This is a genomic window from Pseudomonas sp. DF5 (genome assembly GCF_058148225.1).
The window spans coordinates 1-57671 of the sequence record NZ_JBYVYM010000028.1; the positions used below are offsets into that span (position 1 = coordinate 1).

The window sequence follows — 57671 nt, forward strand, 5'->3', positions numbered from 1 at the left end:
GCCACACCACAGATCTATTCACTGCCTCATGAAATCGTCTTGGCGCAAGAACAAAGTTGTCACTATGCTTGCACCCGAATTTCCAAGGAGGAACCTACCCATGCCGATTTCTTCACGCGCTGCCTTACTGGTCATCGACGTACAAAACGACTTCATTCCCGGCGGTCAATTGCCGGTGCCGGAGGGCGACCTGATTGTGCCCCTGATTAATCGTCTGGGCCGCCAGTTCAAGCAGGTCATCATTGCCCAGGACTGGCACCCGCCCGGCCACGCTTCGTTCGCTTCCAGCCACCCCGGGCGCAAGCCGTACGACGTGATTCAGTTGCCTTACGGTGAACAGACGCTGTGGCCGGAGCATTGTGTTCGCGCCACGCCCGGCGCCGAGTTCCACCCGGAACTGGACCTGCCCCACGCCCAATTGATCATCCGCAAGGGCTGCAACCCGGACATCGACAGTTATTCGGCATTTCTGGAGGCGGATCGAACCACAACCACCGGTTTGGCCGGTTACCTGAAAGAACGTGGTATCGACACGGTTTACATGGTCGGGCTGGCACTGGATTTCTGCGTGATGTTTTCTGCGCTGGATGCGCGGGCGGCGGGGTTCAATGCGTTTGTGGTGATGGATGCTTGCCGCGCGATTGATCTGGAAGGGTCGCTGGCGGCGGCGATTGAGCGGATGCAGGTGGCGGGGGTCGGGTTGATTGAGTCAGCCGAACTGCTCGACTGAACTGTTGAACGTTTCCCCGCCTGGTTCGTAGCAGCAGCCTCGCAGGCTCGGCAGCTGCTACAAAGAATGCGTCAGGCCGAGGTGGGCAGCCACAAACGGAACCGCGCACCACCCAGCGGCGACGCTTGCGCGGTCAGCGTGCCGCCCTGCGCTTCCAGCGCTCGGCGGCTGATTGCCAGCCCCAGGCCAAACCCGCCCGTGGCGCGATCCCGACTGCGATCCAGCCGATAAAACGGCTCAAAGATCCGCTCCCGCTCTTCATCGGGAATGCCAATGCCATCGTCGTCCACCCAGATCTCACAGCCTTTGGCGCACACCTGCACACCAATCTGAATCCGCTTCTCGCAATAACGCATGGCGTTGCGCAGCAGGTTCTGGATCGCCCGGGCGGTCAATCGCGGGTCCAGCGAGAAGCGTTCGAGCTGACCGTGCAGCAGCACATCAATGACGATTTCCGGTGACTCAAGCTCTTCATCGACGCTGCCCAAAATACTGTCGATGAATTCATCCAGCGACACCTCGACCTGTTCCGGTAGCCGAGCCGGGTTTTGCAATCGGCTGTAGGACAGCAGCTCCAGCACCAGCTCATCCAGTTCGCGAATGTGCGCGACCAGGCCTTGCAGACGCTCGCGACTGGTGGCCGGCAAGTCGTCGGACAGCGCCAGAGCCAGGCCGAAATCCAGCCGAGTCAACGGCGTGCGCAATTCGTGAGACACGGCGTTGAGCAAGTCGCGCTGCTGGTTGAGCAGGTTTTCGATGTCGCCGGCCATGGTGTCGAACACGTTGGCCAGGCTGCCGATGTTGGAGCTGGGGGAAATCTGCGTGCGCTCGCTCAGGTGGCCCTTGCCGAAGCGTTCGGCGGTACTTTTGAGACGTTCCAGGTCGCGCCAGTGCGGGCGCAGCCACAACAACAGGCAGGCCAGCATCGTCGCACCAATCAGCACGTTGATGCTCCAGTACAACCAACTGACATCCGTGGGGTCCGGTGGCACGACCATTTCCACCACCATCTGCTCGTTCAACGGTGTCACCGCCAGGGTGCGCCAGCCCCAGTCGCCGATGCGTACCACGTTCTCCCCGCGCTGCAAGCGTTCGCGCTCATCCAGGGTAAATTCGGCATCGTCGTTGCGGGCCAAAATGATGTGCAGCGGCTGGAACTCCTTGTCCATCTCCATCGCCAACGCCGGCCACTGCTCGACAGGCACCGTACGAAACTGTTTGACGATCAGCGTTTGCAAGCCTCGGGAATAATCGAGGTTGTAGGTCACAAAGCGCTCATGAAAAGCCTTGATCACCAGATCCGGCACCAGGTAGATCGCCGCGCTGAATGAAACGATGGTCACCAGATACAGACGAAACAGGATTCTGAACATGGTTCAGCATTCCCACTCGGAGCGGCTGAACAGGTAGCCCTTGCCCCACACGGTCTTGATCTTGCGCGCCTCGCCGGCGTGATCGTCGAACTTGCGTCGCAGTTTGGAGATGGCCACATCCACCGAGCGGTCGGTGCCGTTGAATTCGATACCGCGCAGGCGTTGCAGAATCTGGTCGCGGCTCAGCACCTCGCCGGCATGCCGGGCCAGCACCACCAGCAGGTTGTATTCGCCGCTGGACAACTCGACCAGTTGCTCGCGCCAGGTCACGGTGCGCTCGGACAGATCGATGCACAGGTTGCCCATGAGAATGCGGTCATTAGCGGTCTGCGGTTCGCTGAGGCTGCTGCGGCGCAACAGCGTGCGTACGCGGGCCAACAACACACGGGGCTCGCAGGGTTTGGTGACGTAGTCGTCGGCGCCCATTTCCAGGCCCAGCACCTGATCGTGGCTGTCGTCACGAGCAGTGAGCATCAGGATCGGCAACGTCGCCGAATCGGCCCGCAGCAAGCGGCAGACCTGCAAGCCATCGAGCCCCGGCAACATCAGATCGAGAATCACCAGGTCCGGCGGACTGACCCGCGCGCGTTCGCGTACATGATCGCCGCGGCTGATCACGCTGACGGAATAACCGTTGCGTTCCAGGTAGCTGGAAATCAGTTCCGATAGTGCGGTGTCGTCTTCGACCAGGAGGATGTTGGGCATGGGTGTTTCCAGAAAGTGCTGTGGCGAACTTCAGGGCCTCTTCGCGGGCAAGCCTCGCTCCTACTGTAGGAGCGAGGCTTGCCCGCGAAGGCGGCCTGACAGGCGCAATAAAATTCAAGGCCTGAAGGATATACGCCCTCACGCACACGCGAGCAAAACCCTTACACAATTTCACACAGCACCAACAAAGCTTCACCGCTACCCTTGCCGACTCCCCGTAGGATGCGGGTAGTCATTATTGGGGTATTTCCATGTCAAAGAACCTGCTTGCCACGCTCAGCCTGATTGCCCTGGCGCTGACACTGAGCGCTTGTGACCAGTCTTCGACCGCCGAAGAATCGGCACCGCTGGCCACGGTGCGCATCGAAACCATCGAAGCTCGCCCTCTGTCGATCAGCAGCGAACTGAGCGGACGGATTGCCGCGCCGCGCATCGCCGAAGTCCGCGCCCGGGTCGCCGGCGTGGTGTTGCAACGCGCGTTTCGCGAAGGCAGCGACGTAAAAAAAGACGACGTTCTGTTCCGTATTGACCCGGCTCCCTTCAAGGCTGACCTCGATAGCGCCGAAGCCGCGCTACGCAAGGCCGAAGCCAACGCGTTCCAGGCCCGATTGCAGGAGCAGCGTTACGCCCAGTTGATCGAAGGCAACGCCATCAGCGCTCAGGATTACGACAATGCCCGCGCCAACGCCCGGCAGACCGCCGCCGATGTCGCCGCCAACAAAGCCGCGGTGGAACGGGCAAAACTGAACCTGGGTTACGCCACCGTAACCGCGCCGATTTCCGGGCGCATCGGCCGCGCGCTGGTGACTGAAGGCGCGCTGGTGGGCCAGAACGAAACCACGCCGCTGGCACTGATTCAGCAGTTGAACCCGATCCACGCCGACCTGACCCAATCGACCCGCGAACTCAACGACCTGCGCCGGGCCTTCCGCTCTGGCCAGTTAAAGGAAGTGGGCCAAGGTCAGGCCAAAGCCACGCTGATCCAGGACGACGGCAGCCTTTATCCGTTACCTGGCAAGTTATTGTTCACCGACATCACCGTCGACCCGGGCACCGGTCAGATCATTCTGCGCAGCGAATTCCCTAACCCAGACCTCGACTTGTTGCCGGGCAGTTTCGTTCGCGTGCGTCTGGAACAGGCATTCAATCAGCAAGGCATCAGCGTGCCGCAACGGGCCATCCAGCGTGACAGCGCCGGTGTCGCCCAAGTGCTATTGCTCGACGCCGAGCAGCGAGTCGGCCAGCAACCGGTAGAGCTGGGCGCGGTGCAGAACGATCGCTGGATCGTCACCCGCGGCCTCAAGCCCGGCGACCGCATCGTCACTGAAGGCCTGCAACACGCGCGCCCCGGTGAAAAAGTCGAGATCGACAACACCCCTCTTCCACTTGCCCAGGTTTCTGGTCAGTAAGCAGGACGCTTTTTATGCCGCAGTTCTTTATCGATCGCCCGGTGTTCGCCTGGGTGGTCGCCTTGTTCATCCTGCTGGCCGGTGCGTTGGCCATTGGGCAGTTACCCGTGGCGCAATACCCGAACGTTGCGCCGCCGAAAGTCGAAATCTACGCCACCTACCCCGGCGCTTCGGCGCAGACCGTGGACGAAAGCGTGGTCAGCCTGATCGAAGGAGAACTCAACGGCGCCGACCATCTGCTGTACTTCGAATCCCAGAGCAGCCTCGGCAGCGCCACCATCACCGCGACGTTCCAGCCGGGCACCAATCCGGAAATGGCCCAGGTCGATGTGCAAAACCGCCTCAAAGCGGTTGAGTCGCGCCTGCCTCAAGCGGTCACCCAGCAGGGTTTGCAGGTGGAGAAAGTTTCCGCCGGTTTCCTGCTTCTGATCACCCTCACCTCCAGCGACGGCAAGCTCGACGACGTGGCGCTCAGCGATTACCTGGCGCGCAACGTGATGAACGAGATCAAGCGTCTGGATGGCGTCGGCAAGGCCCAGTTGTACGGCGCCGAACGGGCGATGCGGATCTGGATCGACCCACAGAAGCTGATCGGTTTCAACCTGACCCCGGCTGACGTCAATGCCGCCATCGTTGCGCAGAACGCTCAGGTTTCCGCGGGCAGTATCGGCGACTTACCGACCCGCACCACCCAGGAAATCACCGCAACCATTCTGGTCAAAGGCCAGTTGTCGACGCCTGAAGAATTCGCCGACATCGTGCTCAAGGCCAATCCTGACGGTTCTACCGTGCGCATCCGTGATGTGGCGCGAGTCGAGATCGGCAGCCAGGAATATCAGTTCTCCACACGCCTGAACGGCAAACCGTCCACCGCCGTCAGTGTGCAATTGTCCCCGGGCGCCAATGCCCTGAGCACCGCAACGCTGGTGCGAGCAAAGATGGACGAGCTGGCGCGCTATTTCCCGGCCGGTGTCGAATACAAGATCCCGTACGACACCTCACCCTTCGTCAAAGTCTCGATCACCAAAGTGGTTTACACCCTCGGCGAGGCGATGGTGCTGGTGTTTGCGGTGATGTTCCTGTTCCTGCAGAACATCCGCTACACGCTGATCCCGACGCTGGTGGTGCCGGTGGCGTTGATGGGCACGTTTGCGACCATGCTCGCGCTGGGTTTCTCGATCAACGTGCTGACCATGTTTGGCATGGTGCTGGCCATCGGCATCCTGGTGGACGACGCGATTGTGGTGGTGGAGAACGTCGAACGAATCATGGCCACCGAGGGCCTGTCGCCCAAGGAAGCGACGCGCAAGGCGATGAAGCAGATCACCGGTGCGATCATCGGCATCACCCTGGTGCTGGTGGCGGTGTTCATTCCGATGGCGTTCATGCAGGGTTCTGTCGGGGTGATTTACCAACAGTTCTCGCTGTCCATGGCCACGTCGATCCTGTTCTCGGCATTCCTCGCCCTGACGTTGACCCCGGCACTGTGTGCAACGCTGCTCAAGCCGATTGCCAAGGGCGAACATCACGAGAAAGCCGGATTCTTTGGCTGGTTCAACCGTGGATTCGAGCGCTTGACCGAACGTTATCAAGACTGGGTCGCCTATGCGCTGAAACGAACAGGCCGTTATCTGCTGATCTACGGCGTATTGCTGATCGGTCTGGGGCTGTGTTTCAGTCGCCTGCCCTCCTCGTTCCTGCCGGTGGAAGACCAGGGTTACACCATCACCGACATTCAACTGCCACCGGGTGCGAGCAAGAATCGCACAATAAATGTGGTGGAGCAGATCGAAGCACACAACGCCACCGAACCGGGCGTCGGCGACAGCACGGTGATTCTCGGCTTCAGTTTTTCCGGTAGCGGGCAGAACGCCGCGCTGGCGTTCACCACGCTCAAGGACTGGTCGGATCGGGGCAGCGACGACTCGGCGAGTTCCATCGCCGATCGCGCCAACATCGCGCTGAGCCAGATCAAGGATGCCATGGCTTTCTCGGTGCTGCCGCCGCCGGTTGACGGTCTCGGCACCTCCAGCGGTTTCGAATTCCGCTTGCAGGACCGTGGCGGCCTCGGCCATGCCACGCTGATGAAAGCGCGCAGCGAATTGCTCGCCGCCGCCGAGAAAAGCCCGATCCTGATGAATGTGCGCGAAAGCGCCTTGGCCGAAGCGCCGCAGGTGCAACTGATCGTGGACCGCAAGCAAGCCAATGCCTTGGGCATCTCCTTTGCCGACATCGGCAACGTACTGTCCACCGCCGTGGGTTCGGCCTACATCAACGACTTCCCCAACCAGGGACGGATGCAACGGGTGGTGGTCCAGGCCGAAGGCGATCAACGCAGCCAGGTCGCCGATCTGCTGAAGATTCACGTACGCAACAACGCTGAAAAAATGGTGCCGCTGTCGGCCTTCGTCCGGGCCAACTGGACCCAGGGCCCGGCGCAACTGACCCGTTACAACGGCTACCCGGCCATCAGTATTTCAGGCGAACCGGCGCCCGGTTACAGCACCGGCGAAGCCATGGCGGAAATCGAACGGCTGGTGGCGCAAGGCCCGGCGGGGTTGGGTCAGGAATGGACCGGGTTGTCGTTGCAGGAACGCTTGTCCGGCAGTCAGGCGCCGATGCTGCTCGGTCTGTCGCTGCTGATCGTGTTCCTGTGCCTGGCGGCGCTGTACGAGAGCTGGTCGATTCCAACCTCGGTGCTGCTGGTGGTGCCGCTGGGTGTGCTCGGCGCGGTCCTGGCTGTGACCCTGCGCGGGATGCCCAATGACGTGTTCTTCAAGGTCGGGCTGATCACCATCATTGGCCTGTCGGCGAAGAACGCAATCTTGATCATCGAGTTCGCCAAAAGCCTGTATGACGAAGGTCATGACCTGATCGATGCCACCCTGCAAGCGGCGCGCCTGCGGTTGCGGCCGATTGTCATGACGTCGCTGGCGTTCATCCTCGGCGTGGTGCCGTTGGCGATTGCCACCGGGGCCAGCTCGGCGAGCCAGCAAGCGATCGGCACCGGGGTGATCGGCGGGATGATCACCGCGACGCTGGCGGTGGTGTTTGTGCCGGTGTTTTTTGTGGTGGTGATGAGGTTGGTGCGCAAGCGCCATAAGAACATCTAAATAACGACACACCCCTGTAGGAGCGAGGCTTGCCCACGAAGGCGGTGTATCAGTCAACATCAACGTTGAATGTTACGGCCATTTCGCGGGCAAGCCTCGCTCCTACGGGGGGTGTGTCGTTGTGGTCACAATGGACTGCGCTGGGCTATGGTGTTTGCAAAGCCCTGACGCATCGAGCCTCCATGCCCCTACTCGCCCGCACCCACCCTCGCCTGTCCGCCGCGACTGCATTCGGCCTCGCGGTGGGCATTCTGGCGCCAGCCGATTCGATCCTCGGCAAAATCCTCGTCGGCTGGAATGCCGGGGTCTGGACCTATCTGGCCCTGATCCTCTGGCTGACCATGCGTTCCAAAGCCGACGACGTGAAACGCATTGCCGAGGTCGAGGACGAAAACGCCGGGCTGGTGCTGTTCACGGTGTCCATGGCCGCATTGGCCAGCCTCGCCGCTATTACTCTGGAACTGGCGGGCAGCAAGGATCTGGACACCTATCACCGGCTGTTGCACTACGGCTTCACCGGGTTGACCGTGATCGGCTCGTGGCTGTTGATCGGGGTGATCTTCAGCGTGCATTACGCCCGGTTGTATTACACCTGGGAAGGCAAGGAACCTGCGTTGCGATTTGCCGAAGGGCTGACAACCCCCAATTACTGGGACTTCCTGTACTTCTCGTTCACCATCGGTGTGGCGGTGCAGACGGCGGATGTCGGCGTGGCCACGCGGGAATTGCGCAAGATCGTGCTGGCGCAATCGTTGATCGGGTTTGTGTTCAACACGGCGATATTGGGGTTTTCCATCAACATTGCCGCCGGCTTGTTTGGCTGATGCGAGTTAGTTTCCAAATCGTTGCGGTATTTATGAGTCCGCCACGAGAATAATTTTGGATATAGCGGAAACGTATAAAAGGAGAGTGTCAGATTTTTTGTGTGCGGGCCGGTAGCGGCCTGCCGTCAGGCAGGCCCTGGTTTTACCAGGTCGGCCTGATGAATCGATCTCCGTACAGGATCGCAAATTGATTCATCGCACTTTTCCAGTCATGGGCCGGCTTGCCCCAGTTCGCGGTTATGTTGCGTAAGCCCAGCCAGATCAACTTCGTCGCAGCATCGTCAGTTGGGAAGTGACCTCGAGTCTTGATGATCTTGCGCAACTGAGCGTTGATACTCTCGATGGCGTTCGTTGTGTAGATCACTTTTCGTATGGCCGGGGGAAACACGAAGAATGGGATGACTCGATCCCAGGCGCGTTTCCAGGCCGCGACAACTGTTGGATATTGCTTACCCCAAGGACCCGCTTCAAAGGCTAACAGCGCTTGTTCAGCAGCATCGGCATTCAGCGCTTGATAGACCGCTTCAGCGCTTTGGCCAGCTCGCGGCGCTTGTCCCACGCCGCGTAATCAAGGCTGCTGCGGATCAGGTGAACAATACAGGTCTGCAAAGTCGCTTCGGGGAACACGGCGCTAAGGGCTTCCGGCATGCCTTTGAGGCCGTCAGTTACCGCGATCAACACATCTTCGACACCTCGGGTTTTCAGGTCGTTGAAGACCTTCATCCAAAACTTGGCGCCTTCAGTTGTTTCAATCCAAATGCCCAGGATATCTCGGGTGCCGTCCGGCAAGACGCCTAGCGCCAGGTAGATCGCTTTGTTGCGCACCAAGCCTTCGTCGCGGATTTTGACTCGCAGCGCATCGAAGAAAATCACCGGGTACATTGGCTCAAGCGGTCGTTGTTGCCAGGCAGTGACCTCTTCCAAAACGGCATCGGTGACTGAGCTGATGAAGTCATGAGATACGTCTGTTCCGTACTGCTCCGAGAGAAACGCGCGGATCTCGCGAACCGTCATGCCACGGGCATACATCGCAATGATCTTGTCGTCGAAGCCTGTAAAACGGCGCTCGTGCTTGGGGATCTGGATCGGGGCAAAGCTGCCGTCACGATCTCTGGGAATGTCCAGACGCAGCGGGCCATCATCGGTCAGCACCGTCTTGCCACTCTTGCCGTTGCGCTGGTTACTCGACACCTCAGGGCGCTCCGCGCCCTGAGGGTAGCCAAGGTGGTGGCCCGGGCTCGCTCGATGAGCGCCTTTTTGAACGCCATGGACGCATCCTGAATGGCTTCGACACTCATCGGGCCGCTGACGAACTGGTCGATCAGCTCTTTTGGAATAGATGGAAGGTTCCGCGGGGCCTCCGAGGCCGGTTTCTTTTTGGTTGGCATACATGCACCTCTTCAACATGTTATGCCCGAACACAAAATTTCTGACAGTCCCACTGTTTACTTCTTCGAATCAATCCTCTCCATATTTTTTGCCATCTGTATACCTATCAACTCTGACAGTATACAAAGCCACACCCTCGCGCTTATATAGTACATCCATGCTTTAGGCTGGGTCCGGCCTATGGATTAGCTCCCCCTTAACTTTGGAGAAACATTCATGAATGCGCTAGTCAAACGACAAATCACACAGAACTCATTCACTGCAAAAGTACTTCGCAATGGAGGCGCGGAAGATTTCAACGCGAAATTCTTCACTCTTGATCTTAAAAATCTACCGAACCTGGACGGAAATCATTGGGTGTTCGCTGCTGAATACATCGTAAAAGTAGATGAGAATCGAGTTGACAAAAAAACGATCACCCTGATCTTTCCAGAAGCAACAAAATCGGGCGAGTTTCTTATTCCGAGCGACCCGAAGGGTCTATCCATCGACTATATCGACACCTCCGACCCGGAGCCGTATATTCATACAGCGACGAAAGGCACGGTGATATTGGAGCTCAGCCATAAAGGCGATGAATTAAGCAGCATCTCAGGCAAAATGGACATCAAAGTAAGTGATACCAATGGACTATCATTCACGATCTCCGGGGAGTTAGATTACAGCACGTCAGTAATTTGATGAGCTTTATTGAAAAACAAAAAGGAAGCACAAGCTTCCTTTTTTTTCTAGAAATTGTAACTCAACCCTACACTTGCGCCCCACTCCTGACTGACCGTCTTCCCTTTGCTGGTATTTACTTCGGAGTATACTTGCCAGCCTTTCCGCGCCGGCACCCAGTTAATGCCAGCGCCCAACTCCACGCTTGTAGAGGAAAGATCGTTAGTGAAGTCGGCGCCATTAACGCTGACCTCGTTATTTTTTATAAATTCATGCGTCAGCGCTACTTTTAGTCGAGGCTGCAGATCTCCACCACGATCCAGTCGAACTTTACTCCCGACGGAAGTCCCCACCTTGCCTACGAGTGAGCGTGCGTGGTCATTGTTCACTCGCATGCCATTATCAAGCGTGTAGTCCTTGCCCTGTGCAACCGCTGCGGCAATTTGGGTAAAAGGCTCAACAAAAATTCCGTTATCAAACGCTATATATTTACCCACTTCAACAGAACCGCTCAAAGCGAGGTTTTTATAGTTTCCTTTGGTGCGGGTTCCATCGCTCATGGTGATTTTGGCACTATTGTCAAACTGGTTGATCTTGCTCACCGTATCGACGTAATAACCACTACGGGCGTCGTACCAGGTCAGATAACCACCCGCGTAGTAACTGTCGATTGCAGCAGTGCTCCCCCACTTCAGATCCATATCAGTCTTGCTGTAGCCGCCGAATCCACCTATAAGCCATTGCCCATCACCAAACGGAAGCGGCGTGTCGGCCCCTGCTGATACCCCACTTTGATTTTGTGAGTAACCGTCACCATAGGCGTTAGCCACGTTGTACTGGTTCGCATATGTACGGATCCATACGCCGGATGGGGATTCGCCAGTGGCCCGTGCCAGTGTGCTGGGTTCGTTACCACTCAACCGTCGGTCACCAAGACGACTATTCAACGTGGTCATTTCCGAGTACAGAATAGTCGGCGCGGTGCCGGCAATCGCCAGAGCTGCATTGGTACCCGTGCTGACGACTTCCTTGTCCGGAGCCAGGTACAACCCCCCGTCTTCGTTCAATAGTTTGTAGGTGAAAGCGCCTGCATCTACCGGTCGCCCGTTATACAGGCTGAATGCGGCGTCTCCCGTGGTAGCGCTACCGACTTTCACGGCGTTGCCTGTTGCAAATGCAGTTCCGCTCGCGGCTACTCGCAGTTGATGATCACCTGTCGCCGTACCTTTCACATACAAGAAATCGCTCTTGTCAGCAGCAAGATCTACCCTTATATCAAACAGACCCTTGCCAGACAGATTGACAATATCCAGCCTTTTAAAAGCGCCACCACTACCCAGAGCAACAGTACCGCCATTGAGGTGCAACATATTGAGCTGGTTATTACCTGCCATGGTCCATCTGGAACCGTTGCTGATATCTACACGCGAAGAATTAATGATATTCCCGTCTATCGCAGAGCCGTTATCAATCAGCACTGAAGAGCCACCGGCCACGCCGCCGACCACATCCCCTTTGAAAGAGCTTTTATTATTCAAGCTGATCGCTGCTACGTTATTCAGATTGCCAATCAACGAACTGGCGTTTTGCAAAAGAACATTGCTAGTTGCTCTGTCTGCCACGACCAGATTGCCTTTCAGCACGGCATTGTCAACAATGACATTTACCGTCCCCCCGTTACCGACTTCCAGAAAATTACCATTACCGCCGGTCAAACTGGTGCCATTGAGTATATGGATATTGGTTGCAATTGAGCGTCCGCTGGAGTCCACAGAAATAGCAGCACCGCTCCCCCCCATTACCTGAGTGCCATCCAGTACAAGGGTATTGGCACGACTCATAAAATTGTCTCCACTCAGAAGTATGGCGTTCAGTCCTCCTTCGATGCGGCCCCCCTTAGCGAAGACATCTCCACTCGCAAGACGCAATCCGTAGCCCGTAGAGCTCTGAGACACCAGATTTGAGTTGTTCATATTAAGCGTAGTTTGTGCACTGACTACTGCTCCGCTTGCCCCACCGGTGACTGTGCTACCGGTCAACGAGACCAGCGTCGAAAATGGAGAATTGGGTACGCGTGCAACTTGTAATCCAGCACCATCACTTGTGATGGTGCTGTTGTTGATCGTTGCCGTGGAATTGGTGATTGTGACACCTGGCTGATTTGCTCGTGCAATGATGGTCGCATTTTCAAGCGTGACAGTGGAACCGCGATTAGCTCTGATATCCTGCAACGTGCCGGTGTTGACTACCAACTGCGCCGCATTCGTAGATATGTTAAAAGTCGCGGCGTCGTTAACCGTTAACGTCGCACCTCGACCAACGATGAAGTCCTCCACGGGCGCTCCATTGTTGATAGTCTCGTCCACAATAATGGGTCGAGCCTCGGCGAAGGATGTAATCAGAAGGGAGAGTGCAACAAGGCACAGTTTTTCTTTGTGGGGAACAGGAGCGTCTGTCGAATCAATGTGCGAAGCCATAAGGATAACCACTTGGAGGTATCATATTGTTGACCAGGATGGCTCACTCATCAGAGCAGTCCGACCCGAAAGCACCCGCAAGACTACAGACCAACCTCCTACGTTTATGTAGGATTAATCCTCAGCTAATGAAAGGAAAATCTGCATCTATCCGGCTACCGATAACGCAAGGAGGCACTTTCATGCCTCCTTGTTTATTCATGTGGCTTCGTACGAGTTACCTCACCTCGTGACAGAATTCACGATTGCCGTTGACAATTGAAACCATCTTCACGGTGGCGTCCGAAGTGGCTTTTGTGCCGTCTGTCCATTCCACCGAGTAATTGAGCGAAGCATAAGTAATGGGTGGAGGGGGTGCTGGAAAAGGATCCGGTCGTGTCTGGATAGGTACGATTTTAGTCAGATACTCCGCAATCGACCCAACGACGCCCGTTGTGGCTTCATTACCCGTCACAGGAATATCAACATCCTGTTCTGTGCCGAAGATCGGGTTCGTTCCGTCAGCATTTCTGGTGCCGACCCAATGCGCAGTGATGCTTTTCAAACCAGTCAGGCCCGGGTCTGCTGCTGTCTTGAATGTGAGTGAAGGGAGTGGAGGTTTGCTTCCCCTGATAAATCCAAGGGTCGGGCAGTTGATCGTTGTGGTGATATACAATCTATCAATCTCGGGAGTTGGTACGGTTTTCCTGACCGTGGTCACGGTCACCGTTTCATCGAGTGAGCGTTGCAGATTGATGCCACCGATATACGAACATTTCCAGTACGTAAGCTTTTCCCCAGCACCACCGATGACTACCTCTCCAGCCGGCAGTTCACCTTCAAATTGAGTCAATCCATCAGGCGAAAACTCGGCTATCGACTTCCCGTTGTAATACCAGGTACAAACAGTGTTGGCGGGTAATACGGCGCTCCCGGTCGGCATGGGAATGATGGCCTTCGGATTTGTAACCAGATCACCTGGGCCAAGGATATTGAGCACATTGTCTACACCGCGCAGTTGAACCTTGGCGAAATTGCGGTTAGTTGAACTGGGTTCATCCGGGTTCTCACCTGGATAAGACAAATCCAGATCCGGCGTAGCGGGCGGGGAGTCTTGGGTTTGGACACCTCGCACCCAAGTCCATTGGAAATCCAGAGAAACTTCTCGGGCATCCGGGTCTCCTGCAGTTTCAGTGGCATAGATCAATTTAAGGTCTTCGTACTTCATTTTGAACACCAACTCACTCTTGACTCCAAACGCGTCCACCGCTGGAACGAGTTCAAGCGTTTCATAGTTTCGTACGAAGACCGTAGCCTGATCTGTGTCTTGGGTATTGAGCGGTCGAGTGACCCTGACGGTGATCCCGTCTGGCTGGGCATCCTCGGCATCCTTGATATCGATCGTGTTATCTCCGGCCTGGCTCGCTGCATCAACCACAGGAGACGCAGGCACAGGAAGGGGCACAAACTCGACTATTCGGCTGTTGGCAAGCATATCGAGGCTGCGGTTACCAGTTACGTCCTCATAGGCGATGATCAGCCAACAGGTTCCGTTTGGCAGCTTGCCGATCTCTGATGCGGGTATTGAGACTTTTCCGCCAGCAGGCACCGGGTCAACGGTCAACGTGGGTACAAGCTGGCGCGACGGCCGCAAGTTCGGACTCAGATAAAGATAGGCTTTGTCCGTCGACTTGTAGTCCCAGTTGGCGTCAGTAACCGGTAGCGTGAACTCCATCCCCGTGGCGGCGATGGTTCCCAGATAAGCGGTATCAATTTTGGCGCCGGGGGCTAATGGAAAGTCAATACGAGTTGGAGGGGCGAGTCGTACATTGCCCTTGTTGTGAAAGGGAGCATAAATATCGACGTAGTAATCCGCGATCTGAGAGTATTGCGGGTTACCGTCCAAGTTTCCGGAGCTCTGGATTTTCCAGTGCGTGGGCGAAACCGATCCCGTAGCAGGAAGGTCCGTCAATGCGCCTGGGCGCAGTATGACGTGCCACTCGCGCGGGCGGCTCGCAACGGGTGGCGCAGGTTCACGATGGACCTCTACCCAAGCCCATTCCTCAGGCTTGTCGGGATCATCCACACCGTCCTGGAAATCATAGACCTCGATCACTACCTGATCCCGGTCATTCGGAAACTCCCAGCCGGAAACCCTCAATGTGACAGGCAGATCCGGCTGGCGAGCGGCTGTCGTGGTTCCCGCTTGCGCCGCAGTACTTTTTAACAGCGCGACCGGCACCGTGGCCCCATCCGCCACACCGACGATTACGGGCTTCGGCGAATCCGCCAGCGTCCCGCTTTCAGTCAGTCTTTTTTGCCTGAGTGCTACCCGAGAGTTTTCCGCAGCCTGTTGAACCGCATTCAACTTCATATCGATTGTCATGTGACAGTTCCTTTCGTCTAGTAGTTATACACGCACCAACACACTTCATTAGCCAATATCGAACACATTCCATTGATCATGGCCCGCAGTAATAACTTTCTCCGGGAATGGCACGATCAATTTTCACTAATCCCGGAGCGGATTTAGCAATAAGCACACCTTTACGGTAAATCGAATACACCGCGAGCACCGAAGCGTTCTTTTCCAATGGCGCTATAAATTTTTTGAAATTAGTTATTCTAAACCTATAATCGCCAACCACATTCTGTGCTGTCAGCTTTCTAATCACTGTGTGAGAGAACAGAGGTGTACCGGATCCGTTTAGTGTTTTATATCCCGACCACAAAAGATGCAGTTCATCATCTACCCGCCAGGTTATTTTTTTGGGTAACGGAATCCGCACGATCACGACTACCCAAATTGGCGGCTGGGTGGAACAGTTCAGATACCCCCATAGTGTAGCGGCCGGGAAACCGGGCTCAGGCAGCAAGACCACTGGCAAACGCCTGACGGTAAGATCACGAGGATCGGAATAGGCGCGATTACCGTTGGTAACAGTTTCATACGTTAGTCGATACGCTCCATCGGTCGAGAAGTACTTTGGATCAATAACCGGCCGAAACTCTGGCTGAGTCAGAGGACTGAGATAAGTATCATGGAAAACCTCCCTGTCATTCAGATACACATACAGATCGTTTGGTTTTCCGTCCGGAGACGGTGCATCCCATCGTGGAACAATTGCAGTTAGACCATTTTGATGAGCAATCTCGAGGATGACCCAGTTCGCATCAACCTCCACAGCACCGGGTGGTGCATAATCCAATGTCGAGATGGGGTCAGCTGACGCAAGACTGCCGACTGTTTTTCCATCGGCCGGTGATTTGTTTTCGGACATTGGAGCCGCCTCTACAAAGCAAACAAAAGTTTACGATATGGCGTTTATTAAGCACTCATATATGAACATCGCCCACTGTCAGATCTGACAGGTATCGCTACCGCTGGTCGGATTTACTCATTCTTACGACGTTTTTCAGCTTGACGGACGTGGTAATTTTCCTGTCTTCTGAAACCGGTTTCAGGCTTACTGATCCAATAAAAAAAGGGTTTCAAGCCATGAACGACTTCTCCGCCGCCCAACGCAGCCGCGTCACCATGCTCGACGTCGCCGAACACGCGGGCGTCTCCAAGGCCAGCGTCTCGCGCTTCATCGGCGACGACCGCGCCCTGCTCTCCGATGCCATTGCCTTGCGCATCGAGCAGGCGATCAGCGAGTTGGGCTACCGCCCGAACCAGATGGCCCGCGGCCTGAAACGTGGGCGCACACGCCTGATCGGCATGCTGGTGGCCGATATCCGTAACCCTTATTCGATTGCCGTGATGCATGGCGTGGAAACCGCCTGCCGTCGGCACGGCTACAGCCTGGTGGTGTGCAACACCGACCGCGATGACGAGCAGGAACGCCAGCACCTGGCGCTGCTGCGCTCGTACAACATCGAAGGCTTGATCGTGAACACCCTCGGCCACCACGTGGATGAGTTGCGCGAATTGCAGCGGGAAATGCCCATGGTGCTGGTGGATCGTAAGGTCGAGCAGTTCGATAGCGATCTGGTGGGGCTGGATAATCCGGCCGCTGTCGAGATGGCCGTTGCCCACCTTGAAGAGCGCGGCTATCGCGATGTGCTGATGGTGACGGAGCCGTTTGACGGCACCAGTTCGCGGATCGAGCGGGTCAGCAGTTTCAAGGTGCAGATACAGCAACGCCCTGCTTTAACGGGCGTGGTAGTTGAGACTGGCAGCGAACTGACCTCGCAACTGAAAACCTTCCTGAACACTCCCGGCCCCGGACCGAAAGCGCTGTTCTGCGCCAATGGTATCGCCGCGCTGGCCGGCACCCATGCGTTGCGTGAGTTGCAGTGCAACCTGTTCGAGGACGTCGGGCTGATCGCCCTGGATGATCTGGATTGGTATCCGTTGGTGGGCAGCGGGATTACCGCCCTCGCCCAGCCGACCGAGGACATTGGCGCGAGTGCGTTTGAGTGTTTGCTCAAGCGGTTGCGTGGGGATGACGGGCCGGTGCGGACCCTGGATTTTCCGGCTCGGTTGATAGTGCGGGGGTCGACTACGGGGGGCGTTCCAGTTTGAAGGCCTCTTCGCGGGCAAGCCTCGCTCCTACAGGGGGCGGGGGTGTACGTGAAATCAGCGACCACACAAATCCGTAGGAGCGAGGCTTGCCCGCGAAGAGGCCCGAAAGAACAACACATCACTCACTGATATTTTTTTGAACAAAAATGAAACCGGTTTCAGAGATGATAACAATGAATAAACCACCCGTTTCCATCAGCCTGTCCAGCTACGGTGCTGAACTCGTCCGCCAACGTGGCCAAGGCAGTTTCATCGAGATTTTGGCCACCGCCCATGCCACGCACATTGAATGGCGCGAAGAGTTGCTGACGGACGAAAACCCGCTGCAACTGGCCACCGACACCCAGTCCAAAGGCTTGGAATGCATCTATTCCTCGCCGATAGAGCTGTGGCTGGCGGGTCAGTCGAAAGCCAATCCCGAACTGATCACCACCCTGACGCGCGCCGAAACATTCGGCGCCAAATGGCTGAAGGTCTCCTTGGGTTACTTCACCAAAAAAAATGACCTTGAGACCCTCAGTCGCGTACTGGCCCGGAGCCCGGTACACCTGCTGGTGGAAAACGACCAGACCTTGCACGGCGGTCGCATCGAACCTTTCCAGCGCTTTTTCGCCGACGTTGAACAACATCAGCTGCCGATCAAAATGACCTTCGATATTGGCAACTGGCAATGGCAGGACCAGTCCGCCGCCAGCGCCGCGCGGCTGCTCGGTCGGCATGTCGGCTACGTGCACTGCAAAGCGGTGGCGCGCCGGGCTGACGGCAAACTGGTGGCGGTGCCGCCGGCCGCCAGCGACTTGCATCTGTGGGGACAACTGCTGCGGCACATGCCCCAAGGCGTGATGCGCGCGGCGGAATATCCGCTGCAGGGCGATGACCTGGTGCAACTGACCACCGAGCACGTCGCCACCCTCGCCCGCCTCGGCCAATCCCGCCTGGAGCCTGCGCATGTCTGAGATCGATATTCTGTCGTTCGGCGAAACCATGGCGATGTTCGTTGCCGAGCAGAACGGCGAACTGGCCGATGTCGGCCACTTCCACAAGCGCATTGCCGGGGCCGACAGCAACGTCGCCATTGGCCTGTCGCGACTGGGGTTTAACGTCACCTGGCTGAGCCGGGTGGGCGCTGACTCCCTCGGCAAGTTCGTCATCAATACGCTGGAGAAAGAAGGCCTGGACTGCAGCCATGTCGACATCGACCCGGCGCACCCCACCGGGTTTCAACTCAAATCCCGCACCGATGACGGCAGCGATCCGCTGGTCGAGTATTTCCGTCGCGGTTCGGCGGCCAGTCACTTGTCGGTACAGTCGATTTCCCCGTCGCTGCTCAACGCCCGGCACTTGCATGCCACCGGCATTCCTCCAGCGCTATCCGCGTCGGCCCGGGCAATGTCCTTCGAACTGATGACCGGCATGCGCGATGCCGGGCGCAGCGTGTCATTCGACCCCAACCTGCGTCCGAGCCTGTGGGCCAGCGAGCAGCAGATGATCACCGAGATCAACCGCCTCGCCGCCCTCGCCCATTGGGTGCTGCCGGGGTTGAGTGAAGGACGGTTGCTGACCGGTTTCGAAGACCCCGCTGACATCGCGGCGTTTTACCTCGACCTGGGCGCCGAAGCGGTGGCGATCAAGCTTGGCCCCCACGGCGCCTATTACCGCACGCATCAGGAAGAAGACTTCGTTGCAGGCGTACCCGTGGCAACAGTGGTCGATACGGTCGGTGCCGGTGACGGGTTTGCCGTCGGCCTGATCAGCGCCCTGCTGGAAAACCACGGCGTTGCCCAAGCCGTACAACGTGCCAACTGGATCGGCAGCCGCGCGGTGCAGAGCCGTGGGGATATGGAGGGGTTGCCCACCCGAGCCGAAATGTTCGTCGAATTTGAGGCCGCCATCGCGGGCAAGCCAGCTCCCACAGGGATCGGCGCAAATCCTGTGGGAGCGGGCTTGCCCGCGATGAGGCCCGCATAGTCACTGAAGATTTAAAACCGTTACCTGCTGCGACAAAAACAACAAGCTCAGGAGCATCACTATGAAAACCGCAACACTGGCCACCCGCCGCTGGTGGTACATCATGCCCATCGTGTTCATCACCTACAGCCTGGCGTATCTGGACCGCGCCAACTACGGGTTCGCCGCCGCCTCCGGGATGGCCAAGGACCTGATGATCACCCCGGGATTGTCTTCCCTGCTCGGCGCACTGTTCTTCCTCGGCTATTTCTTCTTCCAGATTCCAGGTGCGATCTACGCCCAGAAGCACAGCGTGAAAAAGCTGATTTTCGTCAGCCTGATTCTCTGGGGTGCCCTGGCGACCTTGACCGGGATCGTCTCCAACGCCTACTGGCTGATCGTCATTCGTTTCATGCTCGGAGTGGTCGAAGCTGCGGTGATGCCGGCGATGCTGGTGTACCTGTGCCACTGGTTCACCCGTGCCGAACGCTCACGCGCCAACACCTTCCTGATCCTCGGCAACCCGGTGACCATGCTCTGGATGTCGGTGGTCTCGGGTTACCTGATCCAGCATTTCAGCTGGCGCTGGATGTTCATCATCGAAGGCTTGCCGGCGGTGTTGTGGGCGTTTATCTGGTGGCGTCTGGCCGATGACCGTCCGGCTCAGGCCAAGTGGCTCAACGACCAGGAAAAGCAGGACCTGGAAAGTGCCTTGGCCGCCGAACAGGTCGGTATTAAAGCGGTGAAAAACTACGCCGAAGCTTTCCGCTCGCCGAAAGTCATCATCCTCGCCTTGCAGTTCTTCTGCTGGAGCATCGGCGTCTACGGTTTCGTACTGTGGTTACCGTCGATCCTCAAGGCCGGCGCGCAGATGGACATGATCGAAGCCGGCTGGCTGTCAGCGTTGCCCTACCTGGCGGCAGTGATCGGCATGCTGTTGGTGTCCTGGGGCTCGGACAAACTGCAAAAGCGCAAACGCTTCGTCTGGCCTCCGCTGCTGATCGCCTCGATTGCGTTCTACGGCTCCTACGCGCTGGGCGCGGAGCATTTCTGGTGGTCCTACACCCTGCTGGTGATTGCCGGTGCCTGCATGTACGCCCCGTACGGGCCGTTCTTCGCCATCGTTCCAGAAATCCTCCCGGCCAACGTGGCCGGTGGAGCCATGGCGTTGATCAACAGCATGGGCGCGCTCGGTTCGTTTGGCGGCTCTTATCTGGTCGGTTACCTGAACAGCTCCACCGGATCGCCCGGTGCGTCTTATCTGCTGATGAGCGGCGCGTTGCTGGTGTCGGTGGTGCTGACGATTTTCCTCAAGCCCGGCGCCAGTGACCGGGTCGTGGCCAAAGCCGCCGCGCCCCGGCCGGTGGCGGCTCATTCCTGAATGGATGTTGATATGAAAAAGCAGGTTGTGCTGTACAAGAAACTCTCGCCGCTGCTGATGGCTCGCTTGCATGAGCAGACCGAGGTGACGCTGATCGACAGCCTCGACGCCGAAGGCCTGGCCAAGCTGCGCCAGGCCCTGCCCCGCGCCCAAGGGTTGCTTGGCGCCAGTCTGAAACTCGATGCCGGGTTGCTGGACCTTGCACCGAACCTGGAAGCGATTGCCAGTGTGTCCGTCGGGGTCGACAACTACGACATCGACTACCTGACCGAACGGCGGATCCTGCTCAGCAACACCCCCGACGTGTTGACCGAGACCACCGCCGATACCGGCTTCGCGCTGATCCTGGCCACCGCCCGACGCGTGGTGGAACTGGCGAACATGGTTCGCGCCGGCCAGTGGAACCGCAACATTGGCCCGGCGCATTTCGGCAGCGATGTGCATGGCAAGACGCTGGGCATCATCGGCATGGGGCGGATTGGCGAGGCGTTGGCGCAACGTGGGCACTTTGGTTTTGGCATGCCGGTTCTGTATCACAGCCATTCGCCGAAACCGGCGGTGGAGCAGCGCTTCAATGCGCAATACCGCAGCCTGACCGAGTTGTTGCAGCAGGCCGATTTCATTTGCCTGACCTTGCCGCTGACCGCTGAAACCGAAAAGCTGATCGGCGCCAGGGAGTTCGCCTTGATGCGCCCGCAGAGCATCTTCATCAATATTTCACGGGGCAAGGTGGTGGACGAAGCGGCGTTGATCGAGGCGTTGCAGCAGAACCGGATTCGCGCTGCCGGGCTGGATGTGTTCGAGCGCGAACCGCTGCGCCATGACTCGCCGTTGTTGCAGTTGAACAATGTGGTGGCGACGCCGCATATCGGCTCGGCGACCCATGAGACGCGGGAGGCGATGGCGACTTGTGCGGTCGAAAATTTGTTGGCGGCGTTGACGGGTGAGCGGCCGGCTAACCTAGTGAATGGGCGAGCGTGGAAAGGCTGAAGCATTGGATCGGATGCGCCGAACTCAGTAGCCAGGTGCCTAAAAAGGTAGCTCAGTGATGTGTGACCGCTGAGCAACCCCGCTGACTTCTCTTATCAAAAAGCAGGCAGATCACCGCGGACCAAACGCGCAGTGGTTCGTTCGATGTCGGACAAATGGGCATACGCAAGGTTTTGCACTGCCTGGCGCATGGCCGCACTCAAAGGAGTGCGGCAGCCCAGTTCGACAGCAACCAGTGCCGGGCAGTCAACCGGCTGGCCGATACGCGACAACAGTTGCACCGTGGCCTCTTCCACGCCCGCGACTTCGGCGACGATAGCGCGTGCCATTTCCCACGCCAGTGCGTTGTAGAGCTTGCCGACATGGGAAACCGGGTTTTTCCCCGCCACCGCTTCAAGCGACATGCTGCGGCAAGGTGTGATCAGGCCGTTCATGCGGTTACCGCGCCCAACCTGGCCGTCGTCGCCCTGCTCTGCACTCAACCCGGTGACGGTCAGGTAAATCCCGTCCACGCCGATCGCGTTCGTATCGTCGAGCGTATTGACGGCTAGATCACAGGGGCTCGCCAGGGTCGCGCGTAAATGCTCCGTGATCGACTGCTTAATCGCGAAATACTCTGCCGCATGGTGAATCTCCCGATCGATGAGCGCCAACGCGACGGTAAATGTCATCCTGTCGCCAACCCGCGCCCCCATGACTTTATAGTCATCGCCCGCCGCCGGAAAACGCGCTTGAAACTCGGCCGAGTGCAACAGCGTCCCCAGTTGCAGCACCTGTTTTTCGAGGGGCGAGTACGGCGCGAACCCGATACCGAAGGAGGTGTCGTTGGCCAGCGCGTGAGACATACCGCGCACGAAAGCCTGCTGCAGATTGGGGCTGCCGCTACGTACCGCACATTCGATTGCGAACAACGCCGGATCGCAGCGCAGGTTCTCGGACAAATAGCGACGTGCGGATGCATGCACACTTTCGGCCAGCCCGGCGTCCGGCAAGGAACTGGCTCGGCCGCACAGGATCAGGCGCATCGGCGTCAGCACCTGTCCACCACCAAAGTGCGGCTGGCTCTCGCCGCCGATCAACAAGGCCTTGTCGACGTTGTAATGCTGAATGCGCCCATAGGCTTGCAGGTACGCGCGGTTGAGCGCCAGCGACACGGCTTCCGCGACACCATCGCACAGGCTGTCCGGATGGCCGATCCCCTTGTGTTCGCACATCTCGACCTCGCTCATCCGGTGCAAGCGTTCGCAGGCAGTAATGACGAACCGGGTCCTGTCGCTCATGTTCCTCTCCGCGTTATCTTCCGATCGATCGCTTCTACTCAGTACCTCGTGCACGACGGCGCTGTTTGCGATCAGCCCGTGAGTGCCCGTGATGAGTGAGTACGGAAGTCATGGCGCAAGCTCCTTGATGGCTTGTGCAAGCAGTGTCGACAGATCGATGGCGTTGCTGGCGTGCCGGATGCTATTGCTGGTGAAGACCTGAATGCCGGCCGCTTGCAGGTTGCGTTGGGCGTGTTCTGCATACACTCCGTGCACCGCCAAGGCCACCGGTGGGCGCATGCCTGCTCGTTGCAGGTGCCCGGCGGTTTCGAGCAGGGTATGCCCCGTCGAAATGATGTCGTCGATCAACACCGGGGTGTGTTCTCGCCAACGCTGGATATCGGGCACGGAGACCGCGACCTCCCGATCGCCGAGTCGCATTTTCTGCAACACGATGAATGGTGCTTTCGCCAGCCGGGCGACCTCCGATACCCATTGCTCGCTTTCGCTGTCCGGACCGATCAACAAAGGTCGGGCGATCTTGCCGGGGATCCAGGCTGCCAGGGCCGGCGCGGCATGTACGACTCGATGCGGTACCGGGTATAGGGTGCCTAGATCATGGATACGATGCAGGTGCGGATCCACCGTCACCAACCAGTCGATGTGCGGAGCCAACAGTGCAGCAAACAGACGCGCGCTGACAGCCTCACCCGGATGAAAACGCTGGTCCTGGCGCATATAGGCCAAGTAGGGAGCAACCAGGCCCACAGAGCGAGTGCCCATCTCGCGCAGGGTTTCCATAAGGAAGCACAGCGGTATGAACCGTTTGTCCGGGCAGTGCAGGCTGCACAAAATCACCGCGTCACGGCCCTGCACGTCGCTCAACACACGCACATAGCTTTCCTCGTCGGGAAACTGCCTCAATTGGCAGGCGGCGGGTTCCAGCCTCGCGGCCGCCGCCAGCCCGGTCTGTAAAGCCAGATTGCCGTCGAGACAAAACAGCAGGGGATTCATGGCGCATCCTCCTCGATGAAGAAGAGTTCCGGGTGCTGCTGTGCATACTCCAGCGCATAGGCCAGTTCGCCCGGGCTTTCGGCATGCACGGTATAGAGCGGCTGATCGGCCTCGACCCGTTCTCCGAGCGCCGTACCGAGTACCAGCCCGGCCGCGGGGGCCGCCGGTGCCCCGGCCAATTTTCCGATGCGCGACAGTATGCGGTTGTCGATGCGGCACACACGACCTTCACGGCCGGCCAGGACCGGGTGCCTATAGCGCGCCTGCGGCGGCTCTCGCAGTCCGCCCTGGGCGTTCGCGATGGCCTGGAATTTTCGCCAGGCACTACCGCTCGCCAAGGTAGTGGCGGCGAGCGCATAGCCACTATCGGCCGGCGCCTTGCCGGCCATTTCCAGTAACAGACCGGCGAGGTCGAGGGTACGCTCACGCAAGTCCGGCGGCGCCTGCGCATCGCCGCGCAGCACCGCCAGCACATCACGCGCTTCCAATGCCGGACCGATACCCCGCCCAACAGGGCCATCACCGTTCGAGACATGCACCTTGACGTTGAGGCCAAGCCGACCGCCGACCTCGACCAACAGCGTTTGCAGTTTTATCGCCGCCGGCAGATCGCGCACTTTCGCGGTGGCGCCGACCGGGATATCGATCAACACATGACTGGCACCGGCCGCCAGTTTCTTCGACAACACCGAGGCCACCAACTGGCCTTGGCTGTCCAAGTCCAGGGCTCGTTCGACCCGGATCATGACATCATCGGTCGGGCTCAGTTGCACGGCCGCGCCCCACACGACACAACCGTTTTCTTGCTCCACGACCTTGCGCATCGCCGGCAAATCGAGAGCGACCGGGGCCAGGGTCTCCATGGTATCGGCTGTACCCGCTGGCGAGGTAATGGCGCGGGAGGAAGTCTTGGGTATGCAAAGGCCGTTGGCCGCGACGATGGCCACCACGATGGGCGTGGTCCGATTCCCCGGCAGCCCACCGACGCAGTGCTTGTCCAGCACCGGTGACCGGTCCCAGTGCAGACGCTCGCCGGTTTCAACCATGGCTTCGGTCAGATAGCGGATCTCGGTGAGCGACAGTTGGTTGCCGGTACAGCCGGTTAGAAAGGCCGCCAGCTCCACATCGCTGAATCGGCCGGCATCGATGTCATTCACGATCGCGGTCAGCGCCTCCCGCGACAGCGCACTTCCATAGATCTTCCCGCGCACGGCGCTCATCGACTCTACCGGCGCCGGGTGACGCACGGCAACGCTTTCACCCTCCTGAGCACCGAGCAGCCGCCAGGCCGATTCCGATAGCCCAACCTCACCGCCGGCTATCCACCGTCCATCCACCACCATCAGCGTCGCGATGACGCGACGTGTGCCTTTGACCAGTTCGATACGTGACAAGGCGGAAAAACCTTCCGAGCGGCAGACGTGACAATCCCGCGGCATGAACGCCACCGGCTGCTGGTGGGTATCAATGCCGAGCCGGCGGACGCGTAACTCAAGCGCACTGCGTATCGGCATGAGCACGCTCCCTTCGGCGCCTTGGCGCAGCAAGTCGATTCGCTGAAGCAGCCAATGTCCAGGACTTGTTCACCATACTGCTGTCCTCCATGCAGTATATGGCACGGCGCTCATGGGGCTGGGCGTTGCGTCGCGTCGTCCGACTGACCGCCGGATTCGGGCGCATGGCCTGCGTGATCGTCGCGGTGCTGGTGGCCGCAGCAGCCACCGTGCGCGTCATGCTCACCGCGATTGGCCTGTTCGTGACCGCCATGCCCACCGTGTCCACGATGCATGAACAGATGCATGAGCGGACAGGCCAGCAACAGCAGGAATGGCAAGTAGGGAATGACGTGGGCCCGGTGCTCGGTCAACAGGAAGTACCCGGCGATGGCAAGAAAGCCGAGGAAGAACCCGTTGACACGGCCGGCGCTGCGATGGGGAACATAATGGCGTCTCATAACTGATTCCTCCTGTGGGGTTTACGACGGGCCTCGGCCATGTCCTTATCGAATTGGCGGACGCCGCGAAAAAGTTGCACCCCGACCAAGACCGGGCATAGCAGGAATATCGCTGCTATGGCCAACGATTTGCCCGTCAGCCCCAACAGGTAAATCGCCGTTGCAATACCCGCGATACTGACCAGAAGGCAGATAATCAAAACTTCGCGCTTCATGATGTGGCCTCCTGGCTTAAACCAACACGGGCACGTTTAAGCAGTGCGGAGTTGGCAACCACCGACAGGGAGCTGAGTGCCATGGCGGCGGCAGCGATGATGGGGTTAAGCACACCAAAGGCCGCGATTGGAATGCCGATACTGTTGTAGATGAATGCCCAGAACAGGTTTTGTTTAATCTTGACCATGGTTGCGCGCGACAGCTTGATCGCGGTCACCACGTCACGCACATCGTTCTTGAGCAGGATGATGCCGCCGGTTTCCTTGGCTACATCGGAACCCGAACCGATGGCGATGCCGATGTCTGCGGTGGCCAGGGCAGGCGCATCGTTGACACCGTCGCCAACCATGGCCACGACCTGCCCTTCGCTTTGCAATTGACGGATCACTGCGACCTTGTCGCTCGGTAAAACCTCGGCAATCACTCGCTCGATGCCCACCTGGCGTGCAACCGCTTCGGCAGTACGGTGGTTGTCACCGCTCAGCAGCACGACTTTGATGCCGCTGGCCTGCAACGCCGCAACGGCCTCGGCCGCTTCAGGTTTAATGGTATCGGCCACAGCAATCACACCGAGCAAACGGTCATCGACTCCGACCAGCATGGCGGTCTTGCCATCGGCTTCCAAACGGATGAGGTGCTCCTCGGCAGCCTCGGTCGAAATGCCTTGGCGGGCGAATAAACGCCGGTTGCCCAGCCAGAGGGTGCGATTGTCGACTCTGCCTTCGATACCGTGACCGGCGATCCCTTTGATGTCGCTCGCTTTCGGCAGGCTGATATCGCGATGCCGGGCGGCGCGCACAATCGCGGCACCAAGCGGATGTTCCGAACCGGACTCCACAGCAGCGGCGAGCATCAAAACCTCGTGTTCCGACGCTGCGCCTAGCGAAATCACATCGGTTACGTTGGGTTCGCCTCGGGTAATGGTGCCGGTTTTGTCGAACACCACCGTACTCAGTTTTTCTGCCCGCTCCAGCACTTCGCCGCCGCGAATCAGGATGCCGTTATCAGCCCCCTTGCCAACACCAACCATTAACGCGGCGGGCGTCGCCACGCCCAGGGCGCAGGGGCAGGAAATGATCAGCACCGCGATAAAGGCCAACAGCCCTTGCGGAAAACTCCCCGCAACAGACCAGCCGATCAGGGCCAGTATCGCGACTGTCACCACCGCCGGCACAAAGTAGCCCGTGACCTGATCGGCCAACCGCTGGATCTGTGCCGTGCTGGTCTGTGCTTCCTCAACCATCCTGATGATCTGCGCCAGTGCGGTATCGGCACCGATCCTGCTCGCCTTGAAAGTGAGCACCCCACTGCCATTGAGCGTGCCTCCGATCACCGGGCTGCCCGGGTGTTTGTCGACCGGCATCGACTCACCGGTCAGCATGGACTCATCCACCGTAGACTGACCTTCACTGACATCGCCATCGGTGGGGATTTTCTCGCCAGGCTTGACCACCAGAAACTCCCCGGCCATGACGTTTTCAGCGGGCAAGTCGACCTCTTGCCCGTCACGAATCACATGCGCAATCGCAGGCTTGAGATCAAGTAAGCGCCGCACCGCCGCCGAGGACTTTTTCTTGATGATCTCCTCCATGTACCTGCCAAGCAGTACGAAGGCGATGATGACCGCCGACACCTCGAAATAGACGTCGCGCTCGGCTACCTTGACCGGCAGGACATCCGGGAAGAACAACACCGCGACACTGTAGAAATAGGCGACCGATGTGCCGAGGGCGATCAGAAAATCCATGTTGATGCTACGGGTGCGAATGGCGTTCCACGCCCCCTTGTAAAAACTCCAGCCGCCGATGAACTGCACCGGTGTTACCAGCAGGAATAGCCAGATACCCCACGTGAACCAAGGGAGTGCCGGGATCGGCACCCAAGTCAGCAAGGTGGCACCCGCGGCCAGCGCGATGAAGGCGCCCGCACGCAGCAGCGCCAAGGCCAATACACCGGTCAAGGCGATAGTCACGCGGGTTTTCATCGCCTTCAGTTCATTTTCTGGCGACTCGAAGATGCGTACGCAACTATCGCTGCAAAAGTAATAGGTGCGCCCGCCACGTTCTCGTGACAACGCCATGGTCATATCAACCATCATCCCGCAGATCGGGTCTTTCGCCATTTTCCCTGATGCAAGCGCCTGCTGGTGTTGGCTGTGCTGCATGTGTGATTCGCTCATCACGGCCTCCTACTCGAAGCAGCTATCAAGGCCTGCCATGAAGCTTGGCGGACAGCCACGCAAACAAGGTACCGACCAACGCGCCCCATACACTCAAGACCAGCAGTGGTCCGACGAAAGTCGCCACACTGTAGTCTTGCGGAGCTTGAAGACGACTGAAGTCGAGTCCATGGAACAAGGCGCTGAGGAATGCAATACCCTGCGCCGGCCATAGCGCATAGAGCAACGCACAGATGGTGTAGGAAATGGCCATGGTCAGGGCCAGAGAAATGCCGGTTTTCCAGGGAGCGTTCATGATTGTTTTCCTGAGCCTGGAGGGCTACCAGTAGGAGTGTCGGGGCTGTGGGGGGCTGACCAGGGCAGGAATGCCGGAGTCTGTTCACAGTAAGTTCGGTAGGCATCACCGAAGTGCGCAAGCATCTCCTGCTCTTCTCGCTTCGCCAGCCTGGCGTAGACCAACAGGAGAATTGGAAACATGGCCAGGGTGATCAATGTCGGCCATTGCAACAAAAAGCCAAACATGATCAGCACGAAGCCAACGTACTGCGGGTGACGGATCCGTGAATACGGCCCGTCGAGCGCCAGTTGGCCAGTGCTTTGCGCCTTGTAGAGCACACGCCAGGCGGCCGCCAATAACCAGAAGCCACCAGCGATCAGCAGGTTGCTGACAATGTGGAATGGACCCCAGTGTGGATTGACCTTCCACCCCATCATTATTTCGAGCAAATGCCCAGCGTCGTGCGAAAGGAAGTCGATGCCAGGGAAGTGACGAGTGAGCCAGGGCATCAACAGGTAGATCGTCAGCGGGAAACCGTACATCTCGGTAAACAGAGCCACCAGGAACGCCGAGAACATACCGAAAGAGCGCCAATCGCGGCTCGTCCTGGGCCGGGTGAAACTGAAGGCAAACAGGATAAACACCAATGAGTTGATGATAACCAGCGACCAAAGACCGTAGGCCGATTCTGTATGGTTCATGGTGGGTGCTCCTCAACAACACACATCAGAGGGGTGCTGGCTGCATTCACCCCTCCAGCGCCAGAGCCATGTCATTTGCAGCAGCTCTACCGCACATTCACTTTTTCATCGGCATTTCCATCATGGACGACTGCTGCTCCATCATCTGCATCATCATGTCCATCATCCCTTTGCCTTCACTGTCCTTAGCTCCCATACAACCCATCGCACTCTGCTCCTTACTCATCATGGCCATGCTGTCCTGCATCGCTTTCATGCCTTCTTGCAAGGCGGACTGGCGCTCAGCCGGCGTTTCAGCCGCTACTGCTTTGTCATGTGCAGCCTGCATTTTCTGCATTTGCTCGGTCATGGCTTTGGTCATTGGCGTCGATGCCGGGGCGGTGCTCACGGTTGCGTCGGCTGGTGCGTCGGCCGGGTGATGCGCATCCTCGGCAGAAACCATGAATGCGCTGCTAGCCAAGAGGGCAGCCAGAACGAATTTAGAAGGCACTTGCATGATGAACTCCTGAGATTGTGACGGGATAAGCAGGAAAAACCGAGTCGCGAAAAAGCGACGCAGCAGGACAGAGCAACCAGTGCTCTGCCACTCTGAGGCAGGGGTTAATCGTTGAAACGGACGAAAGTAAGACGTACAGGGCTTTCGGGTGGCGCGGGACGTTTCAGTACAAGAGCGGCGAAGGAGGATTTTTGCTCAGGATCAAACACCATGATCAGGACTGCCGCCGTTAGCAGTAACAGGGCAGCCCAGTGGACAGGATTCGCTGCGGGCATCTGCAATGCAGGTTTTATCGCCGTGGCAGTGTCCTCACAGTTTTGAAGGCAACCATTGGCGTGGAGCGCATGACCCTCCAGCAGATGCTGTTCGACATTGTGTGGCGCGGCCAAATTGTGAATCGGCTGTACCAGACACCCCTGGATTGCCATCACGGTCACAGCAACCACCCATACGGCGAGGATCAGGCGCAGTAGGCGTTGGCGGTGCCGGCGGAACCAGGACATGAAGTACAACCTCGACTTGTTACGTCGTATTGATTTTCAGTCTAGCCAGCAAAGCAATGCAGAAGTTGATCAATATCAAATGAGTCGATGGCGCGATCAGGCCCGTCGCATCTGCAGCAAATCCGCCGCACAGGACGCAATCCGCCGACATGCCTCCGCCAGCTTCACCTGGTCCACCACCAGCCCGATGCGAATATGCCCCGCCGCACTCGGCCCGAAGGCTTCGCCGGCCAGCACCGACACGCCATAACCTTCCAGCAGCCGCTCGGCAAAATCCTGGGCGCCGAGCCCGGTCTGGCGCACATCGAGCATCACAAACATCCCGCCATCGGGCTTGATCGGCCGGATACCGGGGCAACCGCTCAACCTCGCGCACACCAGATCGCGTCGCTGGCGATACTCCTCACGCATCAGCGCCACTTCCGGCAAATCCTTATCGAGTGCTGCCTGCGCGGCTTTCTGAACGAAATCCGGAATGCCGAACAGCATGCACAACGACAGATGCATCACATGATCGGCCAGAGGTTTCGGGCCGATCATCCAGCCTACCCGCCAGCCAGTCATGGCATGGGATTTGGACAAACTGTTGAGGGTCGCAGTGCGCTCGGCCATACCCGGCAGGCTGGCCGGGCTGATGTGCTCGCCCTCATACAACAGGTCGCTATAGACCTCATCGCTGATCAGCCAGAGGTCATGTTGCACACACAGCGCCGCCAGTTCCTGCCAGCTTTTCAAGGAAAGGCTGGCACCGGACGGATTGTTCGGACTGTTGAGCAGAATGACCCGGGTTTTAGCGGTGATCAGCGCCGCGACATCCGCCGGCTCGACCCGAAAGCCGTTCTCCGGACGCACCGCCACCGGCACCACGCTCGCCCCGCAGGCACCGAACACGCCTTCATAAGTGACGTACATCGGTTCGGCGATGATCACTTCATCACCCGGATCGAGCAGGCACTGGGCAACCGAATACACCGCGCACTGCGCACCGGGCAGTACGATCACATGATCGGCGTCCACCTCCTGGCCGCAGCGCTGCTGGTGACGGCTGGCGATGCTGCTGCGCAATGTACGGGTGCCGCGCACATCCGAGTAATGGGTGTCACCGGCCAACAGGCTGTCGATGGCCGCGTGGACGATCGGCAGCGGTGTATCGAAATCCGGATCGCCGACCGACAGCAGCAGCACGTCGACGCCCTGCTCGCGCAATTCCAGCGCTCGATCGTGAATCTTCCAGGCTGCCGCTCCGTCACCGTCGATTCGTTGGGTCAAGGCTGAATAGCGCATGTACTTCTCCTAACGCGCGAGTTCCAGTTTCAACCCTATCTCAAATCACGAAACGCGCCACCATTGCGTTCAAATCTACCGCCAATCGTGACAGTTCATGGGTGGCGGCGCTGGTCTGGTTGGCACCGGCGGCCGACTGGGTGGCCAGGTCGCGGATGTTTACCAGGTTGCGGTCGACTTCACGGGACACCTGGGCCTGTTCTTCCGAGGCGCTGGCGATCACCAGGTTGCGTTCATTGATCAGCTGAATCGATGAAGTGATCTGTTCCAGGGCGACACCCGCCGCACGGGCCATTTCCAGGGTGCTTTGGGTGCGCTGATTGCTTTGTTGCATCGACGAAACCGCTTCACCGGTGCCGTTCTGAATGCCGGCCACCATTTTCTCGATTTCCTGGGTCGATTGCGCGGTGCGATGGGCCAGCGCCCGGACCTCGTCCGCCACCACCGCAAAGCCACGCCCGGCCTCCCCGGCACGGGCGGCTTCGATGGCAGCGTTGAGGGCCAGCAGGTTGGTTTGCTCGGCAATGGCGCGGATCACGTCCAGCACTTTGCCGATGTCGCGGCCCTGAGTGGCCAGGCCTTCGATCATCAATGCGGTGTTTTGCACGTCGTGGGTCATGGTCTGAATCGCGTCGACGGTTTCCACCACCCGGTCACGACCTTCGCGGGCGGCTGCGGTCGACTGGTTCGAGGCTTCGGACGTCGATACCGCGTTGCGTGCCACTTCTTCCACGGCGGCGGTCATTTCGTTGACCGCGGTGGCGGCTTGTTCGATCTCGTTGTTTTGTTGTTGCAGGCCACGGGACGCTTCTTGCGTGACGGTGCTGAGCTCTTCGGCGGCGGCGCCCAGTTGCGTCGCGGAGCCGGCGATCTGTTCGATGGTCTTGCGCAGGTTCGTCTGCATGGTGGCCAAGGCGCCGAGTAAACGCGCCGGTTCGTCGTTGCCGTCGACTTCGATGACCTTGCTCAGGTTGCCGCTGGCAATGGTTTCGGCCGCGAGCACCGCACGGTTCAGCGGCGTGACGATACTGCGGGTCAACAGCCAGGCCAGCAGCACGGTCATCAGGGCAGCGACCACCGAGACCACGATGATGCCATTGGTGGCAAAGGCAAACTGCTCTTTGGCCTGGGCATCGGCCGCAGTCGCGCCAGCCTTGTTGATGGCAATCAACTTGTTCAACTGCTCGCCCATCTGATCGGTACCGTCCTTGACCCGGGTGTTGATCAGGTTGAGCATTTCATCCAGTTTGTTCTGCCGCGAAAGTTCCATCATCTCGCGCACCGCTTGCAGGTATTTGTCCAGCGTGGCCGAGAATGTCTTGAATAACGCCGCTTCCTCATCGCCGGCCGGCAATGCCCCATAAGCAGCCTGTGCCTGCTTGACCTTGTCCACCAGTATCCCGATTCGGGTTTCTGCTTCTTGCAGGCTCGCGGGCTCACGGTTCACCAGAACCCGGAACGAGAGAATTCGCAGACGCAGCACGTTTTCGGTCATGACACCCAGGAAGCCGACGCTGGGTAGCTGATTGCTTTCCATATCCACAGAGGCCTGTCGGATGATCGACATGCGATTCGCCGCAAACACACCCAGCACGATGACCAGCAAGGCGATGAAAGCGAAACCGAGGAAAGCTCGAGGCGCGATTTTCAGATTACGCAGTGACATAGGATGATCTCGGTAATTGAGGCGGCGAGCATCCTTGCCGTAATCACTGGCGGGCGGGCGATGGCGCGCACCTTTCAGTTTGGCGCCACTGTTGTAATTGGTTTGTGTACGCCTATTGGCTGTATCGGCCGGGGTTTAGGATTTTTGCAGGGGTCTGGAGAAATATTTTTCAAACGTGTAGCAGCTGCCGAGCCTGCGAGGCTGCGTTCGGCGGCGAAGCCGTCGTAGATCCTGCAAGCAAGGTTTCCCTGAAACACCGCGTCGCATGATTTCACGACGGTTTCACCGCCGAACGCAGCCTCGCAGGCTCGGCAGCTGCTACTGGGAATGGTGTCAGTTCTGGATTTTGCGGGCGGCCACTCGCCAAACCCGCGCGATATCACTGGCGCGCTCACGCAACAATCGCGGCGCCTCGGCGCAGGCCTGTTCCAGGGTCATCGGCCCGCTCGGCAATGCAAAAGCCGCATCGATGCCATGCTCGTATAGAGCCTGATACCCCTCGCCCAAAGTGCCGGCGATGACGATGACCGGCACACCCTGCTGCCGTGCAATGCGCGCCACGCCAAACGGGGTTTTGCCGCGCAATGTCTGGGCATCGAAACGACCTTCGCCGGTGATCACCAGGTCGGCGCCGTTGACCGCTTCGGCCAGCCCCACCAGTTCGGCGACCACTTCCACACCGGCCTGGAATTGCGCGCCGAGAAACGCCTTCGCGGCAAACCCCAGACCGCCCGCCGCGCCACTGCCCGGTTCATCGCGCACGTCCTTGTCCAGTGCTTGCGCGCAGAGCTCGGCAAAGTGCGCGAGGGCGAGGTCCAGTTGCTGGACTTGCTCGGGCGACGCACCTTTCTGCGGGCCGAAAATCGCTGACGCACCGTGCGGGCCGCACAGTGGATTATTGACGTCAGCGGCGATGTCGAAACGCACCTCGGCCAGGCGCGGGTCGACATCACTCAGGTCAAGACGAGCCAGTTGCGCCAGCGCCAGACCACCCGGCGCCAGGGTTTGGCCCTGGGCATCCAGCAGTTTCACCCCCAAGGCCTGCATCGCCCCGGCGCCGCCGTCATTGGTGGCGCTGCCGCCAATCGCCAGAATCACTCGTTGCGCCCCGACATCGAGCGCAGCGCGGATCAATTCGCCGGTGCCGAAGGTGCTGCTGGTACAGGCATCGCGCAGGTCAAGCGGCACCAGTTGCAGGCCACTGGCCTCGGCCATTTCGATGATCGCGGTATGACTCTGCGGCAACCAGCCCCAGGCGGCATCGACCGTGGCGCCCAACGGCCCACGAACACGGGTGCGGCGCAGTTCTCCGTCGCACGCGGCCAGAATCGACTCGACCGTGCCTTCGCCACCATCAGCCATCGGGCACTTGAGCAATTGCGCGTCTGGCCAGACCTGCGCCAATCCCAACGCGATGGCGTCGGCCACACCTTGGGCACTCAGGCTGTCCTTGAACGAATCGGGGGCAATGACGATTTTCATGCGAATTCTCCAGTTCCAATGCGTCCATGCTGCCAGCAGGCCTGAACAATAACGCCGGTCCGCTGCACAAGCGGCCATGTGGATTATTGTTCAATTTCACAAAACCCGGCGGGAGCAGCGTCGTTCACAAATCTGTGCACCACCACAATTCCCTGTGGGAGCGGGCTTGCCCGCGAAGAGGCCATCACGTCCAACATGAATGGTGACTGACACACCGCCATCGCGGGCAAGCCCGCTCCCACAGGGAATTATGTGATTCATGGGTTGGCGTCTGCCTGGGGGAGCAGCTGGACGCCAAGGTAGAGCGCGAGCATTCCGTCGAGCTTCAGCGGGTCGACGCCGCTGAGTTCGGCGATTCGCTCCATGCGGTAGCGCAAACTGTTGCGGTGGATGCCCAAGGCATCGGCGCAGGCCTGGCTCTGGCCGTCGTGTTCGCACCAACTGCGCAGGGTGGCCAGCAGTTGCCCGTTGCCGTCCTTGGCGATGACTTTACGCAGCGGCCGCAGCAGTTCATCCAGCGCATCGTCGTCGCGGTGCCGCCAGAGCATCACCGGCAGCCGATAACGGTTCAAGATCAACAAGCGCGAATGCGGCAACACATCGCGCCCGTAGGCCAGCAAATCGCCGACCCGTCGATAGCAGCGACGCAACCCCGACAAGCCGTCGGCCTGCCCGCCCACGGCAATGCGCAAAATGTTCCAGCCCAGGCCATCGAGCTTTTCCAGCAATCGTTCGTTCTCGACCGCAGGCGTCGCCGGGCGGCACCAGAGCAATGAGGATTTGGCCGAACTCACGCACCAACTGTCCGGGTAGCGCGACATCAGCCAGGCGCTGAGCGCTTCGACGGTCTGGCTCGGGCCGTGTTCGATGCCCAACTCGAACAGATACGGCACCCGTGTCAGCTGCGGCTTGAGCCCCAGTTGCTGCGCTTCATCCAGCAACCGTGGTGAATCCCCCGCTTCACTCAACAGCAATGCCAGCAGATCATCGCACCGCTGACGCCGCCATTGCTGCTCGGCCTGCTGATTGCGCTGGGCCACCAGCATCTCGGCGGTCATGCGCACCAGTTCGGCGTAGGTGCGTAATTGCTCCGGTTCACCGGTGATGCCCAGCACACCAATCAAGCGCTGATCGAGCAACAGCGGCAGATTAATGCCCGGCTGCACGCCTTTGAGATGAATCGCCGTTTGCGCGTCGATCTCCACCACGCGCCCGTTGGCCAGCACCAGTTGCGCGCCTTCGTGACGGGTGTTGATGCGCTCCGGCTCGCCGCTGCCAAGAATCAACCCCTGACTGTCCATGACATTGACGTTGTACGGCAGGATGGCCATCGCCCGGTCGACGATGTCCTGAGCCAGGTCGTGATCGAGTTCGAACATAGCTGGGATCCTTGAAAACGTGATGGGACGGGTTGTTCACCCGCACAGGCCAGGGTTGCAAACCCTGTGCTCAGGCACAAAGACAACCACCCAAGGGGTGGCCGAGACTCACTGGGCGATCAACGTTACCCTTGCATCGCAAAAAATCATAATAAAGAGAGAGCCCGCCATGTCACAGAGCGCCACCGCTACCCTGGCCAACGCTGACGACAAGAACGCCGTCTACAAACGCATTACCCTGCGTTTGATCCCCTTCATCTTCATCTGCTACCTGTTCAACTACCTCGACCGGGTGAACGTCGGGTTTGCCAAACTGCAGATGCTCGACGCGCTGAAATTCAGCGAAACCGTGTACGGCCTCGGTGCCGGGATCTTCTTCATCGGCTACGTACTGTGCGGCGTACCGAGCAACCTGGCCCTGAGCAAATTCGGCCCGCGCCGCTGGATCGCGTTGATGATGATCACCTGGGGCATGCTCTCGACTTGCCTGCTGTTCGTCACCACACCCACCGAGTTCTACACCCTGCGCCTGTTCACCGGCGCCGCCGAAGCCGGGTTCTTCCCAGGCGTGGTGCTTTACCTTTCGCAGTGGTTCCCGACCTTCCGCCGTGGCCGCATCATGGCGCTGTTCATGTCGGCGATCCCGGTTTCGGGCCTGCTGGGCAGCCCGTTTTCCGGCTGGATCCTCAACCACTTCGGCGCAGGCCAGGCCGGTTTGGCCGGCTGGCAGTGGATGTTCCTGCTGCAAGGCATCCCGACCGTGATCCTCGGCGCCCTCGCCTATTTCCTGCTCAGCGACAGTTACGCCAATGCCAAGTGGCTGACCCCGTACGAGCGTTCGGTGCTTGAAGCCGACCACGCAGAAGACCTGGCCAGTAAACCGAAAACCACCACCGACTCCTTACGGGCAGTGTTCAAGAACCCAGCGATCTGGGCTTTCGGCCTGATTTATTTCTGCATCCAGAGCGGCGTCTATGCGATCAACTTCTGGTTGCCGTCGATCATCAAGAACCTGGGTTTCAGCGATAACCTGGTGATTGGCTGGTTGAGCGCGATTCCGTACCTGCTGGCAGCGGTGTTCATGTTGATGGTCGGCCGCTCTGCGGACCTGCGCAAAGAACGTCGCTGGCACCTGGTGGTGCCGATGCTGATGGGCGCGGTGGGTCTGTTGATCGCCGTGAACTTCGCGACCACCCCGGCCATTGCGATCCTCGGCCTGACCCTCGCCACCATGGGCGCCCTCACCGGCTTGCCGATGTTCTGGCCGGTACCGACGGCGATGCTCAGCGCCGGCGCGGCGGCCGGTGGCTTGGCGTTGATCAACTCCATGGGGCAGATGGCGGGTTTCCTTAGCCCGTATCTGGTGGGTTGGGTCAAGGACAGCACCGGGTCGACCGATGCGGCGTTGTACCTGCTGGCGGGTGTGATTGTGTGCGGCAGTTTGCTGGCGTTGCGCATGACGCGGACGTTGCGGGTTTAAGGTTCAGTGAAAACAAAAACGGCCCTCTCGGGCCGTTTCTCATTCCATGCATTCGCAATTGCTTCTGTGGCGAGGGAGCTTGTCGGATCGCCGCACCGTCCCGCTGGGTTGCGAAGCGACCCCAAAATCTTCAACTGCAGGTTTTCAGGTACACCGCATACACCGGTTTTGCGACTGCTGCGCAGCCGAGCGGGACGGTGCGGCGATCCGACAAGCTCCCTCGCCACAATAAGTGCTCTCACCACAGACTTTCGTCAGCCTTGCGGATCGAGGTTGTCCAGCACTCGGTTGACGGCCAATTCGCCAAGCATGACCACCGATTGAATCCCCAGCATTATGTTGCGATGTGGCATGTCCATCAGCCCGGCGAACTCGCTGAGCATCATGCTCGCCGATGCCAGGGATTCGCAGGCGTTGACCAGCAGGGTTTCGTTATCGACCTTCGGGCCGACATGGTAAATGGTGCTGGGTTTGCGCTTGGTGGCTTTGGGGGCGGGTGGTTTGAGGTAATGGTCGAGGGCGCGCTCGGCGGCTTCGTTGAGTTTTTTGGAATCGGGGGTTTCGTAGGGGGAAACGTCGTCCGCTTCTGGTGGATTTGGCGTTGGTTTGAACATAGATGAAACTCCTAACAGGACAGAAGGAGCCATCACCCTCGCTACCAAACGATGGGTGGCGGCCATGCTCAGGTTGGTAGACCGGGCGTTAGGAAACCGGCGCGTCCGAAGACGCCCTGCGCATGACCACCATAAAACAGAGACGAGAAACTCTGAAAAAAGGTGAGCTGTGCGCCTAACAATAATCCCGGGCTACCAAACCCGATCGCTGTTTTGCAGCGACAAGGAAACGATACAACCCGGTGCAAAGGCGCACTAGCCGGCGGATTCTGGCGCAGTCGTAGGTAACGGCGCAAGAATATGTAGCCTGAGAGAGTGTCTGGAGATGTCGCTTAAACATCGCTGTTTAAGCGGACTTCGCCATCAATATCGGACAGAAAATAATTACGTCCCCTTTTCCTCCCTTTTCCTCCCCCTTTTCCTCCTGAATCGTGCGGTTGGTTTATGTTGGGATTAGATACCACGCGCCGGCTGGCTCGAAGTCATAAGCGCAGCTAATGCCACCACCCACTTTATTATATTGGGCGTAGTAACCAAAAAGACACCCGTGTGCGGGGAACGGATCAGCGACTAACCAATAACATTTAGAGAAGGTGGGGATGACGTAGACTCGCGCCATGTCTGGGATGGCGTAATATGCGGTCGTGACGTTTCCTAGGGTTTGGTACCAGCCGCGAGCCTGTGACGCCGTCATCGGTGTCTCATTTATCCCCAGAAAGTACACATTCGACACCCTTACTGGATAAAAAACCTCTTGATTCAAACTGTCGCGGACGGTGATCGTGGCTTGGCCATTACGGTTGCCGATGACTTTTCTTTCTTGCGTGGACGCCACGGCATCATTACTTGAATGATAAGTATAGGGACGCTTGCCGCCCTGCGGCTCACGCATATCAGTATTGCCTATAGAATCTCGCCCCGACTTCGGCCAGTTGGAGATTTTTACTGAGATCCCATTCAAGTTCATCTGACGAGTATCAATTGTCAACCGCGCCGCTACCGTGAAGGTTCGCGCCTTGGATGGCAGTCCTGAACCATAGAGCGGCTTGGCCGTGACGCTGTGGTCCGCCACTCTCAGCCCCATGAGCTGTGTGTTCCAAGAGCCGGTCGCGTCGACATCTACCGGTGACCCTACGGCAGTCGAACGATTGTAGATCTGGACCTGCTGACCCTTGGCCCCCGTGCCGCTCAGGGTCACGGTCGTTTCGATGGTGCCACCGCCTTCCAGGATCTCGCCCTCGGAGTCTTCTACCTTGGTGATGACAGGTTTCTCATCCGCCAACGCCTTGACGGTGTACACCCGCAGCGGAAAAGTCACCGCGGTCGCCGCGTTGGCCACCTTGTCGAAGTTCACCGCGAAGGTGATCCTGAGCTCGCTGCCATCCTTGAGGCCGTTCAACCACCTGACCACCGCTGCTGTCAGCGATATCACCAGATCCGACGGTTCAAACCGGTGGACTTGCCCGCTCCAGATAATGTGGGAGGCCGACTGACCATTGGCCAGGATCCCGTCAAAACGCAACCAGACAGGTATGTACTGCGTCTGCAACGGCCACTGCGCAATGCTCAGTTCGTCGGTCGCGAGCAGCTTGGTAACGTCCAGGTTTTGTCCTGTATGACCGACGATGACTGGTTTCGACAAGCGCGGATCCTCACCCGCAATCCGGCTCACCGTCAGCATCAACGCCGGCGACTCGGCAATCACCTTCCCGTCCCGAATCAGCTTCCAGCCCAGCTGTGGCGTCTTGCCCTGCCATAGCCCCAAAAACGTCGTATCCAGAGTGAATATCGCGAATTTCTGATCCAGCGGCAGCACCGCAAACACCGGCGAACCCGGTAATGGATTGAGCAAGAACAATTGCGCCTGATCACCCGGCAATGCCGCCGCAAACGTGACTCGCACCGGAACGCCCGAAGGATAGCGCAGCGGTTCGATGGGGTTAGTGGCTGGAGCCTCAAGCGTCGGTGCCAACAGTACCGGCACGGCCTGCACGGTGTACCGTCGCACCGGAAATCTCACCGCTGTCGCCTCGTCGGGTACCTTGTCGAAGTTCACCGCGAAGGTGATCCTGACCTCGCTGCCGTGCTTGAGGCTGTTCAACCAGCTGACCACTGCTGCTTTCAGCGATATCACCAGATCCGACGGTTCAAACCGGTGGACTTGCCCGTTCCAGATAATGTGGGAGGTCGATTGACCATTGGCCAGGATCCCGTCAAAACGCAACCAGACAGGTATGTACTGCGTCTGCAACGGCCACTGCGCAATGCTCAGTTCGTCGGTCGCGAGCAGCTTGGTAACGTCCAGGTTTTGTCCTGTATGACCGACGATGACTGGTTTCGACAAGCGCGGATCCTCACCCGCAATCCGGCTCACCGTCAGCACCAACGCCGGCGACTCGGCAATCACCTTCCCGTCCCGAATCAGCTTCCAGCCCAGCTGTGGCGTCTTGCCCTGCCATAGCCCCAAAAACGTCGTATCCAGAGTGAATATCGCGAATTTCTGATCCAGCGGCAGCACCGCAAACACCGGCGAACCCGGTAATGGATTGAGCAAGAACAATTGCGCCTGATCACCCGGCAATGCCGCCGCAAACACGACCTGCACCTGCACACCCGAAGGATGGCTTAGCGGCTCGACGGGGTTACCGGCTGGAGCCAGCAGCGTCGGCGGGGGTATCTCAATCGTGTTTCCACCCACCACCGACGCAGTGGCGGTTTTAGAGTTTCCAACCAAGGTGGCGCCGTTGAACAGGTCATACGTCACCTTCACCGCGTACCCGGCCAGGACCTTGTCGTTCGACACCTCCAGCACACAGAGCTTTTTCTGCCCAAACTCATCCGCCTCAACTGTTCCCGACACCGGGACCACTATGTCCGGCTGACCGCTCAAGGTGGCGGTGTAGAGGGCGTTGATGGTGTAACCCGGCTGGAAGCGGGAATCGCTAGTCCGGATGATCAACAGCAACGGCTTTGCGCGCAGCTTTTCCAGGTCGATGAGACTCAAGTCGTCATCCGGATCGTTCAGTTGTTCGCGCAGCAGCGCGGCCGGCAACCGGCTGCCGGCCAGGTCTACATCGACGATATGCGCGGCCGACCAGGGCGAATCGGTGTCAGGCCCGTTCCCGATCTGGTCGGTGACGGTGAACGAGAACACAAACCGGGGGTGGTCCTTGGCGGCCTCCAGGTCGGCTCGGGTCACGGTGAAGCACACCGTCACCGGGGTGTCCGAGCCTTGCGCCGGAGCCTGGCTTGGGGTGACGGTGTGGTAGACGTCATAACCGTTGCAGTTCAGGCGAATGAGGTCGTAGGCCCGGCAATAGGGATAACACACACACACCTGAACACCGGCTACGGGGAAGTCCGGGCCGACGCCGTTTTTGATGGCGTCGGGCAACAGCAATTCCAGTCGGGAGTGATCATGCGGTGGCCCCGGCTCGGTGTCTTCGTTGCCAGGTCGGATGGCGTTGTACAAGATCTCCAACGAGTCGGAAGTGCCTTCGTTCTGACTGCCACGGAATACGGTGTACGTCAGACGGTTGACGATATCCGGTAGTAGCAGGCGTTTCGGCAGGTTGATGAGGGTGTCGGAGGCATCGGTTTCGGTATGTCCGCTGGCGATGTTCAGTTGGCCATTCAGGTTGAGCACAACGGTATCGTTCGGCGCTTGATTCAAATACGCTCCTACTATTACCCTCGGGCCCTTGGGCGGCAGGTCAGCCACATGGATTGGCACACCACAATGGGCTCCCTCCACCGGTTTTGTACTTCCGAGCACGTCAGGTAAAAACAGGACTAACGCAGTGTTATCCGGGAAGTTGTTGCTCTCGGTGGTCATGGAAACGCTCCCTCGTTGGACGACATAGCCGGCCTTTGTTTCGGCGCAATGGCTGGCGCTATCACACACGAGTTGGAGAGGAGCTGACTACTGTCAGATCTGACAGTAGCGACGAATGGTCATCAATAATAATGATAAATAAATGCGTCCCCTTTTCCGCCCCTTTTCCGCTACGTTGGAATCGCGTACACCCGAGAGCTATCGGGCGGACGCACATTCTGTAGGAGCTGCCGAAGGCTGCGATCTTTTTGCTTCACATGCTTTTGTGGCGAGGGAGCTTGCTCCCGCTGGGTTGCGAAGCGACCCCAAAATCTTCAACTGCAGGTTTTCAGGCATACCGCATACACCGGTTTTGCGACTGCTGCGCAGCCGAGCGGGACGGTGCGGCGATCCGACAAGCTCCCTCGCCACAATGGATCAATCAGTTCTGAGGATCGAGGTTATCCAGCACCCGATTCACCGCTAGCTCGCCAAGCATGACCACCGATTGAATCCCCAACATCATGTTGCGATGGGGCATGTCCATCAGCCCGGCAAATTCAGTGAGCATCATGCTCGCTGACGCCAGGGATTCGCAGGCGTTGACCAGCAGGGTTTCGTTATCGACCTTCGGGCCGACATGGTAAATGGTGCTGGGTTTGCGCTTGGTGGCTTTGGGGGTGGGTGGTTTGAGGTAATGGTCGAGGGCGCGCTCGGCGGCTTCGTTGAGTTTTTTGGAATCGGGGGTTTCGTAGGGGGAAACGTCGTCCGCTTCTGGTGGATTTGGCGTTGGTTTGAACATAGATGAAACCTCTTACGTCATTTAAAAGAAGGCCATCACTTTCGCTACCAAACGAGGGGTGGCGGCCATGCGCAGGTTGGTAGACCGGGACGTAAGAAAACCGGCGCGCCCGAAAGCGCCCTGTGCATGACCACCATAAAGCAGAGTCGAACAAACGCTGCGCATTATGGTGCTTAGCACCTTACGATCACCCGGGGCTACCAAACCCCATCGCTGTTTTTCAGCGACAAGGAAACGATACCGCCCGGGCTCAAGGCGCACTAGCCGGCGGATTCTGGCGCAGTCGTAGGCAGCGGCGCAAGAATATGTAGCCTGAGTGAGTATCTGGAAATGTCTTTTAAACATCGCCCTTAAACACCCGCCAGATTTCCTGCTTTGGCATCCAGCTCAATCACCAGCCCACCCGGCATCTGCACGAAAATCTGCCAGATCCCGTCCTCCGGCACCTGCGCCACCTGATACGGCAAACCGCTGGCCTGCACCCGTCGCAACACCGTGGCAGCGTCCTCATCGGTGCGAAAGGCAATGTGGCTCAACGCCGTCTCATCGAACGTCGGCTGTTCGATTACATGCACCAGCGCCTGCGCATCCTGATACAACCAGCGTCCGGGGAACGGGAATGGCGGGCGGCGTCCCGGCGCCAATCCCAACAACGAACCGAAGGCCTCCTGCAACGGTTGCCCGTCGGGGGTGTTGAAGGCCAGATGATCAAAGTGCCAACTCATAGCAACCCTCCTCCGTCGACGTCGATGACGGTGCCGCTGATAAAGTCGTTTTTCATGGCCAGAATAAACGCTGCCGCCAGATCTTGCGGGGTGCCGACCCGGCCCACCGGCAATGCGGCGGCGGTACGGGCAAACATCGCAGCGCGTTGCGCTTCGTCCATGCCGGCGTAAGCCTCAGTGTCGGTCACGCCAGGGCTTACAACGTTGACCCGGCGCGGTGCCAGTTCCTTGGCCAGTTGCTTGCCCAAGGCCTCCAGCGCCGCATTCAAGGTGGTTTTGATGAACTGCCCGGCGACGAATTTGCGCGACAACAGACCCGAGGTCAGCGTGATGCTGCCACGTGCGCTCAGGTATGGCAGCGCGACCTGAATCGCGCGTAGCGTGCCCCAGAATTTGACATCGAAGGCCTGTTGAGCGTGCTGCAAATCGCTGTCGGCCAGCGGTTTGGCACTCACACTCGGACCGGCAGTGATGACCAGATGATCGAAAGGGCCGATGCGCTCGAACAACTGTCGCAACGACGCTTCATCGGTGACGTCCGCCGCTTCGTGTCGAATCTTTGCATCATGGTCGACCGCTGGCTGGCGGCGACTCACCGCGACCACACGGGCCTCACGCTCGGCCGCGGCCCGGGCGACGGCTGCGCCTATTCCGCTGCGGCCACCGATCACCACTACAGTCTGATTGAGCAAGGAAGCGTTGAGTTGTGTCATGAGTCGATCTCCGGTCGAGTTAGGGAGATTCAATCTTCTCCGGTTGCCAATCGAAGAAAAATCCCGGTAAATCAGAAGGATCTTTAAAGGATTTTTACCAATGAGCTCGATTCTCGATCTGGAGATCTTCGTTCGCACCGCCGACTCCGGCAGCATTTCTGCCGCCGCCCGCGCCCTGGAGCTGACCCCGGCGGCGGCCAGCATCGCCCTCAAACGCCTGGAAACCCGCCTCGGCATCCGCTTGCTGGCCCGCTCCACGCGCAGCATGCGCCTGACCGAAGAAGGCCGGCGCTATCTGGAAAGTGTGCGACTGGCGCTCGCCGCGCTGGCCGAAGGTGAGCAGGCGCTCAAGCAACAAACCCAAGGCTTGAGCGGCGTGCTGCAATTGGCCGCGCCGTCGGACTTCGGTCGTAATGTGCTGTTGCCGTGGCTGGATGATTTCAAGCGCCAACACCCCAACATTCAATTGCAGCTATTGCTCAACGATCGCCATGCCGATCTGTTCCGCGAGACGGTCGATGTGGCCCTGCGCTTCGGTGTGCCGAGTGACTCGACGTTGGTGGCGCTACCGATTCTGCCGCAGCATCGCCGCGTGGCCTGCGCCAGCCCCGAGTACCTGGCCCGCCATGGCACGCCGCAGCACCCCGAGGAACTGGGCGAACACAGCGCCCTGCTCTACCTGCGCAATGGCCGCCCCTACAACCATTGGCGTTTCAGCCGTGGCGATGAGGTGCTGGAGGTTGATGTGCATGGCGACTATCTGAGCGACGACGGCGAAGTTGCCCGCCGCTGGGCTCTGAGCGGGCATGGCATCGCCTACAAGGCCTGGCTCGACGTCGCCGCTGATGTGCAGGCCGGGCGCCTGGTGACGCTGTTCGATGACTGGCAAGGCGAAAGCGTGCCGTTCAATTTGCTGTGCCCGCATCGGGTTCAGGTATCGGAGCGGGTCAAAGTGTTGCAGGCGTTTTTGCAGGAGCGCTGTGAGGCACTGCGTCGATAATTCAGATTGCTCCGCGCTGCGGTTCTTGGTATTTGATTGAAGCTTTCTCACCGGTAAAAGGATTTCGTCATGAGCTATCGCACGCTGGGTCATTCGGGTTTACAGGTGTCGACCCTCACATTGGGCACCATGATGTTCGGCGAACAGACCAGCACCGAAGATTCCCTGCGGATCATCGGCAAGGCCTGGGACCAGGGCATCAACTTCATCGACACCGCGGACGTGTACACCAACGGCCGCTCCGAAGAGATCGTCGGCGAAGCGATTGCCAGTCGCCGCCACGAATGGGTGCTCGCCACCAAGGTTGGCTACGGTCCGGTGGACGGTGTGCCGAACCGTACCGGTTTGAGCCGCAAGCACTTGTTCAATGGCATCGACGCCAGCCTGACGCGGTTGGGCACCGATTATCTGGACATCTATTACCTGCACCGCGAAGACCACAACACGCCGCTGGAAGTTACGGTGTCGGCCATCGGCGATCTGATTCGTCAGGGCAAGATCCGCTATTGGGGCCTGTCAAACTACCGTGGCTGGCGTATCGCCGAAGTGATTCGTTTGGCCGACAAACTCGGCGTCGACAGACCGGTGATCAGCCAGCCGCTGTACAACATCGTCAACCGTCAGGCGGAAACCGAGCAGATCACCGCCGCGCAAAACTATGGCCTCGGCGTGGTGCCTTACAGTCCGCTGGCGCGCGGTGTGCTCAGCGGCAAGTACGCGCCTGATGTGACACCGGACGCCAACAGCCGCGCCGGTCGCCAGGACAAACGCATCCTGGAAACCGAATGGCGGGTTGAGTCTTTGCGCATTGCCCAGCAGATCCAGCAATACACCCGGGACCGTGGCGTGGGCATCGTCGAGTTCGCCATCGCCTGGGTGCTGAACAACAGCGCCGTCACCTCGGCCATCGTCGGCCCGCGCACCGAAGAACAGTGGGACGGCTACACCAAGGCGCTGGCGGTGAAAATTACGGCGGAAGATGAAGCCTTTATCGATTCGCTGGTGACACCGGGGCATGCGTCGACACCGGGGTTCAATGATGTGAGCCATTTTGTACCGGGACGCAAACCGCATTCAGCTTGAGGTTTATCGCGGGCAAGCTCGCTCTCACAGGTTCTGTGTCGATCTGCTGACTATGCTTCGACGAAGTTACTTGTGGGAGCAGGCTTGCCTGCAACATCCACCGCGATGTTGAAAATATCGATCACCCGGCCAATATTCAGCACAAAAACCACGTATCCTGCGCGCCCCGTTTGACCTTCAACCCGCGAGGACAGTTTGTCTAAAGGTATCGCTCTATCGGTCACAGCCTCGATGCTGTTTGCCGTCATGTATTACTACACCTCACTGCTCTCCCCTTTGAGCGGCGTGGAGATTTTCGGTTGGCGGATGTTGCTGACCGCGCCATGCATGACCGTGTTCATGATGGTGTCCGGCGAATGGAAACGCGTGGTCGAGATTCTTCGGCGGCTGGCCGCCAAGCCGAAGTTGCTCATCGCCCTGATCGGCTCGGCAGTGCTGCTGGGCCTGCAACTCTGGTTGTTCATGTGGGCGCCGCTCAACGGTTATAGCCTCGACGTGTCGCTGGGGTATTTCCTGTTGCCGCTGTCGATGGTCCTGACCGGGCGAATCGTCTATGGCGAGCGCCTTTCCTACCTGCAGAAAATCGCCGTGTTCTTCGCCAGCCTCGGCGTGCTCAACGAGTTGTATCAGGTCGGCGGTTTTTCCTGGGCGACGTTGCTGGTGGTGATCGGCTATCCAATCTATTTCATCCTGCGCAAACGCTTGGCCACGGACAACCTTGGCGGGCTCTGGCTGGACATGGCGTTGATGCTGCCAGTGGCGTTCTGGTTCGTGCAGGGCGGTGAACAAGGGTTTGGCGTGTTCGATCAACATCCGTGGCTGTCGCTGTTGATTCCGCTGCTCGGGGTGATCAGCGCTTCGGCGCTGGTGGTCTACATCATTGCCAGCCGACTGCTTCCATTCAGCCTGTTCGGGTTGCTGAGTTACGTCGAGCCCGTGCTGTTGCTGGGCGTTGCGTTGCTGTTGGGGGAAAGCATCAAGGCCGGTGAATGGCTGACTTATATTCCGATCTGGCTGGCGGTGGTGGTATTGGTGTTTGAAGGGTTCAAGCATCTGGTCCGGCAACGACGCCGGCCTATGTAATGTGTAGGAGCGAGGCTTGCCCGCGAAGGGGCCCTTGAAGGCGCTAAAAGCTTCGCGGGCAAGCCTCGCTCCTACAATGGTTTTGCGTAATCCGAAAATGGTTTTGCGTGATCCAAAAAAAGCCCGGCCAGCATTGCTGCTGACCGGGCTTTTTCACATCAGGAACGGCTTAATCGGTAGAGAGCACACCGCGACGAACCTGGTCACGCTCGATGGATTCGAACAGTGCCTTGAAGTTGCCTTCGCCGAAACCATCGTCGCCTTTACGCTGGATGAACTCGAAGAACACCGGCCCCATCAGGGTTTCCGAGAAAATCTGCAGCAGCAGACGCTTGTCGCCCGGCTCAGACGAACCGTCCAGCAAAATGCCCCGCGCTTGCAGTTGATCAACCGGCTCGCCGTGGTTCGGCAAACGGCCTTCGAGCATTTCGTAGTAGGTGTCCGGCGGCGGCGTCATGAAGCGCATGCCGATTTTCTTCAGACGGTCCCAAGTGTCGATCAGGTTATCGGTGAGGAACGCCACGTGCTGGATGCCCTCGCCGTTGAACTGCATCAGGAACTCTTCGATCTGCCCGGCGCCCTTGGACGACTCTTCGTTCAGCGGGATGCGGATCATGCCGTCCGGCGCGGTCATCGCTTTGGATGTCAGGCCGGTGTATTCGCCTTTGATGTCGAAGTAACGGATTTCGCGGAAGTTGAACAGCTTCTCGTAGAAGTTGGCCCAGTAGGCCATGCGACCGCGATACACGTTGTGGGTCAGGTGGTCGATGATCTTCAGACCGGCGCCGACCGGGTTGCGGTCAACGCCTTCGATGAACACGAAGTCGATGTCGTAGATCGAGCTGCCTTCACCGAAACGGTCGATCAGGTACAGCGGCGCGCCGCCGATGCCTTTGATCGCCGGCAGGTGCAGTTCCATCGGGCCGGTTTCAATGTGGATCGGCTGGGCGCCGAGTTCCAGGGCACGCTTGTAGGCCTTTTGCGAATCCTTGACCCGGAACGCCATGCCGCACACCGACGGGCCGTGCTCGGCCGCGAAGTACGAGGCCACGCTGTGGGGCTCGTTGTTGAGGATCAGGTTGATCGAGCCCTGGCGATACAGGTGCACGTCTTTGGAACGGTGGGTCGCGACCTTGGTGAAGCCCATGATCTCGAAGATCGGCTCCAGGGTGTTCGGGGTCGGCGATGCGAATTCGATGAACTCAAAGCCCATCAGGCCCATTGGGTTTTCGTATAAATCTGCCATTTTGGCGCCTCATCATGCTTTTAGAATTAACGGATCGTTAGTTGCTAGCAATGCTGAGACCGGCGGGTGGCGCGCAGGAGATGCCCCTCACGCTGCGGGCGAGGAAGTCACCGTAGATCAATTGAAACCCGAATATCTTCATTGTCGACCCAAGGCTCTTGCGGGCGAGGCTTCTGCTGCCAGAAGACGATTATTATTGTATGCGTAACCGGATTCTACACAGCGTAAATCAGTTTGTCCGCCTTCTTATACAATCCCCTTTTTCGTGGCATGCGCAAGCGGTTTGTTGCACAGGAAAATCCCCGCCAGGATCAGCCCGCCGCCCAGGCACATCACCAGTGTCAGCTGTTCGCCCAGCAACAACGCGCCAAGAAGAACAGCCGTCAACGGGTTCAAGGCGATGAACACGCCCGAGCGCGTCGCGCCGATTTTGCGGATGCCGTCGTAATAACCAATGTAGGCCAATGCCGAACCCAGCACGCCCAGGTACATCAGGCTCAACCATTGTTGTGCGCCGAGCCCGGTGAGCGCCGCGACACTCAACTCGCCCCGCACGGCGCTGGTCACCCAGAGCATCAGCGTGCCGAGCAAAATCGAGTACGTCACCGTCTGCACCGGCCCCAGTGTTTGATTCAGGCCTTTGGAAAATAGCGAGTAAATGCCCCAGCCGAGTACGCAGCCGAAGATCAACAAATCGCCAATCCAGGCATCGGCGTTGCCGGCCAGTAACTGCGGATTGCGGCTGACAATCACCAGGCTGGCGCCGGCAATGCAGATCGCGATACCGGCCACTTTCGCCCGACTCAGCCGCTCCTTGAACAGCAGCCACGAAGCCAGGCCGATCACGGCCGGGTTCAACGCAACGATCAACGATGCCCGAGACGCGTTGATGTAATGCAGCCCGTAAAAGAAGCACAGGTTGTAGAAGAAAATCCCGAAGAATCCCAACAGCGCCAATTGCAACCATTGCCTGGGGCTGGGTCGCACCAAGGGCACCCGTGCCAGCAGCAGGAACAACAGCAACGCCACGCTCGCCAGCAGGAACCGCAGACTCGCAGCGAATAACGGACTGAGACTGTCGGCCAGAAACCGCCCGGCGACGAACGTCCCGCCCCAGATCATGGTGACCGCCGCCAGTTTCAGATAAACCGGCACATCCGAAGCGTTCGCAAGGGTCTGTTCACACGTAGTCATAAGTCTCCACCACCAGAAATCGGGCACATGCCGTATCATTCGACTAATGATCAATCATCGTAAAATGAGTAAAAACTCATGACCCTTACTCAACTCGAAATTTTCTCGCTGGTGGCCGAATTGCGCGGTTTCACGGCGGCCGCCCATCGTTTGGGGATTTCCCAGTCTGCGGTCTCCCACGCACTCAAGTCGCTGGAGCAGGAGTTGGGTGTCGAACTGCTGCGCCGGCATCAGTCCCAGATCGAGTTGAGTGACATCGGCCAGCAACTATTAATGCGGGCCAGGGCGATGCTCGGGCTGGCCAACACGTTACGCCAGGAGGCAGCCGATTCACGCGGGATGAAAACCGGCACGCTGCGCATCGGCTCGTTCGGCCCGACTTCTTCGATCAAGCTACTGCCGAGGATCTTGCAGCACTACCGCGCCGCACACCCGGGCATCGAGGTTCATATCGACGAAGGCCCGGACCGCCAAGTCCTCCAATGGCTGGAAGAACGGCGTATCGATATTGGTTTCGTGGTGTTGCCCCAGGAACGTTTCGACACAATTGCACTGATCGAGGACCAGATGGTCGCGCTGCTGCCTGCCGATCATGCACTGGCCGGTCGCGACAGCGTGAGTTTGAGCGACTTGTGCCACGACCCTTTTGTGCTGACCGAAGCCGGGTCTTCGGAGCTGGTATCGCGCCTGTTCAATGCAGCGCGACTGACGCCGAACATTCGGTATCGCTGCTCGCAACTGCTCAGCACGCTGGACACGGTAGGTCGTGGCGATGCCCTGACCGTCGTCGCCGAAGGCTCACTGCCCGATGGCAACGACAGCCGCTACGTGAAAAAGCCACTGTCACCCCCCATCAGCCGCCAGGTTGGTCTGGCGGTGCTCGATCAGCGTCAGTCATCACCCGCGACGCTGGCCTTTATTAAACTGGCCTCAAGATTGATTAAAGGTTGAGCGGCATAAGGGCCGATAGCCAACTATCATGGCTGAACTCTTTTGGGAGGCATGTCGACCTGCCAACCTTTGAGAGCCCTCTTCTATCGCGATGGATTTGCGAATGCCACTGAACGTCAAAAGTCGCCGCAAGCGTGGTACCCGGATCACTGTGACTGTTTTGAGCGGATTGCTCCCGGTGTTGCTGGGAGTCGCCATTCTCTATCTGCAGGCTGAACGTACCCTCAAGCAGAGTACTGAACTGACTGGCGAAGAATCCATTCGCCAATTCGAACTGATGCTCGACAACACCGCCCAAGCCGCGCAAGAACTACTGCCGCTGGCTGGCAAAAACTGCAATGACGTCAAACTGGCCTTGCGCGAACAAGTTACGCGCCGGCCCTTCGTGCGCTCGACCAACCTGGTGTGGGACGACAACCTCTATTGCAGTTCGTTGTTCGGTGAATATCAGGAAAAGGTCAATCCCGGCGACTACACCCAAGGCCAGTTATGGCTCATGAACGGCAACCCCGTCACGCCCAATACCGCGCTGTTGGTGTATCGGCTCAGCGAAGGAAATAAAGGGGCAGTGACCACGCTGAACGGTTATCACCTGAGCAACGAATTGCGCCTGATCGGCCGCAAGACATTACTGTTGCTACAAGTCGGTCCCAACTGGTTGTCTGCCGACGGCAAAGTTCACGAGGACGCCCCACCCGCCTTGCCGGTAGCACAAAGTACGCTGACGTCCTCGCGGTATGCCTTTACGGTGGCCGCAGGTTTCCCCGAAGGAGAAACCTGGCGTTACATGCGTAGTGAATACCCGCCACTGTTCAGTCTGTTGATGTTCTTCGGCGTGGTGTCAGGTTCGATCGGGCATGTGCTGCAGAAGCGCTCGATGTCGCCCAGCCGTGAAATGCAGCGGGCGCTGGAGGCAGCAGAATTCATTCCTTACTTTCAGCCCGTGGTGCATGGCGACAATAAGCGGTGGTCCGGCACCGAAGTATTGATGCACTGGAAACATCCCAGGGAAGGCCTGGTGCGTCCGGATCTGTTCATCCCGTTTGCCGAACATTCCGGTCTGATCGTGCCGATGACCCGCTCGCTGATGCAACAGACCGCCACATTGCTGGCGCCCTTGTCGGCATCGTTCGACGGGCCATTCCACATTGGCATCAACATCACCGCCAGTCATTGCCGGGACCTGGAACTGGTCGAAGACTGCCGTGAATTCCTCAGCGCTTTTGCACCGGGTAGTGTTCATCTGGTGCTGGAATTGACCGAGCGCGAACTCATCGAACCGACAGCCATCACCCTGCAGTTGTTCGAACAGCTTCGCGCGCTGGGCGTGATGATCGCCATCGACGACTTTGGCACCGGCCATTCAAGCCTCGGTTACTTGCGTCAGTTCAATGTGGACTTCCTGAAAATCGACCAGAGCTTTGTCGCCATGATCGGTGTCGACGCCCTCTCCCGGCATATTCTGGACAGCATCATCGAACTCTCGGTCAAACTCGATCTGGGCATCGTCGCCGAAGGCGTGGAAACCGAGGAGCAAAGTGACTATCTGACCGCCCATGGCGCGAACTTTCTGCAAGGTTATCTGTTCGGCCGGCCGATGCCCGGAGCAGAATTCATTAGTGCATTAAGTGATCATTAACTAGCCACGTTTAGCGCCGAGATCATGATGATGCGCACCAAATTGAATCAAAAGACTACTCTTGTTACATGAAGAAAAAGTCAGGATTTACTCTTGGCCAATTAACTACTACAATTTTTCTACCTGTGCAAAATCGGCAGGCGTGTCATTATCACCGAGTCGCTTCAAGGCTCTTGGCTTATAGCTTTGTTTGCGGTTGGTATCAGCCAAACACACTATTGGAGTAAAGATATTGTCCAGACTCGCTGAATTCCGTGCAGCTGAAAAGGCCCTTCAAGAACAGCTCAAGCAGTTGGAATCGCTGAAGAACGATGCCGGGCTCAAGAAAGAAATTGAATTCGAAGAGAAGCTCCAGGGGCTGATGAAAACCTACGGCAAGAGCCTGCGCGACATCATCGCCATCCTCGATCCGCACCCGGCGAAATCCGGCCTGCAACAGGCAACAGCCCCTAAAACCCGCCGCGCTCGTGTGGTCAAGGTCTATCAGAACCCGCACACCGGTGAACTGATTGAAACCAAAGGTGGCAACCACCGCGGCTTGAAAGCCTGGAAGGAACAATACGGTGCAGCCACCGTTGATTCCTGGCTACGTGCCTAAGCGCTAGCAGTAATAAAAAAGCCCTGCCAATGCAGGGCTTTTTCATGGATGTCATATCCTTCTAAATGCGTCGGCAGTCGTCGATCAACTCGCTATAGTCTGACTAACTTTGTGCTTAATCCGTTTGGCTATCTAAAAATGCGGGCCACGCTGAAAGACGCGTGGACAGAAACCTTGAACTAAAGTTTCAAGCTGTTTCGAGCGACCTCGATGTCTTCCTGACTTGCCTTATAAACCTCAGCCTGCCCCGCGTAGGAAAGAACATAGGCTTTATCGGCGTCTACCGCAGCGACCAATGTTTGAGACAGAACATGTCGACCGTTCTGCGTAATCGTACAAGTAGTTTCCAATGCCGATAGTCGGCTCAAGGTGGTCGCGTGAATTTTGCTGCAAACGCTCTGATACCCACCTTGGAAAAAGTCCTTCTGCACGGACTTGCGCATTTCCAGCAACACACCTTGCAGGTTTACCTGATGACCGCTTTCTACTTGCGTCATGGTCAACTCCATCACCATCACCGGTGTGCCGTTCTGGTCATTTTTTACTGCACGTTGCCGGGAAACCTGTGGCCTGGCCTCCTCTTGCGGGACAGTTTCAACCGCCCATCCGTTTGGCCAGATGATGACCGGAGCCTGCGCATGAGCGCTGGTAATACCTGAAAGCAGACACATCAGGACGAACATCAATTGACAGGGTCGGATCATTAGAATGAACACTCACGGATTAAGGCGCAAAGTCTGAGCTTCGCCCGCCCGTCAGGCAAGCCTGCGGTTTTGGTTTGGCGATGCCAGGACCCTTGCGTATCATTATGAGCATTCTTGGAATTTCCGGAGGGCCCATGAGCCTGCACGAACTCAATACATTTCCTGGTGTGACCGCCCAACCTGACACCGCCACCCAGAAGTTCGTCTTCAACCACACCATGCTGCGGGTCAAGGACATCACGCGGTCGCTGGATTTCTACACCCGCGTCCTGGGTTTCTCGCTGGTGGAAAAGCGTGATTTCCCGGAAGCCGAGTTCAGCCTGTACTTCCTGGCGCTGGTCGATAAAAACCAGATCCCGGCCGATGCCGCTGCCCGCACCGAGTGGATGAAATCGATCCCCGGTATTCTCGAACTGACCCACAACCACGGCACCGAGAATGACGCGGACTTCGCCTACCACAACGGCAACACCGACCCACGCGGCTTCGGCCATATCTGCATTTCGGTGCCGGACATCCGCGCCGCGTGTGAACGTTTTGAAGCGCTGGGCTGCGATTTCCAGAAACGTCTGAACGACGGCCGCATGAAGAGCCTGGCGTTCATCAAGGACCCGGATGGCTACTGGGTCGAGATCATTCAGCCAGCACCAATGTAAGTCCGACCACAAACCCAGTGTGGGAGCGGGCTTGCTCGCGAAGGCGGACTGTCAGCCAGCATTTCTGGTGAATGACACGCCGCTTTCGCGAGCAAGCCCGCTCCCACATTAGGAATGCGCGAAGCACAAAAAACCCCATGATCGCTCATGGGGTTTTGTGTTTTCGGCGTCGGCGCTTATGCCGGCGCCGAGGTGCGAATCAAGTGATCGAATGCGCTCAGGGAAGCCTTGGCGCCCTCGCCCACTGCAATCACGATCTGCTTGTACGGCACGGTGGTTACGTCACCGGCCGCGAACACGCCGGGGATCGACGTTTCACCACGGGCATCGACGATGATCTCGCCGCGCGGTGACAGCTCGATAGTGCCTTTGAGCCAATCGGTATTGGGCAGAAGACCGATCTGCACGAAGATCCCTTCCAGCTCGACAGTGCGCAACTCGTCCGACTGACGATCCTTGTAGCGCAGGCCGTTGACCTTCTGGCCGTCGCCGGTCACTTCAGTGGTTTGCGCACTGGTGATTACGGTGACGTTCGGCAGGCTGTGCAACTTGCGCTGCAGTACCGCATCGGCGCGCAATTGCACGTCGAACTCCAGCAGGGTTACGTGGGACACGATCCCCGCCAGGTCGATGGCCGCTTCGACGCCGGAGTTACCGCCACCGATCACCGCCACACGCTTACCCTTGAACAGCGGGCCGTCACAGTGCGGGCAGTACGCCACGCCCTTGTTGCGGTATTGCTGCTCACCCGGAACGTTCATTTCACGCCAGCGCGCGCCGGTGGCGAGGATCACGGTCTTGGCTTTCAAGGACGCGCCGCTGGCGAAATGGATTTCGTGCAGTTCACCGTTTTTGCCCGGCAACAGCTTGTCGGCGCGTTGCAGGTTCATGATGTCCACGTCGTATTGCTTAACGTGTTCTTCCAGTGCCACGGCCAGTTTCGGCCCTTCGGTTTCCTGCACGGAGATGAAGTTCTCGATGGCCATGGTGTCGAGCACCTGGCCACCAAAACGTTCAGCCGCCACGCCGGTGCGAATGCCTTTACGAGCGGCGTAGATCGCCGCCGAAGCACCGGCCGGGCCACCACCGACGACCAGTACGTCGAAGGCTTGCTTGGCGCTGATCTTCTCGGCCTGACGCTCGATACCGCTGGTGTCGATCTTGGCGAGGATTTCTTCCAGGCCCATGCGACCCTGGCCGAAGTTCACGCCGTTCAGGTAAACGCTTGGCACGGCCATGATCTGGCGCTCGTCAACTTCGGCCTGAAACAGCGCGCCGTCGATGGCGACGTGGCGGATGTTCGGGTTCAGCACGGCCATCAGGTTCAGCGCCTGAACCACATCCGGGCAGTTCTGGCAGGACAGCGAGAAGTAAGTCTCGAAATTGAACTCGCCTTTGAGCGAGCGGATCTGCTCGATCACTTCGGCGCTGGCTTTCGATGGGTGGCCGCCGACTTGCAGCAGGGCCAACACCAGGGATGTGAATTCGTGGCCCATCGGGATGCCGGCGAAACGCAGGCTGATATCGGCTCCCGGGCGATTGATCGAGAACGATGGTTTACGCGCATCGTTACCGTTGTCGAGCAAAGTAATCTGGGTGGAAAGACTGGCAACGTCTTTGAGTAACGCGAGCATTTCCTGGGATTTCGCACCGTCGTCGAGGGATGCGACGATCTCGATCGGCTGAGTGACCCGTTCCAGGTACGATTTCAACTGGGCTTTAAGATTGGCGTCCAACATACGGGCGATTTCCATGTATTTGATAAAAAGAAGTCAAAAAAAAAACGCCCGAGCGAATTTCGCCCGGGCGTTTTTAAGGGCGGTGCAGCTTACTTAAGAGGTACGGAGTTCCGCCCTGATGAAGCGCGTCACAGACTTAGATCTTGCCGACCAGGTCCAGGGACGGAGCCAGAGTGGCTTCGCCTTCTTTCCACTTGGCTGGGCACACTTCGCCCGGGTGAGCGGCGACGTATTGAGCGGCCTTGATTTTGCGCAGCAGCTCGGAAGCGTCACGACCAACACCGCCATCGTTGAGTTCAACGATTTTGATCTGGCCTTCCGGGTTGATCACGAAAGTGCCACGGTCAGCCAGGCCTGCTTCTTCAATCAACACGTCGAAGTTGCGGGAGATGACGTGAGTCGGGTCGCCGATCATGGTGTACTGGATTTTGCCGATGGCTGGCGAAGTGTTGTGCCAGGCAGCGTGGGCAAAGTGGGTATCGGTGGAAACGCTGTAGATCTCGACGCCCAGTTTTTGGAACTCGGCGTAGTTGTCAGCCAGGTCTTCCAGTTCGGTCGGGCAAACAAAGGTGAAGTCAGCTGGGTAGAAGAAAACGACAGACCACTTGCCTTTCAGGTCAGCGTCCGACACGTGTACGAAGTCGCCGTTTTTGTAGGCGGTAGCTTTGAACGGTTTAACTTGGCTGTTGATGATAGGCATCGGTGACTCTCCGTCAGGGGTTAAGAAGTTGATGTGGTGAATCCTACCCACCCGATCGCCGGTTGGCTCATTGGCAAACCTGATGCTGCTGATTTGTTTTCGCTATTAGCCGAGCGTATTAATAGAAGAAAACGTGATCTACGGCGCCAATGACTTTTCAGCGATTCGGGTCATCCCGAGAAACGGGCTGGCTTCAACATAGCGCATGGCTGACTTCACATCCTTCCAGCCCACGTAATTCATCAACGACTTCAAATCCCAACCGCTCTGATGCGCCCAGGTGGCAAAGCCGCGACGCAAGGAGTGACTGGTGTAGTGCTCGGCCGCAATGCCAGCGCGCTCCAGTGCCTGGCGCAACAACGGGATCACGCTGTTGGCGTGCAAGCCCTCCTCGCTCAAATGGCCCCAGCGATCGATGCCACGAAACACGGGGCCACGGACCAACGCGGCTTCGGTAATCCATTCGATGTAGGCCTGCACCGGGCACAGGCGCTGCAAGGCGGGTGTCTGGTAGGTCTGGCCGAGGTTCTCGCGATCGCCCTTGCTGCGTGGCAAGTAGAGGGTAATGCCTGAACCGGCGCTGGCTTGTACATGCTCGATCTGCACGCGGCACAACTCATCACTACGAAAACCACGCCAGAAGCCCAGCAAGATCAGTGCGGTGTCGCGCCTGGCTCTCAGCAATCCCGCTCGATCGCCCTGCGCCCTGGCGGATTGCGCTTCCTGCTCCAGCCAGGCGATCACTTGCTCCAGATGCTGCAACTGCAACGGCTCAGCCTGTTTTTCCTGGGCCGGGTGCAATGCGCGAATGCCTTTGAACACCTTGCGCACCACCGGCGCCTTGGTTGGATCGGCGAACCCCTGGCTGTTGTGCCACTGGGCCAACGCGGACAAGCGCAACTTCAAGGTATTGATCGACAGCACGCCCGCATGTGCAACCAGGTATCGCGCCACGCTATCGCTGGTCGCCGGCAGGAACCCGCCCCAACTGACTTCGAAGTGCTCGATGGCCGCG

At 58.5% G+C, this 57671-nt stretch carries 49 protein-coding genes and 1 pseudogene (1 of these 50 running past the window's edge); 18 read left to right on the forward strand and 32 right to left on the reverse strand.

Features of this window, described 5'->3' with window-relative positions; genetic code table 11:
- Positions 1 to 100 precede the first annotated feature (100 nt).
- Complete coding sequence (gene pncA / locus AC30D7_RS22875; protein WP_490135580.1) at positions 101 to 730, forward strand: bifunctional nicotinamidase/pyrazinamidase; 630 nt, start codon at positions 101 to 103, stop codon at positions 728 to 730.
- A gap of 71 nt (positions 731 to 801) precedes the next feature.
- Here the strand turns inward: pncA and AC30D7_RS22880 are convergent, their stop codons facing one another.
- Positions 802 to 2103 (reverse strand): ATP-binding protein, encoded by a 1302-nt coding sequence (locus AC30D7_RS22880; RefSeq protein ID WP_490135581.1) that lies wholly within the window; start codon positions 2101 to 2103, stop codon positions 802 to 804.
- Positions 2104 to 2106: 3 nt separating this feature from the next.
- Positions 2107 to 2808: a response regulator gene (locus tag AC30D7_RS22885; protein WP_490135582.1), complete on the reverse strand. Its 702-nt coding sequence runs from the start codon at positions 2806 to 2808 to the stop codon at positions 2107 to 2109.
- Between the two features lie 251 nt (positions 2809 to 3059).
- Here AC30D7_RS22885 and AC30D7_RS22890 point away from each other — a divergent pair, with 251 nt between their 5' ends.
- The 3 genes from AC30D7_RS22890 (at position 3060) to AC30D7_RS22900 (ending at position 8154) form a co-directional block, all read left to right on the forward strand.
- Positions 3060 to 4217, forward strand: coding sequence for an efflux RND transporter periplasmic adaptor subunit (locus AC30D7_RS22890; protein ID WP_490135583.1), 1158 nt, complete (start codon positions 3060 to 3062; stop codon positions 4215 to 4217).
- Between the two features lie 14 nt (positions 4218 to 4231).
- Positions 4232 to 7330 (forward strand): multidrug efflux RND transporter permease subunit, encoded by a 3099-nt coding sequence (locus AC30D7_RS22895; protein ID WP_490135584.1) that lies wholly within the window; start codon positions 4232 to 4234, stop codon positions 7328 to 7330.
- 182 nt (positions 7331 to 7512) lie between these two features.
- On the forward strand, positions 7513 to 8154 hold the full coding sequence (locus AC30D7_RS22900; protein WP_490135585.1) for a DUF1345 domain-containing protein: 642 nt from the start codon (positions 7513 to 7515) through the stop codon (positions 8152 to 8154).
- Between the two features lie 142 nt (positions 8155 to 8296).
- Here AC30D7_RS22900 and AC30D7_RS22905 read toward each other — a convergent pair.
- A pseudogene (locus AC30D7_RS22905) lies at positions 8297 to 9542 on the reverse strand (IS256 family transposase).
- Positions 9543 to 9759: 217 nt separating this feature from the next.
- Here AC30D7_RS22905 and AC30D7_RS22910 point away from each other — a divergent pair.
- Positions 9760 to 10224: a hypothetical protein gene (locus tag AC30D7_RS22910; RefSeq protein ID WP_490135586.1), complete on the forward strand. Its 465-nt coding sequence runs from the start codon at positions 9760 to 9762 to the stop codon at positions 10222 to 10224.
- A 47-nt stretch (positions 10225 to 10271) separates the two neighbouring features.
- Here the strand turns inward: AC30D7_RS22910 and AC30D7_RS22915 are convergent, their stop codons facing one another.
- The 3 genes from AC30D7_RS22915 to AC30D7_RS22925 form a co-directional block, all read right to left on the reverse strand.
- Positions 10272 to 12680: an autotransporter outer membrane beta-barrel domain-containing protein gene (locus AC30D7_RS22915; protein WP_490135587.1), complete on the reverse strand. Its 2409-nt coding sequence runs from the start codon at positions 12678 to 12680 to the stop codon at positions 10272 to 10274.
- Positions 12681 to 12897: 217 nt separating this feature from the next.
- Entirely contained in the window at positions 12898 to 15045 is a 2148-nt protein-coding gene (locus tag AC30D7_RS22920) for a hypothetical protein (protein WP_490135588.1), read from the reverse strand.
- Positions 15046 to 15121: 76 nt separating this feature from the next.
- Positions 15122 to 15940, reverse strand: a complete 819-nt coding sequence (locus tag AC30D7_RS22925) for a hypothetical protein (protein ID WP_490135589.1) — start codon at positions 15938 to 15940, stop codon at positions 15122 to 15124.
- A 218-nt stretch (positions 15941 to 16158) separates the two neighbouring features.
- Here AC30D7_RS22925 and AC30D7_RS22930 point away from each other — a divergent pair, with 218 nt between their 5' ends.
- From AC30D7_RS22930 to AC30D7_RS22950, 5 genes are all read left to right on the forward strand, one after another.
- Positions 16159 to 17187, forward strand: a complete 1029-nt coding sequence (locus AC30D7_RS22930) for a LacI family DNA-binding transcriptional regulator (RefSeq protein ID WP_490135590.1) — start codon at positions 16159 to 16161, stop codon at positions 17185 to 17187.
- A gap of 173 nt (positions 17188 to 17360) precedes the next feature.
- Entirely contained in the window at positions 17361 to 18143 is a 783-nt protein-coding gene (locus AC30D7_RS22935; RefSeq protein WP_490135591.1) for a sugar phosphate isomerase/epimerase family protein, read from the forward strand.
- Entirely contained in the window at positions 18136 to 19155 is a 1020-nt protein-coding gene (locus AC30D7_RS22940) for a sugar kinase (protein WP_490135592.1), read from the forward strand. The genes AC30D7_RS22935 and AC30D7_RS22940 overlap by 8 nt, the downstream gene beginning before the upstream one ends.
- A gap of 61 nt (positions 19156 to 19216) precedes the next feature.
- Complete coding sequence (locus AC30D7_RS22945; RefSeq protein ID WP_019578820.1) at positions 19217 to 20515, forward strand: MFS transporter; 1299 nt, start codon at positions 19217 to 19219, stop codon at positions 20513 to 20515.
- A gap of 12 nt (positions 20516 to 20527) precedes the next feature.
- Entirely contained in the window at positions 20528 to 21505 is a 978-nt protein-coding gene (locus tag AC30D7_RS22950) for a 2-hydroxyacid dehydrogenase (protein WP_490135593.1), read from the forward strand.
- 95 nt (positions 21506 to 21600) lie between these two features.
- Here the strand turns inward: AC30D7_RS22950 and AC30D7_RS22955 are convergent, their stop codons facing one another.
- The 14 genes from AC30D7_RS22955 to AC30D7_RS23020 form a co-directional block, all read right to left on the reverse strand.
- Positions 21601 to 22785 carry a methionine adenosyltransferase gene (locus AC30D7_RS22955; RefSeq protein ID WP_018929101.1) on the reverse strand — a complete coding sequence of 395 codons (1185 nt, stop codon included), beginning with the start codon at positions 22783 to 22785 and terminating at the stop codon, positions 21601 to 21603.
- Positions 22786 to 22893: 108 nt separating this feature from the next.
- Positions 22894 to 23778 carry a ribose-phosphate pyrophosphokinase gene (locus AC30D7_RS22960; protein WP_018929100.1) on the reverse strand — a complete coding sequence of 295 codons (885 nt, stop codon included), beginning with the start codon at positions 23776 to 23778 and terminating at the stop codon, positions 22894 to 22896.
- A complete protein-coding gene (locus AC30D7_RS22965; protein WP_490135594.1) occupies positions 23775 to 25292 on the reverse strand; it encodes a thymidine phosphorylase family protein in 1518 nt (505 codons plus the stop codon). The genes AC30D7_RS22960 and AC30D7_RS22965 overlap by 4 nt, the downstream gene beginning before the upstream one ends.
- 110 nt (positions 25293 to 25402) lie before the next feature.
- Positions 25403 to 25732 carry a DUF2933 domain-containing protein gene (locus AC30D7_RS22970; RefSeq protein ID WP_490135595.1) on the reverse strand — a complete coding sequence of 110 codons (330 nt, stop codon included), beginning with the start codon at positions 25730 to 25732 and terminating at the stop codon, positions 25403 to 25405.
- A complete protein-coding gene (locus AC30D7_RS22975) occupies positions 25729 to 25947 on the reverse strand; it encodes a hypothetical protein (RefSeq protein WP_018929097.1) in 219 nt (72 codons plus the stop codon). Before AC30D7_RS22975 ends, AC30D7_RS22970 begins: the two co-directional genes overlap by 4 nt.
- Positions 25944 to 28127 (reverse strand): heavy metal translocating P-type ATPase, encoded by a 2184-nt coding sequence (locus tag AC30D7_RS22980; protein ID WP_490135596.1) that lies wholly within the window; start codon positions 28125 to 28127, stop codon positions 25944 to 25946. The genes AC30D7_RS22975 and AC30D7_RS22980 overlap by 4 nt, the downstream gene beginning before the upstream one ends.
- 25 nt (positions 28128 to 28152) lie before the next feature.
- Positions 28153 to 28422, reverse strand: coding sequence for a DUF5676 family membrane protein (locus AC30D7_RS22985; protein ID WP_018929095.1), 270 nt, complete (start codon positions 28420 to 28422; stop codon positions 28153 to 28155).
- Complete coding sequence (locus AC30D7_RS22990) at positions 28419 to 29105, reverse strand: methyltransferase family protein (protein ID WP_490135597.1); 687 nt, start codon at positions 29103 to 29105, stop codon at positions 28419 to 28421. Before AC30D7_RS22990 ends, AC30D7_RS22985 begins: the two co-directional genes overlap by 4 nt.
- A 97-nt stretch (positions 29106 to 29202) precedes the next feature.
- Entirely contained in the window at positions 29203 to 29601 is a 399-nt protein-coding gene (locus AC30D7_RS22995) for a hypothetical protein (RefSeq protein WP_490135598.1), read from the reverse strand.
- Between the two features lie 104 nt (positions 29602 to 29705).
- The gene (locus tag AC30D7_RS23000; protein ID WP_490135599.1) at positions 29706 to 30104 is read right to left on the reverse strand and encodes a hypothetical protein; all 399 of its coding nucleotides are present in this window, start codon (positions 30102 to 30104) and stop codon (positions 29706 to 29708) included.
- Between the two features lie 96 nt (positions 30105 to 30200).
- Positions 30201 to 31388 (reverse strand): pyridoxal phosphate-dependent aminotransferase, encoded by a 1188-nt coding sequence (locus tag AC30D7_RS23005; RefSeq protein ID WP_028940652.1) that lies wholly within the window; start codon positions 31386 to 31388, stop codon positions 30201 to 30203.
- 40 nt (positions 31389 to 31428) lie between these two features.
- A complete protein-coding gene (locus AC30D7_RS23010; protein ID WP_490135600.1) occupies positions 31429 to 33054 on the reverse strand; it encodes a methyl-accepting chemotaxis protein in 1626 nt (541 codons plus the stop codon).
- A 333-nt stretch (positions 33055 to 33387) separates the two neighbouring features.
- On the reverse strand, positions 33388 to 34536 hold the full coding sequence (locus AC30D7_RS23015; RefSeq protein WP_490135601.1) for a glycerate kinase: 1149 nt from the start codon (positions 34534 to 34536) through the stop codon (positions 33388 to 33390).
- Positions 34537 to 34793: 257 nt separating this feature from the next.
- A complete protein-coding gene (locus tag AC30D7_RS23020; protein ID WP_490135602.1) occupies positions 34794 to 35915 on the reverse strand; it encodes a sugar diacid recognition domain-containing protein in 1122 nt (373 codons plus the stop codon).
- A gap of 169 nt (positions 35916 to 36084) precedes the next feature.
- On the opposite strand from AC30D7_RS23020, the gene AC30D7_RS23025 reads away from it, so the two are divergent.
- A complete protein-coding gene (locus AC30D7_RS23025; RefSeq protein ID WP_490135603.1) occupies positions 36085 to 37395 on the forward strand; it encodes an MFS transporter in 1311 nt (436 codons plus the stop codon).
- Between the two features lie 254 nt (positions 37396 to 37649).
- Here AC30D7_RS23025 and AC30D7_RS23030 read toward each other — a convergent pair whose 3' ends face one another.
- From AC30D7_RS23030 to AC30D7_RS23050, 5 genes are all read right to left on the reverse strand, one after another.
- Positions 37650 to 38009, reverse strand: a complete 360-nt coding sequence (locus tag AC30D7_RS23030) for a DUF6124 family protein (protein WP_490135604.1) — start codon at positions 38007 to 38009, stop codon at positions 37650 to 37652.
- A 442-nt stretch (positions 38010 to 38451) separates the two neighbouring features.
- Positions 38452 to 41844 (reverse strand): hypothetical protein, encoded by a 3393-nt coding sequence (locus AC30D7_RS23035; protein ID WP_490135605.1) that lies wholly within the window; start codon positions 41842 to 41844, stop codon positions 38452 to 38454.
- A 421-nt stretch (positions 41845 to 42265) separates the two neighbouring features.
- A complete protein-coding gene (locus AC30D7_RS23040; RefSeq protein ID WP_490135606.1) occupies positions 42266 to 42625 on the reverse strand; it encodes a DUF6124 family protein in 360 nt (119 codons plus the stop codon).
- 350 nt (positions 42626 to 42975) lie between these two features.
- Positions 42976 to 43350, reverse strand: coding sequence for a VOC family protein (locus tag AC30D7_RS23045; RefSeq protein ID WP_096480262.1), 375 nt, complete (start codon positions 43348 to 43350; stop codon positions 42976 to 42978).
- Entirely contained in the window at positions 43347 to 44063 is a 717-nt protein-coding gene (locus AC30D7_RS23050; RefSeq protein ID WP_490135607.1) for an SDR family oxidoreductase, read from the reverse strand. Before AC30D7_RS23050 ends, AC30D7_RS23045 begins: the two co-directional genes overlap by 4 nt.
- 100 nt (positions 44064 to 44163) lie before the next feature.
- On the opposite strand from AC30D7_RS23050, the gene AC30D7_RS23055 reads away from it, so the two are divergent.
- Positions 44164 to 45063, forward strand: coding sequence for a LysR family transcriptional regulator (locus tag AC30D7_RS23055; protein ID WP_490135608.1), 900 nt, complete (start codon positions 44164 to 44166; stop codon positions 45061 to 45063).
- A gap of 69 nt (positions 45064 to 45132) precedes the next feature.
- A complete protein-coding gene (locus AC30D7_RS23060; protein ID WP_490135609.1) occupies positions 45133 to 46146 on the forward strand; it encodes an aldo/keto reductase in 1014 nt (337 codons plus the stop codon).
- A 50-nt stretch (positions 46147 to 46196) separates the two neighbouring features.
- Here AC30D7_RS23060 and AC30D7_RS23065 read toward each other — a convergent pair whose 3' ends face one another.
- Positions 46197 to 46394 carry a hypothetical protein gene (locus AC30D7_RS23065; RefSeq protein ID WP_433786870.1) on the reverse strand — a complete coding sequence of 66 codons (198 nt, stop codon included), beginning with the start codon at positions 46392 to 46394 and terminating at the stop codon, positions 46197 to 46199.
- On the opposite strand from AC30D7_RS23065, the gene rarD reads away from it, so the two are divergent.
- The gene (gene rarD, locus AC30D7_RS23070) at positions 46342 to 47229 is read left to right on the forward strand and encodes an EamA family transporter RarD (protein WP_490135610.1); all 888 of its coding nucleotides are present in this window, start codon (positions 46342 to 46344) and stop codon (positions 47227 to 47229) included. The genes AC30D7_RS23065 and rarD overlap by 53 nt on opposite strands.
- A 169-nt stretch (positions 47230 to 47398) precedes the next feature.
- Here rarD and hppD read toward each other — a convergent pair whose 3' ends face one another.
- Positions 47399 to 48475, reverse strand: coding sequence for a 4-hydroxyphenylpyruvate dioxygenase (hppD, locus tag AC30D7_RS23075; protein WP_007935668.1), 1077 nt, complete (start codon positions 48473 to 48475; stop codon positions 47399 to 47401).
- Positions 48476 to 48721: 246 nt separating this feature from the next.
- A complete protein-coding gene (locus tag AC30D7_RS23080) occupies positions 48722 to 49669 on the reverse strand; it encodes a DMT family transporter (protein ID WP_490135611.1) in 948 nt (315 codons plus the stop codon).
- Positions 49670 to 49747: 78 nt separating this feature from the next.
- Between AC30D7_RS23080 and AC30D7_RS23085 the strand changes: the two genes are divergently transcribed.
- The 3 genes from AC30D7_RS23085 to AC30D7_RS23095 all read left to right on the forward strand — a co-directional run bounded on the left by AC30D7_RS23085 (position 49748) and on the right by AC30D7_RS23095 (position 52857).
- A complete protein-coding gene (locus AC30D7_RS23085) occupies positions 49748 to 50620 on the forward strand; it encodes a LysR family transcriptional regulator (protein ID WP_490135612.1) in 873 nt (290 codons plus the stop codon).
- 103 nt (positions 50621 to 50723) lie between these two features.
- A complete protein-coding gene (locus tag AC30D7_RS23090) occupies positions 50724 to 52259 on the forward strand; it encodes an EAL domain-containing protein (RefSeq protein ID WP_490135613.1) in 1536 nt (511 codons plus the stop codon).
- 232 nt (positions 52260 to 52491) lie between these two features.
- Positions 52492 to 52857: a histone-like nucleoid-structuring protein, MvaT/MvaU family gene (locus AC30D7_RS23095; RefSeq protein ID WP_007935661.1), complete on the forward strand. Its 366-nt coding sequence runs from the start codon at positions 52492 to 52494 to the stop codon at positions 52855 to 52857.
- A gap of 179 nt (positions 52858 to 53036) precedes the next feature.
- Here the strand turns inward: AC30D7_RS23095 and AC30D7_RS23100 are convergent, their stop codons facing one another.
- Entirely contained in the window at positions 53037 to 53561 is a 525-nt protein-coding gene (locus tag AC30D7_RS23100) for a DUF4946 domain-containing protein (protein ID WP_490135614.1), read from the reverse strand.
- 134 nt (positions 53562 to 53695) lie between these two features.
- On the opposite strand from AC30D7_RS23100, the gene gloA reads away from it, so the two are divergent.
- Positions 53696 to 54217, forward strand: a complete 522-nt coding sequence (gene gloA / locus AC30D7_RS23105) for a lactoylglutathione lyase (RefSeq protein ID WP_305501841.1) — start codon at positions 53696 to 53698, stop codon at positions 54215 to 54217.
- A 176-nt stretch (positions 54218 to 54393) separates the two neighbouring features.
- Here the strand turns inward: gloA and ahpF are convergent, their stop codons facing one another.
- The 3 genes from ahpF to AC30D7_RS23120 form a co-directional block, all read right to left on the reverse strand.
- The gene (ahpF, locus tag AC30D7_RS23110) at positions 54394 to 55956 is read right to left on the reverse strand and encodes an alkyl hydroperoxide reductase subunit F (RefSeq protein WP_490135615.1); all 1563 of its coding nucleotides are present in this window, start codon (positions 55954 to 55956) and stop codon (positions 54394 to 54396) included.
- A gap of 136 nt (positions 55957 to 56092) precedes the next feature.
- Entirely contained in the window at positions 56093 to 56656 is a 564-nt protein-coding gene (ahpC, locus tag AC30D7_RS23115) for an alkyl hydroperoxide reductase subunit C (RefSeq protein ID WP_105345993.1), read from the reverse strand.
- A gap of 138 nt (positions 56657 to 56794) precedes the next feature.
- Positions 56795 to 57671, reverse strand: the 3' portion of a protein-coding gene (locus AC30D7_RS23120; RefSeq protein WP_490135616.1) for a site-specific integrase. 62 nt of this gene lie beyond the right edge of the window; the window shows 877 of its 939 coding nt (coding positions 63–939); the start codon falls outside the window, past its right edge; its stop codon occupies positions 56795 to 56797.

Excerpts from the sequence above, each read along its gene's own strand:
- AC30D7_RS22955 (WP_018929101.1), bottom strand. The coding sequence starts at position 22,785 with ATGAGCGACAGGACCCGGTTCGTCATTACTGCCTGCGAACGCTTGCAC.
- AC30D7_RS23035 (WP_490135605.1), bottom strand. The coding sequence starts at position 41,844 with ATGACCACCGAGAGCAACAACTTCCCGGATAACACTGCGTTAGTCCTG.
- AC30D7_RS23015 (WP_490135601.1), bottom strand. The coding sequence starts at position 34,536 with ATGAAAATCGTCATTGCCCCCGATTCGTTCAAGGACAGCCTGAGTGCC.
- AC30D7_RS22975 (WP_018929097.1), bottom strand. The coding sequence starts at position 25,947 with ATGAAGCGCGAAGTTTTGATTATCTGCCTTCTGGTCAGTATCGCGGGT.
- AC30D7_RS23010 (WP_490135600.1), bottom strand. The coding sequence starts at position 33,054 with ATGTCACTGCGTAATCTGAAAATCGCGCCTCGAGCTTTCCTCGGTTTC.
- AC30D7_RS23055 (WP_490135608.1), top strand. The coding sequence starts at position 44,164 with ATGAGCTCGATTCTCGATCTGGAGATCTTCGTTCGCACCGCCGACTCC.
- AC30D7_RS23000 (WP_490135599.1), bottom strand. The coding sequence starts at position 30,104 with ATGTCCTGGTTCCGCCGGCACCGCCAACGCCTACTGCGCCTGATCCTC.
- AC30D7_RS23060 (WP_490135609.1), top strand. The coding sequence starts at position 45,133 with ATGAGCTATCGCACGCTGGGTCATTCGGGTTTACAGGTGTCGACCCTC.
- AC30D7_RS22885 (WP_490135582.1), bottom strand. The coding sequence starts at position 2,808 with ATGCCCAACATCCTCCTGGTCGAAGACGACACCGCACTATCGGAACTG.
- AC30D7_RS23030 (WP_490135604.1), bottom strand. The coding sequence starts at position 38,009 with ATGTTCAAACCAACGCCAAATCCACCAGAAGCGGACGACGTTTCCCCC.
- AC30D7_RS22945 (WP_019578820.1), top strand. The coding sequence starts at position 19,217 with ATGAAAACCGCAACACTGGCCACCCGCCGCTGGTGGTACATCATGCCC.
- AC30D7_RS22990 (WP_490135597.1), bottom strand. The coding sequence starts at position 29,105 with ATGAACCATACAGAATCGGCCTACGGTCTTTGGTCGCTGGTTATCATC.
- AC30D7_RS22880 (WP_490135581.1), bottom strand. The coding sequence starts at position 2,103 with ATGTTCAGAATCCTGTTTCGTCTGTATCTGGTGACCATCGTTTCATTC.
- AC30D7_RS23005 (WP_028940652.1), bottom strand. The coding sequence starts at position 31,388 with ATGCGCTATTCAGCCTTGACCCAACGAATCGACGGTGACGGAGCGGCA.
- AC30D7_RS22900 (WP_490135585.1), top strand. The coding sequence starts at position 7,513 with ATGCCCCTACTCGCCCGCACCCACCCTCGCCTGTCCGCCGCGACTGCA.
- AC30D7_RS22915 (WP_490135587.1), bottom strand. The coding sequence starts at position 12,680 with ATGGCTTCGCACATTGATTCGACAGACGCTCCTGTTCCCCACAAAGAA.
- AC30D7_RS22950 (WP_490135593.1), top strand. The coding sequence starts at position 20,528 with ATGAAAAAGCAGGTTGTGCTGTACAAGAAACTCTCGCCGCTGCTGATG.
- AC30D7_RS22935 (WP_490135591.1), top strand. The coding sequence starts at position 17,361 with ATGAATAAACCACCCGTTTCCATCAGCCTGTCCAGCTACGGTGCTGAA.
- ahpC (WP_105345993.1), bottom strand. The coding sequence starts at position 56,656 with ATGCCTATCATCAACAGCCAAGTTAAACCGTTCAAAGCTACCGCCTAC.
- AC30D7_RS23080 (WP_490135611.1), bottom strand. The coding sequence starts at position 49,669 with ATGACTACGTGTGAACAGACCCTTGCGAACGCTTCGGATGTGCCGGTT.
- pncA (WP_490135580.1), top strand. The coding sequence starts at position 101 with ATGCCGATTTCTTCACGCGCTGCCTTACTGGTCATCGACGTACAAAAC.
- AC30D7_RS22965 (WP_490135594.1), bottom strand. The coding sequence starts at position 25,292 with ATGCCGATACGCAGTGCGCTTGAGTTACGCGTCCGCCGGCTCGGCATT.
- AC30D7_RS22970 (WP_490135595.1), bottom strand. The coding sequence starts at position 25,732 with ATGAGACGCCATTATGTTCCCCATCGCAGCGCCGGCCGTGTCAACGGG.
- AC30D7_RS23045 (WP_096480262.1), bottom strand. The coding sequence starts at position 43,350 with ATGAGTTGGCACTTTGATCATCTGGCCTTCAACACCCCCGACGGGCAA.
- AC30D7_RS22985 (WP_018929095.1), bottom strand. The coding sequence starts at position 28,422 with ATGAACGCTCCCTGGAAAACCGGCATTTCTCTGGCCCTGACCATGGCC.
- AC30D7_RS23025 (WP_490135603.1), top strand. The coding sequence starts at position 36,085 with ATGTCACAGAGCGCCACCGCTACCCTGGCCAACGCTGACGACAAGAAC.
- AC30D7_RS22930 (WP_490135590.1), top strand. The coding sequence starts at position 16,159 with ATGAACGACTTCTCCGCCGCCCAACGCAGCCGCGTCACCATGCTCGAC.
- AC30D7_RS22925 (WP_490135589.1), bottom strand. The coding sequence starts at position 15,940 with ATGTCCGAAAACAAATCACCGGCCGATGGAAAAACAGTCGGCAGTCTT.
- AC30D7_RS22920 (WP_490135588.1), bottom strand. The coding sequence starts at position 15,045 with ATGACAATCGATATGAAGTTGAATGCGGTTCAACAGGCTGCGGAAAAC.
- AC30D7_RS22890 (WP_490135583.1), top strand. The coding sequence starts at position 3,060 with ATGTCAAAGAACCTGCTTGCCACGCTCAGCCTGATTGCCCTGGCGCTG.
- AC30D7_RS23020 (WP_490135602.1), bottom strand. The coding sequence starts at position 35,915 with ATGTTCGAACTCGATCACGACCTGGCTCAGGACATCGTCGACCGGGCG.
- AC30D7_RS22940 (WP_490135592.1), top strand. The coding sequence starts at position 18,136 with ATGTCTGAGATCGATATTCTGTCGTTCGGCGAAACCATGGCGATGTTC.
- AC30D7_RS23090 (WP_490135613.1), top strand. The coding sequence starts at position 50,724 with ATGCCACTGAACGTCAAAAGTCGCCGCAAGCGTGGTACCCGGATCACT.
- AC30D7_RS23100 (WP_490135614.1), bottom strand. The coding sequence starts at position 53,561 with ATGATCCGACCCTGTCAATTGATGTTCGTCCTGATGTGTCTGCTTTCA.
- AC30D7_RS23040 (WP_490135606.1), bottom strand. The coding sequence starts at position 42,625 with ATGTTCAAACCAACGCCAAATCCACCAGAAGCGGACGACGTTTCCCCC.
- ahpF (WP_490135615.1), bottom strand. The coding sequence starts at position 55,956 with ATGTTGGACGCCAATCTTAAAGCCCAGTTGAAATCGTACCTGGAACGG.
- AC30D7_RS22960 (WP_018929100.1), bottom strand. The coding sequence starts at position 23,778 with ATGAATCCCCTGCTGTTTTGTCTCGACGGCAATCTGGCTTTACAGACC.
- AC30D7_RS23065 (WP_433786870.1), bottom strand. The coding sequence starts at position 46,394 with ATGACGGCAAACAGCATCGAGGCTGTGACCGATAGAGCGATACCTTTA.
- AC30D7_RS23050 (WP_490135607.1), bottom strand. The coding sequence starts at position 44,063 with ATGACACAACTCAACGCTTCCTTGCTCAATCAGACTGTAGTGGTGATC.
- gloA (WP_305501841.1), top strand. The coding sequence starts at position 53,696 with ATGAGCCTGCACGAACTCAATACATTTCCTGGTGTGACCGCCCAACCT.
- AC30D7_RS22980 (WP_490135596.1), bottom strand. The coding sequence starts at position 28,127 with ATGAGCGAATCACACATGCAGCACAGCCAACACCAGCAGGCGCTTGCA.
- AC30D7_RS22995 (WP_490135598.1), bottom strand. The coding sequence starts at position 29,601 with ATGCAAGTGCCTTCTAAATTCGTTCTGGCTGCCCTCTTGGCTAGCAGC.
- AC30D7_RS22895 (WP_490135584.1), top strand. The coding sequence starts at position 4,232 with ATGCCGCAGTTCTTTATCGATCGCCCGGTGTTCGCCTGGGTGGTCGCC.
- AC30D7_RS22910 (WP_490135586.1), top strand. The coding sequence starts at position 9,760 with ATGAATGCGCTAGTCAAACGACAAATCACACAGAACTCATTCACTGCA.
- hppD (WP_007935668.1), bottom strand. The coding sequence starts at position 48,475 with ATGGCAGATTTATACGAAAACCCAATGGGCCTGATGGGCTTTGAGTTC.
- AC30D7_RS23085 (WP_490135612.1), top strand. The coding sequence starts at position 49,748 with ATGACCCTTACTCAACTCGAAATTTTCTCGCTGGTGGCCGAATTGCGC.